The organism is Paenibacillus sp. PvR098 (assembly GCF_017833255.1).
Taxonomy (GTDB): Bacteria; Bacillota; Bacilli; order Paenibacillales; family NBRC-103111; genus Paenibacillus_G.
The window spans coordinates 1-57,671 of the sequence record NZ_JAFIBU010000001.1; the positions used below are offsets into that span (position 1 = coordinate 1).

Genomic DNA, 57,671 nt, shown 5'->3' on the forward strand with positions numbered 1-57,671 from the left:
ACTTTACGTTCGAAGAGATGAGAGAAGGGGTCGAATTTGCGGAAAAGTATGGAGCCAAAGTGTTTGTAGCCACCAATATTTTTGCCCATAATGAGGATTTGTCTGGTCTTGAGGCCTATTTGAAGGGAATCCAAGATGCCGGGGTTCACGCAATCATCGTAGCCGATCCCGTCATCATCGAAACGTGCAGACGTGCGGCGCCGCGGCTCGAGATTCATCTGAGCACACAGCAGTCGACAATGAACAGGCAGGCCGTGCAGTTCTGGAAGGAAGATGGAGTGGACCGCGTTGTATTGGCCCGGGAAGCTACCATGGAAGAAATCATCGAGATCAAACAACATGTTGATATTGAAATCGAGGTTTTTGTGCATGGCGCTATGTGCAGTTCGTATTCGGGCCGTTGTGTGCTTTCTAACCATTTCACGGATCGGGATTCCAACCGTGGAGGGTGCTCACAGTCCTGTCGTTGGAAGTATGATTTGTTCACAACTGAGGAAGATATGGAGCAGGCGCAGGTCGGCATTAAAGAGATTCCGCTGTTCCAGGCCGACGATAATCCGTTCTCTATGAGCTCCAAGGACTTGGGCATGATCGAGCATGTGCCAGAGCTGATTCGTGCAGGGGTGGACAGCTTCAAAATCGAAGGGCGCATGAAGAGTGTCCACTATGTGGCTACTGTCGTGAACGCCTATCGTCAAGCGATCGATGCGTACTTTGCCGATCCGGAGCATTATGAAATGAAGCCGGAGTGGCTCTACGAAATCCAGAAAGCGGCAAATCGTCCTTTGAATACCGGCTTCTTCTACGACCAGCCGGACCATGAGGACCATATCTTCGAGCCGGAGGATAAGATTTCGCCGTACGATTTTGTGGGTGTGGTCATGGAGTACGACGACAAGACGCAAACCGCGCTGATTCAGCAGCGCAACCATTTCAAGCCAGGGCAGGAGGTCGAGTTTTTCGGGCCTCAAGGCACCTTCTTCAAGCAGGTTGTTCCTGAGCTGCACAGCGAGGATGGTCAGCAGCTTGATGCGGCACGGCACCCGTTGCAGCTCATTCGTATGAAGGTGGAGCAGCCGGTTAAACCGCTTGATCTGATGAGGAAGAAAATGGGGAATAAGTAAGCAGCAGAATATGAAGCCGCGGCGAACAAAGCCGCGGCTTTTTTTCATGGTCAGCGAGATTGTTTTGGGAGATGTGACTTCCGTAGGGGGAATCATTCTATGGTTCTATGAGCCTATAATGATTATGCTGGTTTGTCCCGATATATAGAAGAATACGGGATATTAAAAACATATAAAACTTGTATGCGTTCACATTCTTATAACGACTTGGGGCGGTGGAACTATATTTTTTTGAATTAACCGTGAGAGAGAAAAGGATTATGACTAAACTTGTCGAATACGTATAAGCTAAGTTTCATTTTACACAATCAGTTAACAATTCCAGATCTAGGTGGTGGTCTATGTGAAGAATTCTTGGTCTTCACTCAAAGCTAGCTTGCAAAAAGCCGGCAAATCAGTAGCAGAAAAGCTTCGCGCAAACCAGTCCAACAAGCCAAACCATCAAGGGAAATCCGTCGGATCTCTCGCAGCCGATACGATAAAAGGCATTCGATTGGATCATGTGATGAAGTCCGTAGGGGCCAAGTTGTTTGTTATTTTTCTTTTGTGCATTTGGTTTTTCGTTTTGAGCGTAGGATTTATTTCTTATTTCATTTCCAGAGACGTTATACAAGACAAGGTAGCTGAAGCGTCCGAACAAACGATTATTCAAGCAGGTCAAAAGCTGGACATTCTGTACAGTACATATGAAGATCTGACCATGCAGATTTTGCTTGACGAAGATATGAAGAATGTACTGAACGAGTTGGAACAATTAAACGTAAACACCTATGACTATCTTGTGCTTCGCCAAAGTCTAGGAGAAAGACTGAACGTGTATTCCTATTCGAATAAAGCAATCGGGTCCATTCAACTGATGAAATCCGACGGCGTACCGTTGGCTGGATCGGGCGGTACCATTAAACAGGAAGACGTGGCTCAGGAAAGCTGGTTCAAATCGATCTTGGAGAAAAACGGATCGGTGGAATGGTTGGAGACTAAACCTGGAGGATTCTCCCAAAACGTCGGAGTTCCTGGGGCGGCAAGCTTCGGATTAGGACGTGTTCTAAAAATCGCGAACGATCAACAAGTGGTCCTGCTGATGGAAATCAATCTGGACGTCATCGACAAAGAATTAAGTGAAATCAACATGGGCGAAGGCGGAAGAACGATTATTGCCAATCCGGATATGAAATTGATATATAACATTGACCGGGCAACCATTGGAAACGACAGTAATCTAGGCGTTGCTAAGGAAGCGCTTCAAAATGAGAGGGGAAGGCTTCATAGTGACAATAATGAAATGCAGCTTGTATACTACAAATCTCTCAAGAACGATTGGCTGTTAGTAGGCGAGATGCCTGTAAATGAGCTGGTGAAGGATGCCAAAACCATTTCGAATATGACCTGGTTGATGGCTGCTATCGCAACAGTGATTGCGATCATCATCGGTTACTTCATCGCCCGGATGATCGGAGGCCCGATTATCATGCTCCGCAACTTGATGAAACAGGGAGAGCAAGGAGATTTGAGAGTGCGTATGAAGGTTGATCGGAAAGATGAGATCGGCCAATTGGGTGAAAGCTTTAACCAGATGATGGAGAAAATCACTGGACTCGTGCAGCAAACCAATCAGTCGGCGCAGGATGTGCTGAATACCGCGAGCGATTTGTCTGATGCTTCGAAGAAGACGGCAACCTCAGCCAAGGAGATTGCGGTCGCAACGGAGGAAATTGCGAACGGCTCGTCCAGCCTGGCCGTTGAATCAGAGCGCGGCAATGAGTTAACCCACAGCATTGGTGTACAAATGAAAAATGTGGTCGATGCGAATGTCGTAATGGGCTCTTCCGCTTCGGATGTTCAGAAGTCGAGTAAACAAGGGATTGAATACATGTCCGAGTTGATCGGCAAGACGAGTACCACAGAAGCGATGACGCGGGAAATGGTGGAGAAGGTAGATAATCTTAAGGAAAGTACCAGCTCCATTCGCAAAATTCTGGACATGCTGAACAGCATTACGAAACAAACGAACATCTTGTCCTTGAATGCGACCATCGAAGCGGCCAGAGCAGGCGCTGCCGGCAAAGGTTTCATGGTGGTGGCTGACGAAATCCGTAAGCTTGCTGATCAGTCCCGCCAATCCATTGCAGTCGTGGGAGAAATTACGGAGAAGATTCAAAAGGAGATTGACGAAACGGTGCACGTTCTTTCTCAAGCGTATCCGATCTTCCAAGAGCAGATTCAATCCGTTAAAGAAGCGGATTCCATCTTCAAGCAGGTGGATTCACAAATGGGCGGCTTGATTGATAGGCTTTTTGAAGTAACGGAGTCCATCGGTCAATTGGAATCCTCACAAGTGGTATTGAATGATGCGATGACGAACGTAAGCGCTGTGGCGCAGCAATCGTCAGCTACATCTCAGGAGGTCGCATCCTTAAGCTCAGAGCAGTTGAATGTCAGCAGCGGCCTAGTGAAACTGTCGGACAAGCTGGAGGAACTGTCCAATTCGTTGAAAGAATCGCTTTCCAAATTCCAAGTGTAGTATTGAAGTCTTTCCCTGTAAGCGGGGAAAGGCTTTTTTGCCGCTCATCGCCCTTATCGAAACGTTTGGAGCAAGTGAGAGATGAACATACTGTTACTAGATTAGAAGCGATAAAGGAGATTCCGATGAATGACAAAACCGAGCTGAAGAAGCATCGTATGTTCCTTGCATTACTGGTGATTGTCGGTTTTTTGATCATTTGGAATATCAGATTGTTCTGGATTCAAGTCGTCGCGACTCGCAGCTTCGCAGGGAGAGGGATCGATTTGCTGGAGAACTCTGTGCTTCAGCGGGAAAAAGGCATTGTCCTTGATAGTGGCAGAGGCGATTTCGTTGACCGAAGCGGTATTCCTCTAACAGGCAAAGAGCTGAGAGTGCTGACCGTTTTTCCTGTCCACGAGGACAGCGGCACGGAAGGTCTTCGGGAAAAGTCCCTGAATCGGGTCGCGGATTGGATGGGAATACCGGCAAAGGAATGGCATGTCTATGTCAGGGGACTGAAGTCTCCGGAAATGTGGACCGAATCGGGCAGACCGGTCGCACTTACCGATTCTCAAGCAGAACGGATCGAAGCGCTCGGATTGCCGGATGTTCGGGTAATGCGCTACAAGCAGCGGTATGAACAGCAGCAAACGGCCGGCCATGTCATTGGTTTTATCGGACAAAATCCGGACCGGATCAGGCGTCAGTTCACAGATCAAGTCCATAATGGAGAGCTTCAGCTCACAAGTAAAATCGGCAATGCCGGGCTAGAGAAGACATTTGAATATTGGCTTCAAGGTATTGGTGCCACGTCGGTGTCCTTGTTTACCGACGGGGTGAAGCGGCCGCTGCCTGGTCTGGATGTGAGAGCGGTATCTCCGGATAACCCCTACTATCCGTTAAGAATTGTAACGACACTAGACCATGGGATTCAAACCCGGATCGAGCGGCAAATGGAGCGGCTGAAAATAGCGGAAGGCGCTGTCGTCGTGCTGGACATCCACAATGCGGATACGGTGGCCATGGCCAGCACCCCTTCATTTCATCCAGAACATGTGGATCCGGCAGACGGGAATTGGAGCAATCGAGCAGTGAAAGCGACCACCCCGGGCTCGATATTCAAAACAGTAACGGCTGCCGCAGCTTTAGAGGAACAAGCAGTACAATGGAATGAAACGTTTGAATGCAATGGGGAGCTGGGCAAGTACGGATTCACCTGCTGGAAGAAGGGGGGGCACGGGCAGCTTACACTGGAGGAAGGTTTTGCGCATTCCTGCAATATTGTCTTCGCAGAAATCGCGAAACGTATCGGTGGTGAGAAGCTGGATCACTATGCGCAAAAGCTGGGGTTTGCGAATTTCGTAGGCTGGTCGGGATCGGTCCCCAGTCAGGAAGGCTTCCGGCAATGGGACGGAGAAGAAAAGGGTCAGGTGTATCACGCATCTTCTAATAAGAGAGATGAAGGGTCTTTAGTGCAGACGGCCATCGGACAGCGGGACGTGCAGGTTACTCCTCTCCAGGCGGCGAATCTGATCGTTAGCTTGTACGCACAGGGAAAGGTGCTCTCACCTCGCATCGTCCAAGAAATCCAGTTTCAGAATGGTCGGCTGCATACCATGTTCCCTCCTAAGGGAGTGGAAGAGCTCCCGTCCGGTTCCGTAAAGCCTGCCACCGCCAAGCGATTGCTCGCATGGATGGAGGAAGTAGTCGGTTACGGTACCGGAACAGAGCTGCAGTCGGCAAAGTGGCCGATCGCAGGGAAATCGGGAACGGCTCAAGTCACCTTGAAGAGTGGTAAACCGGGAGAAAGCCATTGGTTCGTGGGATATGGGCCAACAGATCAACCTCGATACGCCGTTGCTGTTCTCGTACAGAATTTGCCGGAAGGCCACCGCAATCAAGCCATCCCATTGTTCAAGGAAGTCATGGACGTTCTGGCTGCTCAGTAAGTCTAATGATAGGTAGAGGCGTGCAGGGAAGGGATCAGAATAGAAAAGCAGGTACCTTTGCCGACTTCGCTTGTCACATCAATGCGTCCCTGTATGTTCTGAATCGTCCGGTACGTAACCATCATACCCAGTCCCGTTCCTTTGCCGCGAGTAGAATAAAAAGGCGTCCCCAGACGTCTTATTTCGTCAGCTGTCATTCCGATGCCGTGGTCGATAATATCGATGCACACGGTATGGTTCTGCAGTACGCCGACGAGCTGCAGCTTGCCTCCGCCGGGCATCGATTCGATCCCGTTCTTGCACAAGTGAACGATACACTGCATAAATTTATCCGTATTGGCGCTAATCATAAGCCGTTCCTGCAAATGTGTCTCGATGGTCACGCCTTTTAGATCGGCATACGATTGCAGCGATTCAATGGCGGAAGAAATAACAGGCTTGGCATCGAACAACTGAGTTGCTTCCAATTGGGGTTTGGCGAATGATAAGTAGTCGTTGATAATGGATTGGGCTTTGTCCATTTCTTCCAGAACCAATTGGTTGTACATTTGCCGTTTGTTTTCCGATAATTGGCTTTGACCCATCATCTGAACAAACCCGCGGACAACAGTCAATGGATTGCGGATTTCATGGGCAAACGATGCCGCGAGTTCGCTCAGCATGTTCATTTTGTCCTTGTGCTGCATCTGTTTGCGGAGATCGAGATTTCTCTTGATTTGCCGTATGGTATACACGATAAGAACCGAAGTGATAGTGAAAATCAAACAGTATAAAGAAAAAAAGATGAAAAAATAAATGGTAGTAGGAACTCCGTCCAACCATTGGCTTAGCAGGGCGAAAAATGCCGTAATGAGCGATATCATCAGCCCCAATATGCTGCCCTTGATAGGGTGAAGCAGCTTAGTTGCATCGCCGAGCCTTTTTTGACAGTACCATAACAGAATCAGAATAAAGCTTAACAATATCGGAAGAGTATGAAGACCAGCACCGCTTATGTGCCAGCGGTATCCCATAATGACTGCAGCGACAGCCAGCGCCGGAACAGGTCCGGCATAAAAAAAACAAATCGCTAGCGGTATCATACGGAAGTCATAGCGGTACCCGGGATACCATTCGAACGGGTACGACATGCTGGACACGGCAACAAGAGCGCAAACAGCGGCTGCAATCCAGCGGTTGGTGTTTTCATCCATTTGCTGCAGCCGCTCCATCCAAAATAGCTGATAAAGCATAACAGGAGTTATGACGATGATCATGTGAAGCAGCAGTTGGTTGATTAGAGTCAAATGCATCACCTTTTAGGGGGATAATCAAAATAGAGTTATAAATACATATTCGACAAAATTTTCAAATTTCCTACATAATGACAAAAAAACCTTCTCGGACCGGAGGGACATTGGCCTGAAAAAGGTTTAACGTGAATGGAATAAAGAGGGGATAATTGACGGTTCCCATGGGTTAAGCTATTTTTCCACCTAGCAAGTGCTGGATTTATAGAGGCCTGCGTAGTATTTAATCGTTTCGCTGAGACCGCTGCGGAGAGAGAATCGGGGTTCCCATCCAAGCTGTTTTTTGGCCGCCGTATTATCGAGCCGGCTGTGGATGATGTCACCGATGCGCTGCGGCATATATTGCGGTGCGAACGGTTTGCCGCACAGCTCGCTCATCAGCTTCAACAGCTCATTCACCGATGTTTGCTGATTCCAGCCGATGTTGTAAATGCCCCTGCTTCCACGTTCAAAAGCTGCCAGGTTGGCGGATACGATATCTTTGACATAAATGAAATCGCGGGTCTGCTCTCCATCGCCGAAGATGACGGTCTGCTGTCCTTGCAGTAATCGATCTACGAAGATAGATACAACACCGCCCTCGCCTTTCGGATCCTGACGAATTCCGTACACGTTAGCATAGCGTAAAATCGTGTAATCCATACCGGATAATTGGGCAAAAGCTTCAATGTAATGCTCCGGTGTATGCTTGGAAATACCGTAGAAAGATATCGGGCGGAGCGGATGCTGCTCATCTACACCAAGATAATCCGGAGGTCCGTAGACCGCGGCGGACGAAGCGTAGATCAGTTTACGAACCCCGTGCTCGCGGCATTGCTCTAAGATGGAGATGGTCCCGAGAATATTCACTTTTGCATCGAATAACGGTTGGTTTATGGAAGTCTGAACATCGATTTGGGCCGCGTGATGGATAACAATATCCGGTTTGGCTTCTTCAAAAACAGCTCCGAGCCGATCGCCTGTAATGTCGACAGGATGCAATACCGCCTTTGGATTCACGAATTCGTGGTTGCCGGTCGTCATATTATCAATGACATGCACCTTGTGTCCCGACTCGATGAGAGCATCCACGATGTGAGAGCCAATGAAGCCAGCGCCCCCGGTGACCATAACATTCATAGTTATTCCTCCAAATGATTATAATACAGCACGATACTCAGGATAGATTGCTCGGAAGCAGAGGTATTTTCCATTGCGACGCTTCGATCCAAGTCCGGTTGCTGAATTCTCGCCCACGAATTACGACCTCGTGCGGAAACACTTGTATATACATTCCTTGTACCGGTGTTCCCTGCCCGCCGGATCTGGCCCTTGTTTTGCCTACGGAGGCATTGTTGAACCAGTGAAAGGTGTTCTGACGGTTATAATGGTCTTCCCCCACGAAGTTGCGGTGACTGTGTCCAGACAGCACGAATACGTTGCTATAGGGCTCGAGAATGGCACGGAATTGCTTGGCTCGAATTAAACGATGCGTTCCGCCGTCTGTTCCCGGTTCGGGAAGCGGCTGATGAATGAAGACAAATGCGGGACGCCCATCCTTGTGGGCCTTCATGGTCTCATCAAACCAAGCGAGCTGCTCGTCGGAATACCATGCGCCTTCCCCGACTTCAGGCTTTTCTTGCACATAAGCCTCTTGCGAAAGCATAATGAGATGAACGTCCTTGATCCATACTTCATGAAAAGGGTTGCTCTCATAACCGGTGAATCGCATAAAACGTTCACGGGACATGGCGTCTGTTTTGCCGTTGGGCATCGTCTCCGTAGTGAAAGCTCCTTTGTCGTTCAGCCATATGTCGTAATAATCGTGGTTGCCCATATTGGCATACAGAGGAGGCAGCTTGTAATCGCTTAATATCGATTGCAGCTTTTTGTATTCGACGTCTCTGCCGAAGTCTGTCAAATCGCCGCCCAGGACGATCGTATCCACCGAGGACTCAAACTGGCTGACGTCTTTTAAAGCTAAATGCAGTTTGCCGTCGAAGACGGAATCCGCTGCTGATATATGCAGATCGCTAAGTAGAAAGAAGGAGAGGAGCGGTGTGGAAAGGTTAGCGGAAGCGCTTTGTTCTTCAAGCGGTTTGGTCTGAGTTTCTTGCGATGTTACCTCGGCTTCCGTTGTTGAGGAACGGTTCAAGACATGGGATGCAGTAAGGGCACCGCCTGACATGAGCGTGAGGATGGCAAGCATTTGTTTGACAAAGAGTCTTCTTGACATCATATTATGCTTTTCCCTCCGGGGGTTGGGCTGATTAGCTCTATTATAATGGAGCGTGGTTAAAAATTGAATAAGCGTTTGGAGATTTATAGTCACATGTCTTAGAGCATGTCTACATTCATGATCAAAGCAGGCGAATGGACGGGTACTACACGAAGTTAGTACTTCCTTTCTTCAACCGCTTGGATATACTGAAGTTAACAGGACCTGCCGATGAGGTACGTCCGTGTTAAAAAGGGGGTGTGGCTGTGAGCAGGAAATGGGTGGAGAAGGAAGCGCCTCTTTGGATAGAGCGGGGGATCGTAACCCGCGAGCAGGTGAATCAGATTCTGAATTTATACGAAGATAAAAAGCATGCCGTTGGTCTGCTTCCGATTCTGGGCAGTATTCTTCTTGGGCTTGGGATTTTGAGTTTTATAGCGGCCAATTGGCAGGACATCCCTCAGCTCTTGCGTCTTGGGTTGGTGATTGCGGCAATGGCTGGTTTTTACGGCGCGGGGGAAACGATGGTGCGCAGGGGCAGTGACAAGCTGGGCATCGCGCTCGTGGCGCTCGGGGTCATCAGCTTCGGTGGAGGGATCATTCTCATCGGTCAAATGTTTCATCTGATGGCCTACCATGCGGGAACCTTTATTTTGTGGTCGGCTGCAGGCACCGCTGCGACTTATTTGTACCGGAGTCGTTACTTGTATTTGCTGAGCCTGCTGCTGGTTAACGTTGCCCAGTGGTATAGCGCGAACGAGTTCGATACATTTAGCTATACGGCATTCGGACTGCTGGTGCTGGCGCTTGGTGCTTATGTCTGGAAGCGGAGAAGCAACCTTCTCATCTGGTTGTTCAGCTTCAGTGTAACGCTGCATTTACTGATGTGGACGACTTCTAATGAAATTCCGTTCTTATGGATGTTCGTTCCTGCCATGGCGCTTTATGTGGCTGGCGACTGGCTTGAGGAGCGTCATGGCGGTTATGCCCTTCAAGCGGCTCCGCTCGCCGCGGCATTTGTATTCGGCGTGTTTATGGTACTGTTCCCTGACGAATGGAGAGGCGGGATGATGGAGGAGCTTCGACCGGAGCCGCTGTATTATATCGGAGCGCTGGTCCTTTTGTTCGCCGTTTCGCTTGCTGGCAAAATGAAGAATGGAAGAGCTTCCAGCGCGTTCGAGTGCATTCTGTTCGTGCCGTTTCTTTATATACCTTCGGGGATCGAAGTGCTGTACCTGCTCTCGCTGTTCTTTTTCTCGCTGTATGTTCTATGGCGCGGGTACACCGAAGAGTGGCGTTTCAAAATCAATTTCGGCACGATGCTGTTCATTTGCAGCACGCTGGTGGCCTACGGCAAATTAACTTGGGATTTCATGGACAAATCGCTCTTTTTCATGATCGGCGGAATCATTCTTCTTGGACTGAGCTGGTTTTTGAACCGCAGGAAAAAGCAGGTATTGGATGTTACGAAGGAGGGGAACCCGCATGAGTAACGGAAGTGCAGTAGTCGCTAAGAGCCGTTCTTTGCTTGTGTATGGTCTGGTGCTGCTGCAAGCGCTGGTGCTGACCGGGGTCGCCGTTTCTTATTACGCTGTCGGATGGTTCGGTCAAGATGTCCGCGTTCGAACGGTTCCTGTCGATCCAAGGGATTTGCTGTATGGGGACTATGTGACGCTAAGCTATGACATCAGCCGGTTAAACCCGTCCTTGTGGAAGGATACGGAAAGCAAGCCGGAGCGGGGCGAAACGATTTACGTAGTCGTGTCGGAAGGCGCGGACGGTCTGTTCGCACCAAAGGCTGCCTTTGGTGCGAAGCCTGCAGCCTTAGAAGGCGAGGTCGTCTTGAAAGGACGGATCGATTACAGCTGGGACGAAGCGATTGCAGTGAAGTACGGAATCGAAAAATATTATGTTCCGGAGAACACCGGTAAGGCTCTGGAGGAGAAGGCGGATCGTCTGATCGTTCATTTGAAGGTGGCATCTTGGGGGCAAGCAACGATTCAGCAGCTAGAGGATCGGAAAGACTGAGAAAGAGGCGAAGCATAGTCGCCTCTTTTTTTTGCGTCGACGCAGCTAAAGCTGATGGTTATGGCTGGAGATGCTGCAGCTTATCCGGATTACGTACCAGATAGATTCGTCGGAGGCAATGATGGGCGAATTCGAACAAGATAACGACGTCCAGAAGGCCGTCGCGGAGAATGAAGATTGCCCTCTCGACGGGGTTCAATCTTTCCAATAAAAGAAGAAAGGCGAAGGAAATATCATCCTTTTAGGCGGCTTGCTGAAGCGGGTCTTCGGTATACAAGGTTTGCAAGAGGCTCCGGCAGCCAGGGTCCTACGTACAGCTCCCTGCGGCTTCGTGCGGATTGTAAATAGTCAATGCAGCGGTGTGTAACCGCTTTGCATAAGTAAGCTTTGACATCTCGAATCGAACCGGGATCCTGACGATGAACCGTCAGAAACAGATCCTGAATGATATCTTCCGTCTCCGACACGGTTCCGAGCATCCGGCAAGCAATGAACCTATTTGTATGTCGCCTGCTTGCAACGGCGAGAGTTCCCTTTTACAATATGGGGTATCTTGTGACGTGCGGAAGGGGAAGGGTTCCAATGAATGAAGGGCATGGGCGAAGGGAATATATCATGGACGAGCTAACCGATTTGCTGATACTGGACCGGTCGAATGAACACTCAGAACCGGAAGTGCTGTACCCTTTTGCTTTGGAGGAGCTGCTGTGCAGGCGCGTCGGTGAAGGGGGGGCGCCTCTCGTTCATCTGTGGCGGCATCCCAAAGCCTTTGTCATGGGCCTGCGAGATAGCCGGCTTCCTGGGGCGGGAGAGGCTTCCCGGTGGCTTGAAGGGAACGGATACTCCGTTGCCGTGCGGAATTCGGGCGGTGCAGCCGTTCCGCTGGATCTTGGCGTAGTAAATATATCGCTAATTTTACCTAAGCGGCGTCAGGGAGAAATCGATTTTCGCGATGATTTTGAACGGATGTACGAGCTCATCCGGCTAACGCTGCAGGAAACCGGAGCTAATGTGAATAAGGGGGAGGTGCAGGGCGCTTATTGTCCTGGCGACTTTGACCTGAGCATTGGAGGGCGCAAATTTTGCGGAATTGCCCAGCGGCGGCAGGCCAACGCTTATGTCGTGCAGGCTTTTGTAGTCGCCGAAGGAGCCGGCAGGGAGAAAGCACAGCTGGCTCGCGAGTTTTACGATCGTGCAGCGAGTGGGGGCGTTAACGTTTCAGACCACCCTCTGGTGACGGATCAGAGTATGGCCAGCTTGGAGGAGCTTACCGGCATTGGCTGGAATGCCGCGGTGAGGTTTACGGAAGGGCTCAAACGCGTCATCCGCGAGCGGCAAACCTCCGAGGGAATGGGGCGTGCCGCCTCCGGACTGTGGCTGCCCGAACGTGGTCAGGTGATAGAGATGATCGACATGCTGAAGCAGAGATACGGGATTAGGAGCGTATAAAGGAAGCGGCCGACTGGAACAGATCACGGTCCGAGAGACCGTTAACATATCAGCTGCAATGAGCGGAGCCCGACCTCCACGACCGGCCTTGTTACATAAGAAATGGCTTCAGCATCCCCGGCAGCTCGTTCTGCCAGAAGCCCCACAGATGCTTACCTGGTTTTTCTTCGTACTTCAGTAAACAGCTTCTCGCCTCGAGGAGCTGTTTGGTTTTGCGATTGGCTTCCAATAAATCGAAGACTCCCCGCTCCGTTTGAACTTCCGTTTCATCTGTCCCTATCAACATGGAGAGCTGCAGCCAAGACAAATCGTCTTCGTTTGCAATTCGGTTCTGAGTTGATTGTAAAAATGCACCGGATAAGGATATTACTTTACAAAATAGGCTAGGATAATTTAAGGCGAGATGAAGGGATACGGTTCCGCCAAGTGAATCGCCTGCGATAATCCGCTCGTTTAATTCCGCTCGAACAGGGTAATGATTTTCAAGGAAGGGCACAAGCTCCTCGGCGAAAAAAAGGCAGTATGCAGCAAACCTGCTGCCTTCGGGAGCGTATTCGGAGGTGCGGATTGACTTGTCCACATCCACGCCAACAATGATAGCAGGCTCTACATTGTCATCATAGATCAAGCGGTTCATGGCGGTTGCGATGCGCCCGAAATTGAAGAAATCCTCGCCGTCTTGACAGTATATAACCGGGTAAGATAACAGCTCATTATAGCCGGGCGGGAGATAGATACGTAATGAGCGTTCTTCGCCAAGTGCGGCGGAGGCTATGCGTTCTTTAACAATAGTTCGCTTGTAGTACAAGCTGTCGTCCATGAGCGTCATCCCCTTTGTATTATAATAGTTTGTCGAATTTATGTGATCTGTATTACTTATTTTGTGCAACTGTTATAGTGTTATGCATGTGGAAAATTCATATTTTTCAAGTAAGTTCTTGTCTTCCTGATGAAAACAGGTTTATAATAATACTATAACAGAAATTTCGAAATTTCGACATTTTCATGTGAATTAAAAATCTATCTTTGAGGTGAAAAGCCCATGAGCAAGCCGTATGTAGTTGGCGTGCAAGAAGTTGAGCCGTTGTCTGTTCTGGCCGAGGATGGTACTGTAGTCAATCCGGAAGCGATGCCTAAGCTCTCGGACGATCAGTTGAAGGAAATCATGCGCCGCATGGTATTTACGCGGACTTGGGACCAACGCGCTGTAAACTTGACCCGTCAGGGCCGTCTTGGTTTCTATGCGCCGGTGTCAGGTCAGGAAGCGACCATGATTGGCAGTGAGTTCGTTCTGAATAAAGATGACTTTATCTGTCCGGGATATCGCGATATGCCGCAGATCGTGTGGCATGGTTTGCCGATGTATCAGGCGTTTTTGTATTCCAGAGGACACCAGCACGGGGGCCAAATTCCAGAGGATGTTCACGTGCTGATGCCGCAAATTATTATCGGCGCTCAGTATCTGCACGCTATGGGTGTAGCTATGGCGTTCAAGCAGCGCGATGAAAAGCGCGTCTCTATCACATATACCGGCGACGGAGGCTCCTCCGAAGGCGATTTCTATGAAGCGATGAACTTTGCGGGTGCATTTAAGCTGCCGACGATTTTCATGGTTCAAAATAACGGCTATGCAATCACGACTCCGTTTGCTAAGCAAACGGCTGCGCTGTCCGTAGCTCATAAGGCGGTTGCAGCTGGGATTGAAGGCGTACAAGTAGACGGAATGGATGTATTGGCTGTTGTCAAAGCGGTGCAGGATGCGGCAGAGCGCGGACGCAATGGCGAGGGAGCAACATTGATCGAAGCGATTACTTACCGGTTCCTGCCTCACTCCATGTCGGGTGATGATCCTTCCAAGTACCGTACGAAAGAAGAAACCGCGGAATGGGAGCAAAAGGACCCGCTGAACCGTTTCCGCAACTATCTGGTGAGCAAAGGCCTGTGGACGGAAGAGGAAGAGGCTGCTGTAATCGAAGATGCCAAGAATACGGTGGCAGAGCAAATCAAGAAAGCGGAACAGACGGAAAAAATGACGGTGCCGGGACTTATCGACAGCATGTTCGAAACGACGCCGCAGCATCTGGAAGAGCAGAAAGCGGATTACTTAGCGTAAAGGGGAGGAACCAACAGCCATGGCTCAAATGACAATGATTCAAGCGATCAAGGACGCGATGCGGGTTGAGCTTCAGCGCGATCCTAACGTGGTAATTTTCGGTGAAGACGTGGGGAAAGTCGGCGGCGTGTTCCGGGCGACGGAAGGATTGCAGGCAGAATTCGGGGAGAAGCGCGTATTTGATACTCCTTTGGCCGAATCTGCGATCGGTGGTATGGCCGTCGGTATGGCGATTCAAGGCTTCCGGCCGATTATGGAAATTCAATTTGTCGGGTTTATTTTTGAAGCGTTCGACCAAATTGCCGTGCAAGCGGCTCGGATGCGTTACCGCTCCGGCGGACGTTATAACGCACCTATCGTCGTTCGTACACCGTTCGGCGGCGGGGTGAAAGCGGCAGAGCTGCATACGGACCCGTTGGAAGGCCTTATGGTACAGACACCAGGGATCAAAGTGATTGTGCCTTCCAATCCTTACGATGCGAAGGGATTGCTGATTTCGGCTATCCGCGACAACGATCCGGTCTTTTTCATGGAGCATTTGAATTTATACCGTTCATTCCGCGCCGAAGTGCCGGAAGGCGAATATACCGTTCCGATCGGTAAAGCGAATGTTGTGCGTGAAGGCTCTGACGTTACGATCATCACTTATGGAGCTATGGTTCATACTTCGCTGAAGGCAGCGGAAGAATTAGAGAAAACTCGCGGAGCGAAAGTCGAAGTGATCGACCTGCGCACGCTGATGCCGCTGGATATCGACACGATCGTGGAATCGGTGAAAAAGACAAACCGTGCGATCGTCGTGCAGGAAGCTCAAAAGACGGCAGGGATCGCCGCAGAGGTCATCGCTCAAATCAACGAAAAGGCAATTCTGCATCTTGAGGCTCCTGTGCTGCGCATAACTCCTCCGGATACGGTATATCCATTTTCGCAAGTTGAGGACCAATGGCTTCCGAACCCGGCACGTATTGTAGCCGGACTGAATAAAGTGCTGGATTTTTAATTCTGATAAAGCGTAAGGACGGTGAGTGACCGATGGCAAAGTTTGAGTACCGTTTTCCCGAGCTGGGCGAGGGCATCCATGAAGGAGAAATCGTAAAGTGGCATGTTAAGCCTGGTGATACAGTGAACGACGAAACAATCCTGATGGACGTGCAAAACGATAAGTCAACCGTAGAAGTTCCTTCCCCTGTGGAAGGCAAAATCGTCGAGCTGAAGGTAAGCGAAGGCACGGTGTGTACGGTTGGTGACGTGATTGCCATTCTTGAAGTGGAAGGCGAACTGCCTCAAGACGCTGGCGGCCACGGGCATGGAGAATCGGCGAGCGCGGCTGCTCCGGCAGCAGCTAAGGTCGAAGCATCGGCAGCCCAAGGCGGTGCGGAGACCGGCGCAGAGTGTGCGGTAGGCGGCGCTGTGGCTGCGAACGTAAACGCAGCGAAGCTGGATACGCCGATGGCGGGCGGAGCAACTGCACCTCAAGGAGCTTCCGCTGGCGGCAGCTCGCGTGAGGTATTGGCTACTCCAAGCGTGCGCAAGCTTGCTCGGGAGAAAGGCGTGAACATCGCGGAAGTGACGGCGACCGGTAAGAACGGACGCGTGACGAAGGAAGATGTCCTTGGTTTTGCGGCTGGCGGCGGTAAGGCTGCGGCACCGGCTGAAGCAGAAGCGGCGGCTCCTGCGTCATCAAGCGCTGCGTCTGCTGCTTCGGCAGCAGTGAGCGGGGACCGCGAGGAAGAGCGCGTGCCGCTTAAAGGCATCCGGAAGGCCATTGCGAACGCCATGGTGAAGAGCGTGTACACGGCGCCGCATGTAACATTGATGGACGAGGTCGACGTAACGCAGCTCGTAGCTCTTCGCACGAAGGCGAAGCCGGTTGCCGAGAAGAAAGGCGTCAAACTAACGTACCTGCCGTTCATCGTGAAGGCACTGGTTGCGGCGGCTCGCCAATTCCCGGTGATGAACGCTATGATTGACGAAGAAAAGCAAGAGATCGTCTACAAAAAGTACTACCACATAGGGATAGCTACGGACACGGATAACGGTCTGATCGTACCGGTTATTCCAGATGCCGATCGCAAGAGCATGTGGACCATTGCCGAGGCGATTAAAGATTTGGCTGCGCGCGGCCGAGAAGGCAAGCTGGGACCTGGTGAGCTGAGAGGCTCGACGCTGACCATCACGAACATTGGCTCTGCAGGCGGCATGTTCTTTACTCCGGTCATCAACTTCCCTGAGGTGGCGATTCTAGGTACAGGCCGCATTACGGAAAAACCGGTAGTGAAGAACGGCGAGATTGTCATTGCTCCAGTGATGGCATTGTCCCTAAGCTTCGACCACCGAATTATCGACGGCGCTACAGCGCAAAACTTTTTAAATTATATCAAGCAGCTGCTGGCCGATCCGGAACTGCTTGTCATGGAGGTGTAATCCACTATGGTAGTTGGAGACGCATCGGTTGAAATTGATGTGCTCGTCATCGGCGCCGGTCCCGGCGGATACGTGGCGGCCATCCGTGCATCCCAGTTGGGCAAGAGCGTACTGGTGGTGGATAAGGCTGAGCTCGGAGGCGTCTGCTTAAACCGCGGCTGCATTCCGTCCAAAGCCTTGATTTCCGCAGCGCATCAATATGAGATGGTCAGCCATGCCGATTCGATTGGCATCACGGCTGAGAATGTGAAGATCGATTTTACAAAAGTCCAAGAGTGGAAAACCGGCATCGTCAAAAAGCAATCCGGCGGCGTAGGTATGCTGCTCAAGGGCAATAAAGTACAGGTATTCCAAGGCGAGGCGCTGTTCATCAACGAGAATGAGGCGCGCGTATTTAACGATAACGAAACCGCACGCTACCGTTTCAACCACTGCATCATTGCTACGGGCTCCCGTCCGATTGAGCTCAAAACGTTCCCGTTTGGCGGCCGCGTAATCTCTTCAACAGAGGCTCTGTCCTTGAACGAAATTCCGAAGAGCATGGTGGTGATCGGCGGCGGCTACATCGGGATTGAACTTGGGCAGACCTATGCCAAGTTCGGTACAAAGGTAACGGTGCTGGAAGGATCCGATTCGATTCTTCCGGGCTTTGAGAAGGACCTGTCCCAGCCTGTAGCACGCAACCTGAAGAAGCTGGATGTGGAAGTTGTCACTGAAGCAATGGCTCAGGGCTGCGAGCAAACTGACAAGGATGTAACGGTAACGTATACCGTGAAGGGTGAAGAGAAGAAAGTAACCGCCGATTACGTGCTGGTTACGGTTGGACGTCGCCCCAATACGGACGGCGACCTGTCTTTGGAGCTTGCGGGTGTGGAGGTCGGCGAACGCGGCTTGATCCAAGTAAACGACAAATGCCAAACGAACGTGCCTCACATCTACGCTATTGGCGACATCGTTCCGGGTCCGGCATTGGCGCACAAAGCTTCCTACGAAGCCAAAGTCGCGGCCGAATCGATCGCAGGGCTGCCTAGTGTAGTGGATTATAAAGTGATTCCTGCCGTTGTCTTCTCAGATCCGGAAATCGCTGGCGTCGGCCTTAGCGAGACGGAAGCGAAAGGGAAGGGCATCAACGTGATCGTTGGCAAGTTCCCATATGGGGCTAATGGACGAGCTCAATCGATGAACGCCACCGATGGCTTCGTGAAGCTGATCGGCGACAAAGACAGCGGACTGTTGGTTGGTGGGTATGTTGTCGGCGCAGAAGCATCCAATCTAATCGCTGAGCTTACGCTTGCGATTGAGATGGGGGCTACGCTTGAAGACATCGCGCTCACGATCCACGCGCACCCGACGCTTGGAGAGATCACGATGGACGCTGCTGAAGGCGCATTGGGCCATCCGATCCACCAGTTAGGAAAATAAGTGAACTATAAAGTCAGGGATGTATGGGCAGGACCCATGCATCCCTGACTTTTTTGTGTTTAGATATCTTTTAGTTGTGTTAATATGTTAGCATATATAACATAATTGTCGTCGTTGGAAAGTGGAATGGGATGCGGTTACTGCTGTTAAAGCACTTTTTATTCGATGATAATTCCATGATTGTTACATGGGCAGAGCGTAATGGGTATGCTGTGGAGACATTGTTTATTCCGGAGCGGGGAGCGTTATCGTCTTTTGACCTGCTGCGCATTGCCGACTGCTCCTCGGGCTTGTCCGACCTGTGGCATTGCGGAGACATGATTTACCCCGGAGCGGATAAGCTCGGCAGCGCCATGTCCGGATGGATTGCCGCGGAACGAATACGGAACGATTAGCATTACCCGTTTGGGGACGCCTCTACCGATAAGCAGCCCACATTGCAAGGAGCAGGCAGGCTGCACTTGTTGCAGCGTTAAGCCCATTGCTTAGATTCAATATACAGCAGTTTGTTGAGGAAGTGGCCATCTATTCTATTGGCCTGCTTCATTCATCGGAGCTTCTTGGTTAATGAGCCATTGAGCCGACCTGTGGAGCGGGTAAGAGCTGCTGCTGGTTTTTTGGAAGCTGGGGAACGATGACGCTTGACGGGTGTTCCGCTTTTTGTCTGGGATTTGGCGGAAACAGGTTCTCTGCGTTCATAGGTTGTGCGCAAGTTCCGGCTTTTGTTAAGATTCTGTTTATCCTTCCCTGTTTTTTGCTGGGGGGTTACCATTCGGCTTGGTACACCCGAAGCGGAAAGCGTCAAGACCTTGGTAGACTGGTTGTATTCCAACAGACACGCCTGTCCCTGAGTCAACCCAAGCATCGCGGCGATTTCTGAGGAGAGCAGAAAACCCCGGTCAAGCTCATTGTTAGGCACAGAGAGCCTGAGCTTTACGGTGACAGAGCCTCGGTTGAGCGTTATTAGTGAAGGACGTTTCTCTGCCATGCCAAGCATGCAGAGCAGTGCATATCCTATCGTAACGGTCGGTTCCTTTTTTTTCTTCCGATCGGTTTTCAGCGGGACTTGAACACGACTGACTAAGGCTCGTGTTAAAGTAAGTATTTTTGTTGATTCGTCGTAATGCACCCGATACCTTACTCCATCCCGAAGCCTCAGCGCATTGGCCGTTTCAGTCCCGACCTCAATATAGTGGAAGCCGCATTCATCCCCTTTTCCTCTTGTAACCAAGACTTGGCGCTCGGCATCGTCATGCTTCATCGTAATCAAAGCTCCGTCTTGAAGCACACGCAGATCGTGAGGTAACCCGTTCATACAGTCCAGGACGAGGTTCATTTCGTTCTGTCCCAGCTGTTTCGAAACCGAGACGTCCATAGTGCCATTCGCCAATTTTTTCACATCCTTCCCAGCAAACGTATTTCCTCTTTACATGATTTGCCCTATTATATATATGTTTTAAGTGTATGTGCGGCTTGTATCTTTGTCCTCATAAACGGTCTGCAGCATGTCCGATAAAAGAAAAAGGATGTATAATAAAGAAAAACTGCAAAAGGGTGTTAAAGACGTGTTTATCCATGCAATAAAGCTTACCTGTAATCAACTGGGCAGGGACGGTAATATACATGCGGTGACTGAATGGTATAAGTCGTGCAGGCGAAGACCGGATGTCGTACTAGGGGAACAGCGGAACTTATGAAAAGTGAATCCTTCGTAGGAATTGACGGCTGCGCCGCGGGCTGGGTGTCGGTGGGCTGGCGGCCAACGGGAGTTGGATTGCTGGCGTGTTCGGCGATCTGATGAGCCTGTGGGAAGCGTACCGGGAGGCGGGATTGTTATTGATTGACATGCTGATCGGTCTGGCGGCCGCAACAGAGCCGCGACGTTGTGACGTGCTGGCGCGGCAGCTCTTGAAGCTTGGACGGGCGTCCAGTATATTCCCCGCGCCGGTACGCGAAGTCTTGACCGCGTCAGACTATGTCGATGCGAATGCACTGCAGCGCAGGGTCAGCGGTCGCGGCTTATCGCGTCAGTCTTGGGCGCTCGTACCGAAGATTCGCAGCCTGGACGAGCTCCGATGCAGAGCGGGAAGAGGAGTAAGGCGGGATTTGAAGAACGAATGATGCATCTGCGAGGTGTATATGGGCAAGCGGATGAGGTCGTTACCGAGCTAATGCACAGAAACCCGCGCAAAGCGCTTGCCCGTGATGACATCGCCGATGCGCTGGTACTTGCCGTAACGGCATGGTTAAGTGCAAGTGCGGGCAAGCTGAAGGAGGTTCCCAGGGAAGGAGATTGGGACCGCAATGGAAGGGGGCGAACCATCTCCTATTACTGTTTTTCTTAAAGACGAAAGGTTGGAGGAGTAATGCCGAATAAATGGGTAAGCATTATGGTTGAGAAAGCTGCGGATGGCATTTGTCTTTTAAAATGGGATGGACATCATTTGACCATTGAAGAGGCAAATCCGGCTTTTTACCAGATCATCGGCTATACAAAACAGGAGCTTTGGAAGGAAACCTTCTTATCTTTTTTATCGAACGAATACAGGGCATGGGTACTGAAGCGGTTGGAGTTTTTTGAGTATGAGGATACCTTGTTTTCAGAGGCATGTTGGACCGTAAAACACGGAATTCAAATGGACGTGGAGCTTTCCTTACGGGAAACAGTTATGGACGGGTCCCATTATTATATTATGATTGTTCGTGATGTTAGCGATAAAAAATGGATTCTGTGTCAAGGGTCCGGATTTGATATGAGAGGAACGCTTACGCCGAAATTTCGTTTTGTCGATTGCTCGTTCCACTCTCCACTGCTGGAGATGAAGAGAAGGGATCTTGTCTCGCAGTCTTTTCTTTCTTTTGTCGGGTCACGGAGTTTGCTCCAAGTAAGGCACATGCTCCGCCAAGCCGTATTGACAGGCTCTGGTTTTAGTATGAGCATGGAGTGGGTGAGCAACAATCAAAAAGCCGAAGTGGAGTTTCGTTTTCAGCCTTTGCTGAATGGTAGACAGGAAGTAACCCGAATTGCGTTTGTCGGAAGAAGACTTACGAAGGACGAAGCACAGGAGCAGTCCAAAATGGCCCTTTCGCTGAGGATGCTGATGGCGGAACGTCAAATAACGGTGACCAAGCTCTCGGAGCTTACCGGGCTGTCGATCGGTACGATTTCCAAAATAAGGAACGGAAAAATCACAAATCCTCACAAATATTCTATACAATGTATTGCGGAAGCGCTTGACGTCCATTTGAATGACCTCTGGAAGGAGTAGATATGTAATATAATGTAAAAACAATGAAGAATAATGCAAGGTTTTAACCTTTGTGTCGAATTTTAGCGAAAATTAACACGCGAATTACATACCACAAGAATGGAATAGCCCTTCTGGATATGTACATGTTGATGTTTGCCATCCCAATTGACTATAATTTAATTATTATTAATATTTTTTCATTACGATAATGGCAAACTTGCTGAAAGGCAAGGACGCAAAGCAATGGGCCTAAGGTTAGTATTCTAATACTATGGCTGCCATGCCGCCGATAATGGGAGGAACGTATGATTCGATGCACCTTTCCCCGGCTGGAGAAAGGTGTATTTTTGTCTTACCGTCAAACGTTTGATCCGATGGAAGGAGGTAGTCCGGATGTCCGACTCTATTTCGGAACTGGATTTGGTCAAAATGATAAAATCCATGGCGTTAGATTCTGCGCCTAATGAAACTGAATTCTCGGATTTTGCCAAAGGGGAAGACGACAGCAAGCAAAGGGAGTATACGGGTCAGGGTTGGTTGCGGGTAAGTGGAAATGAGATTTTTGTCCAAGATGACGCGACATCCCCCCTTACTATAGAGGCCATACCTCCGGTCAAGCTGACTATGAACGGAGAAACGGTATCCGGTGTGGTGACCGTAACATCAAAGGATAAGTTGATTTGGTCCGTAGAAGAATCTGCTTTGTTCGAAATCCAAGTGTCCGAGGATGGGATGCAAGCGCACTTGCTTGTGCGTTCGCCCGTCAGGTATGTATGGAAGCTCAGTGAGTGTGAGCCTGCGTCCCATTTGGTTCTCAGAGCGGAAGAAGACCAATCGATTATTTTAAATAAACTGGAACTTAATGATATTACTCATGAGCTGGACCGTTTGTCGATTGTGAAAAATCGAAATATTGGCGCCATATTCGAAGAAGTGCTGCATCCGACATATGAGCCGGTTCTAATCGCGCGAGGCAAGCCTCCTGTTCCAGGGAAGGATGCGGAGCTGCAGCTATTTTTCACGGAGCAAGTGGAAAATCAGTATGTGGAGATTGGCGGAGTCATAGATTACAGAAGTCATTTAAACATTCCGTCGGTAACTCCGGGAGATGTGATCGCCCGAAAAACACCGCCCGAGGAAGGGACTGTTGGATACGATGTCTATGGGAATTTTATTCGCCCTAAGGAGCCCCAGGACATTGTTATTGTAGCCAAAGATGGGGTGCAAATACGGGAGGATGGCTTCGTCATCGCTATGAGCGAAGGAAGACCGCGTATCACCGGGAACCAGACGAAGTTTTTTGATATTACCAAGGCGTTCATCGTTCCCGGCGATGTTAACATTGAAACGGGCCATATCGTATTCTCCGGCGACATTATTGTCTATGGAAATGTTATGGAGAATATGATCATAGAATCGCTTGGTAACGTCTATATCTCGGGCAGCGTCTATAACGCTACCGTTACGGCAACCGGGAGTATCCGTATTCAAGGAAATGCTATCAAAAGCAATCTGTATTCGGGCTATTTCGGGGTTCTCCATAACCGATTATACAACGGCTCCCAATTATTAATGTCCCAGTTCGAGCAGCTGATTGAAGCAGCCAAGATGCTCACTGAGATGGTGGAGAAGAAGGGGCAGAAGCCTCATTACGGACAAATTATTTTACTTTTGGTGGAGAATAAGTTTAAAGAAATTCCCAAACAGGCCAAAGAAACGTTGTCGGTCATCGTCAACATTCGATTCCGTGACAAAACGTCTTGGTTGAATCTGAAAGACATGCTGGAGCGATTCCTTCAGCTGTCGCGGATGCCTCAGCTGATTACGGAAGCAACCATTTTCGGTATTCTGAACTCACTCAAGGAGACCGTTCAACACGTCGGAAGTATGCAAGAGGCTAAAGTGCGGATTGATCTAGCGCAGTGCCATTTATCGACCCTCAAATCAAACGGCGACATACTTATTCGTAAAGAAGGAGTTCTGCAAAGCGATTTGTATTCGGCAGCCAATATTATTTTCTACGATAAAGATGCTGTATGCAGGGGATCTCGTTTGGAAGCGGATGGCGTCATTTCAGCGATGATGGTGGGTGGTCAAACGGGGGCGCCGTCGGTGCTGAAGTCCAAGACCAAAATTATGTTAAAAAGCATGAGCTCTGGAAGAGTGTGCATAGGAAATTACTGTATTGAAGTTTTCGATAGCATAGAGGATCAGACGATTGATTTGGAATGGGTGAAGAATCGGGCCTATTCCGCCATTGGTATTCAAAATCAACAGACGAACGGTAAATTGGCATGATGGTGGATGATAAAGTTTCTACTCCGTTGCTGGACATGTCGCATTTGCTGGGCAAGAGGTTGAAAAAAAATATATATAGTCGGTATGGAATATTAATTCTTCCTGCATCCTCCATTCTTACAACGGAAAGTATCCAATCGATTCATCAGCACGGCCTGAAACTTCGCAGTAATGATGTGGTTAGTCCGGAATTCGAGCCTGAGCAGCTTGTAGGGTTTGCCGTTAATGAGATGAAGGAGTTATTTGCGGATATCCGAACTGCCGGCCGGGTTCCCGTTGACAAGGTATATAGTACGGTTCTACCAGCCATCAACAAGCTTGTGAAAAGCTCTGACACGCATCGCATCTTGTTGGCCCTTGAGACGCAGGATGATGATACATTCAAGCATAGTGTCGGAGTAAGTGTTATGGCGGGACTAATTGGCAAATGGCTAGGCTTGTCCGTACAGGAGCGTGTCCGAATCAGCATGGCTGGGCTTTTTCACGATGTAGGCAAGCTCTTCGTTCCTCTATCTATCCTTCATAAGCCGGGTAAATTAGACGATAATGAATTTCGTGAAATCAAGCGTCACTCGCAGTATGGGTATGAGCTTCTCCGCCGCGAGTCGGGTCTGGACCCGCTTATTGCTTTGGCTGCTCTGCAGCACCATGAAAGGGAGGATGGCAGCGGTTATCCTGCTGGGTTGTCCGGTAATCGTCTTGAACAAGTCAGTAAAATTGTTGCGGTCGCCGATGTGTTTCATGCTATGTCCTCCAAAAGGGCCTATCGGAATGCGTTGCCTCTGTTTGATGTTCTACAGAGTATTGCCGATCATGCATACGGGCTGCTGGAGCCAGGGATCGTTCGCTGCTTTATCCGGCATATGACTGAATGTATGATCGGCAGTCGTGTAAGCTTATCCGATGGAACGCAAGCGACCGTAGTGATGGTTCACGTGGGGGACCCGTTTCGTCCACTAGTGTATGGATCCGGTCAGTTTATCGATTTGAGGCAGCGGCCGGAATTGAAGATCGGAAGTTTAAGTAGCGGGACACCCGTTCCCGTCTAATCGAGAATATAGCAAAGGCGCCGGGCGGTTTCTCCGCCGATGGGCGCTTTTTTTAGTTACAGATTCCATGATGAGGATAGCGTGCGGTAAGACCAAAGGCATATTAGGGAATTCCGTATCATATCATATCCATTACAGGAGAATGTAAACGTTTACGGACAACCTTGGATAAACAAGGTGATTCATATGTAATTGATTCTCCATGCACAACCTGACTTGACAAGCGCGATGTGGAGGTGGTTTCAATGACTAGCAAACCTTGGCTTAAGCATTATCCTGCTGAGGTGCCACCGACCTTTGATTATCCAAAGCAAAATTTGGCGCATTTTTTGAAGGAATCTGCTCAAACATATCCGAAGCATACGGCTTTGGATTTTTTGGGTAAGACGTTATCTTACCAGGAGCTGCTTGATTTGTCTTACCGATTTGCAAATGCGTTGAGCCAGCTCGGCGTGCGTAAAGGAGATCGCGTAGCGATTATGCTGCCTAATTGCCCACAGACGGTGATCGCTTATTTTGGCACCTTGCTTATGGGCGGAGTGGTGGTGATGACGAATCCGATGTACACGCCGCGTGAGCTGGAGTACCAGATCAAGGACGCCGGGGCAAAGGTGATCGTGACCTTGGATTTGCTGTTTGAGCGAGTATACAAGGTGATGGAACCAGCAGGAATCCGACAGTTGATCGTAACGTCGATCAAAGATTACATGCCGATACCGCAAAACTGGCTTTATCCGCTGTTTGCACGACTTAAAAAGATGAAGCGGGAAGTGATTTACGGGGACGGTGTATATTCTTTTGTGAAGCTGCTGGGCAGGGCCTCTCCAGATCCTTGCGGCGTGAAGCTGGACCCGGAGCATGACCTGGCACTTATTCAGTATACCGGCGGGACGACCGGGCGGGCCAAAGGTGTGATGCTGACGCATTATAACTTGGTTGTCAATACGATTCAAAACCGTCTATGGTCGTATCGTTCTAAACAAACCAATGAAGTTTATTTGTCCGCCTTGCCATTCTTCCATGTGTTTGGCTTGACGGTGCTGCTGAATCAATCGGTATATTTAGCTGGAAAGATGGCGCTGCTGCCGCGTTTTGAAATTAACTTGCTTCTCGAAACCATGCGTCGGGTGAAGCCAACCGTCTTCCCGGGAGCCCCAACGATGTATATGACCTTGATCAATCATCTGCAAACGATGCGCTTCAACTTATCGTCGTTGGAGGTCTGTGTCAGCGGAGCGGCTCCTCTTCCGGTGGAGATTCAGCAGCGGTTTGAAGCGATGACGGGTGCCAGACTGGTCGAAGGCTACGGCTTAACGGAGGCGTCGCCGGTCACCCATGCGAATAATATATGGGAGCAACGAAAAATCGGATCGATTGGCATCCCCTTTCCCGATACGGAAGCACGAATCGTGGATCCTGATAATCAAGGAAAGGAACTGCCGGTGGGAGAGATCGGTGAGCTGATCATTCGGGGACCGCAGGTCATGAAAGGTTATTGGAACCGTCCGGAGGAGACAGAGTCCGCTTTACGAGACGGTTGGCTGTATACTGGAGATATGGCAAAAATGGATCAAGATGGTTTTTTCTATATTCTGGACCGTAAAAAGGATTTAATTATCGCTGGCGGCTATAACGTCTATCCGCGTGAAGTCGAGGAGGTCCTTTACGAGCATCCTGAGGTTGAAGAGGCCGTGGTGGCCGGGGTACATGACCTCTATCGCGGGGAGACGGTCAAGGCTTATTTGGTGATGAAAAAAAACAGTGAAGCGGGTGCGGAAGAATTAAACAGCTGGTGCCGCAATCGGCTTGCAGCCTACAAGGTGCCGCACGTCTACGAATTTCGCGATGCATTGCCCAAATCCCTAATAGGCAAGGTGCTGAGAAGAAAGCTTGTGGAGGAAGAAATGAAAAGGACCGATGACGACACGACGGACAGCTAGGCCGATCATGAGCCACCTAAGGTGAAAGCATGAATAGGAGAGGAGTGCAGAAGAACCGTAAAAAAGAAAGAGTCCAGTTCCATCCGGGAGATGATCGCGGTGTATTGGTAGGGATTTTGCGAACGAACGACGCTTGGTGCCCTGACACCTGATTCAGTTGACAAACGAGGTGAGCTATGGCTATTCGGGATGAGCTTCAACGACTTGCGGATCGAATGAACGGCAGCCCTGAACCGATCCGATCGCTAAATGTGGTGTATCAATTCAATTTGTCAGAAGACAACATTTTGCAGGTTCGTTTTCATGGAGGGCAGGTGGACATCAAGGAGGGGCTGCATTACCCGGCAGATTGCAAGCTAACCATGTCGGAGGGGACGCTTCGCAAGCTGATGAACCGACAACTGAATGCGGCTGCCGCGTATATGTCTGGTGATTTGAAGCTGGAAGGGAAAATGACAGTCGCTTTCCGTCTGCAGGAGGTGTTGAAGGCTTATTCATAGGGTTATTAGGTCCTGCTGCTTGCTTACGATCACCCGCGATCTCTCTTGATCGGGGGTGATTGTCATGGGTTGCTTATGTATCCAGATGCGGGTAGCACATCACAATACCGCTTAACCGCTAAACTTAAATGGAAAGAACAGCTCAATTATAAAGAACAGTTCTTATAAGCCCTTTAGCAAAAAAAATCACACATTATAAGATGTATCCCTCTAGCTCCGCGATACATCTTATAATGTGTGACTTAAGGTCATTTTTTTTTTGCTAGTTAGAACGATTTTCAATGACCATTTTCGTCTTGAAAATGTTGCCTAGCTTCCCGTCAAATCGTTTGTTCAGCGGATTTTTCATATCCCTTCCCAACTCACGAAAAAACATATCCACTTCCGTCGATTTTTTTTCCAAAATCACATTCAGAACACCCGCGGAAGCGATATCTTGATTCTCGTCGAGGGGCACCGAGGTGAGCACCATATACTTCTTCGTTAATGTTTTCATATGCCTTGAGAAGGACTCGATAAGCTCGTCGTTTTCGAATTCATTGATCGCCTGCTGTCCCTGTGCTGTAAACCATAATTGCACCTTCATGTTTATCTTTCCTCCCAATCATTATTTCCGAAAATTCTAATCTTTATTTGCTTGCTATTTTTTTCGGTTAAACATTTGTGGTTTCAACTGCTCTCCAAAAGTTTTCATCTCGTCGATGAACACCGCCCTTCTCCTACCTAATTTTTAACTCTGGGTTTGCCCCAGGAATCCTCTTGATTTATTGCCTGTTTATTTTCAAATTCCTGTTTGGAAATTCCCTGATTTCTAGCACCCTTTGTCATGTTCAATTGATAATCATTTAGCGCAACCAAGCTGGCTTTGGCTATATATGCACGTCCATTTTCTTCTATAAAAAGAATACGATCCCCCGCATCCACTTCTAATAATTCACGAATGCTCTTTGGAATGGTGACTTGTCCTTTGCTACTTATTCTAGAAATCTCCATTTTTTTCACCCATCTTTTGGTTTTTTGGACTTTTTAGAAATTATTATTAGCTTGGCAAAATTACCTTTCCTTACTTTCCCTACTTTCTTTACTTATTTTATTATATCCCTTTTTATTGAGAATGTATACTCTTCTTCATCGGATCGAATAATTGCATGAAAATGGATTTCTTTGAGGTATTATAAAGAGAATATGCTTTCCGACTTGCGTAATTAGAAATTATAGTATATATTTAAATTTCTGGATGAAGATGTTGTTGTTATTTAATTATCGCGGGGTGGAGCAGCCCGGTAGCTCGTCGGGCTCATAACCCGAAGGCCGCAGGTTCAAATCCTGCCCCCGCAACCAATTAGCCACGTACTTTAAGCGGAGCGGATGATCGTTGCTTGGAGAAGCAATCAAAAAACAGGAGACATAGGTAATTTTAATACCGAAAACTTTGCTTTTTTGAAATAATTGTGTTAGATTTAAAGAATATTGAGATGGAAACAAAATTCGCAAATTGAAAAGGATCTCATTATATGATGGAATTTTTTTCAATGTGTGAATTTTTTTATTTTAGAGAAAAATGATCATGTTACAAATTTATTTTTGGAGGAACTACAAATGGAAACAGGAACAGTAAAATGGTTTAACGCTGAAAAAGGTTTTGGTTTTATCGAAGTTGAAGGCGGGGCTGACGTATTCGTGCATTTTAGCGCGATCCAAGGTGACGGTTATAAGTCATTGGATGAAGGTCAACGTGTTCAGTTTAATGTGACACAAGGTAACCGCGGACCACAAGCAGAGAACGTTACGAAAATTTATTAAGATGCGCATCAAGCTGCTCCTGACGTTGTAGGAGCAGCTTTTCTTTTATTTAAGTAGAACCCTCCCTATAGGGTAATGAAATGGGCATGTACCGTTGTGAAATGGAATATAATTATATATAAAGCGAGGTGTTAAGAATGAATCGAGACGATTTGATAGAAAAAGTCGCAAAATCAAGCGGTTTTTCAAAAAAGGATGCCGAAAAGGCGGTTGCCAGCGTATTGGATTCGATTTTTGATGCTTTGAAACAAGGAGAAGACGTTCAACTCAACGGTTTTGGTAATTTTGACGTACGTGATCGTGAAGCCCGTATAGGAAGAAGCCGTAAAACGGGTCAAGAAATAGAACTACCTGCAGGTAAAATTCCGGTTTTCTCAGCAGGAAAAGCTCTGAAAGAAGCTTTAAATTAAAAGTAGAGAGAAGTGTCAAACAGATAGATACAAAAGGTTCTGAAAATCAAGCTAATTTTGCTACAATTGATGATATAATTAATTATTATTCTAGCGTACTATCGGCTAGTGAAAAAGAGAAGGATTCAGAAAAAGAGGAAAGCTAGGGAAGAAGTCCATACCTTTAACATACAAGAAGAAATAAAGGAGCTGCGATGCAGCTCCTTTATCATTTTTGTTTGAATCCTTGTTCGCGAATTCTTTATTATCCGATCAGTGTTCTCGATAGAGCCAGAATTGCCTTTGAATGATCCCCGAGTTTGACGGTCAAAGCTTTGTCAGCACGGCATCTTCAATGGTATCCCCCTGAGCTGCAGGCCATAACCGCAGTACCGTACTCGATCAATTGAATTTATTTAGTACATGCACTTATAGGCTCACACCCACATACAATGGTAAAGACTCATCGTACCGCTTTTAGACTTCCGGGAGGTGTTGGTTAGTGCCAGGTTTTTTCAGTGCAATCGCTTTGTTTATCAAGGAATTAATGCTGCTGGTTTCCTATGTAAAGAACAATGCTTTCCCTCAACCGCTTGCGGAAGACGAGGAGGAAAAACACCTGAGGCTGATGGCGCAGGGGAATCAACATTCTCGTAATCTATTGATTGAGCATAACCTTCGCTTAGTAGCTCATATAGTCAAGACGTTATGTTCAAAGTCCGATGTAAATCATTTGTTTTACAGTGGCGGGTTTTGGTTGTTAAGACAGGAAGATATCAAATTAAAACCTTTGTGGAAATAGAGGTGGACAAGCCTTAGAGCTTAAAAACAGTGAGAGTCCAATGCATTTATTTACCTTAGGCTCCACGAGGCTGCGTGGTTAACCTTTCAATATATTATTAAAACATTAGAAAGGCTGCTTTCCCGTCAAGACGTTAGAGCAGCCTTGATGCTACTTAAATTTCATTTTTGGGAATACCATTTAAACTTGGGACATAATCGGCCGCTTTATTGCTTGTCAACGTCTGAGCTTCTTCAGTGAAATTATCATTATTCTGTTGATTGTCCTTCTTATCTGCACGATTATCTGCGCGGTCCATTTTGGGATCGGCGCTATTTTTTGGCATAACATTCACCTCCATTTTCTCACACATAGTATGAGAAGATGGTTTGCATTTTATCCCAGCGGTCCCGGAACTATCGACGCTCCGGGTACATTTCTTTGTGCGCGAGGAATTCAAACAGATTCGATATCGTTTTGCTGTCTAGTGAAAATAAAGGATGAGACTAAAAAATAAAGTATTAGACCGAGAATCCTTCAGTCCCAATAATTTTTTCTGATTCAACATTGACCCCTTTATCCCTAAAGGTTGGATATCGGACGATTTGGACATGATCCTAGAAGAGGATTACGTAGATAATCTCGATGAATTCGGCGAAAAATTATATATAAATACTCTTATCAAAATAACAACGGCCATTAAATAACTGGGCAGTATGAGAAACGCGAAGCAAAAGCAAAAGGGAAATATATTGTGTACAAAGATTGCGACGGATACATTGTCAAAGAATATCCAGATGGGACGGTTATCCCTGTAACCTAGCCCGGTGAATTTTGTAATGGCATTTGACGGATATTAAGCATTGGTGCAACAAGTTAAAGACCCTCGCTTTGGAGGCTTTGAGTAGGGGCTTTTTCGTTGGAAGAAGAGTAACTTACAAATGTAATCTCATTTACAATTAATTAAAATATAAGCTATTGAATATATAATCATTTTCTTATATATTTATTTTATTATTTAAAATGAGTCTTTGGGGGTACATATTACCAAAATGGTCATCATGGAGAGCAAAGAGATGGAACAAATCCAAGAGATGTCAGAGATATTCAAATTACTTGGTGATAAAACAAGGCTCACGATCGTAGCGCTCTTAAAAGAAAAAGAGCTTTGTGTATGCGACATCGTTGAGTTTATAGGCATGTCCCAGCCCGGCATCAGCCAGCATTTGAGAAAGTTAAAAGCTGGCGGATTGGTTAGTGAAAAGAGACAGGGACAATGGATTTATTATTCCTTGAAAATTGAAGATAAGCCGTATCTTCGAGACCTTTTAAATTATATCCCGTCTTTAAAAGAAATCGAAACTAAAAATAACTGCTGCGAATAGTCGGAGGACCAATGGCAACTACTGCTTTTATTATTTTTCTAGTGACATTAACGTTTGTAATCTGGCAACCGAAAGGCTTAAATATCGGCTGGTCCGCAGCCGGTGGAGCTATACTTGCCTTACTATTTGGTGTCGTTAGCTTCACAGATGTCGGGACCGTAACCGGTATCGTGTGGAATGCTACCCTGGCATTTGTAGCCATTATCTTGATTTCACTGGTACTTGATGAAATTGGATTTTTTGAATGGGCGGCCTTACATATGGCGCGGCTAGCAAATGGAAACGGCACGCTCATGTTCGTTTACATTATTTTGCTTGGAGCCGCTGTCGCAGCCCTTTTTGCCAACGATGGGGCAGCTCTTATTATTACGCCCATTGTACTGGCGATGGTCCGGGCACTTAAGTTTGATGCAAAAATGGTACTGCCGTTTATTATGGCAAGTGGCTTTATTGCCGATACGGCATCCTTGCCGCTTGTAGTAAGCAACCTAGTTAATATCGTGTCTGCCGATTATTTCGGAATCGGTTTTGCGGAATATGCCAGCCGCATGATTATTCCAAATTTCTTTTCGATTATCTCAAGTCTTGTCGTTTTGTATCTGTTTTTCCGCAAAAGTATCCCAAAAGATTATAATCTTACGCAGCTAAAAAAGCCAAATGAAGCCATTAAGGATATCAGGTTGTTTAAATTATCTTGGATCATTTTGGCTGCACTGCTTGTAGCGTATTTCGTAAGTGAATTTTTCTCGATCCCCGTATCTATCGTAGCTGGGATTGCTGCTATTGCATTTCTAATCGCCGCGAGAAAAAGCCCGGCGATTCATACTTGGAAACTCGTGAAGGGCGCTCCGTGGGCGGTTGTTATTTTCTCGATTGGTATGTATGTGGTTGTTTACGGATTAAGAAATGCAGGACTTACGGATGCATTAGGAAGCGTCATTCAAGCGGTTGCAGACCAAGGTTTATTCGCGGCTACAATAGGAATGGGTTTTATTGCTGCGCTCTTGTCGTCGCTAATGAATAATATGCCGACCGTGATGATCGATGCACTCGCGATCCAAGGAACACAAACCCAAGGCGTGATCCGCGAGGCACTGATTTATGCTAATGTGATCGGCTCGGATTTAGGTCCGAAAATAACGCCTATCGGTTCCTTGGCGACCCTTCTTTGGCTGCATGTGTTAGCCCGAAAAGACGTCAGAATCACATGGGGTACCTATTTTAAAATCGGCATCATATTAACGCTTCCTACATTGTTCATTACACTAACAGGTCTGTACTTGTGGCTGTATGTTATTCAAACGTTAAACGTCAATGTATGGTTAATCATTGTGGCCATTGTTATCGTGATTGCAATCATTGTGATGATGACGATCAAAACCTTATTAGGTAAAACACAAACCAAATGAGAACATCAAGGTGCTTAATTGTTTTCTACACTAGATAATACAAAAGGAGAATTTCATCATGGAGAAAAAACCGCTAGTTTACTTTTTGTGCACAGGAAACTCTTGCAGAAGCCAAATTGCCGACGGATTTTTAAAAGCATTGGGGAGCGACAAATACGAAGTGAAGAGCGCAGGTCTCGAAGCTCATGGCTTAAATCCCCGAGCGGATCAGGTGATGAAAGAAGCCGGTGTGGATATCAGCAGCCATACGTCCGATGTCATCGATCCGGAAATTTTAAACCGTGCAGATTATGTTATTACGCTCTGCGGACACGCTGACGAGCATTGCCCGGTGATTTCTAATAAAAATGTTGTAAAATGGCACTGGGGCTTTGAGGATCCGGCAAAAGCGACGGGTACAGAGGAAGAGATTATCACGAAATTCCGTGAAGTCCGTGACTCCATCAAAGACCGTATTGAGCTATTTGTTAAAGAAGGAAAATAAGGAGGGGTAACGATGGTTAAACGGATGCATGTGGCGCTAAACTGCAGCGATTTAGACAAATCACTGGATTTTTATCGGGCATTCTTCGGAACGGAGCCGACCAAGATTAAAGAGAATTACGCTAAGTTTGAATTGGACGATCCAGCGCTTCACTTTTCCCTCAATGTTCGTCCATTTGAGAAAAAAGGTGTACTCAACCATTTGGGCTTTCAAGTTAATAACACCGAAGAAGTGCTTGCGATGGGTGAGCGTTTACGTGAGTCCGGACTTCTTTTAATTGATGAGATGAACACCACTTGCTGCTACGCGGTTCAAGATAAAGTGTGGGTTTACGATCCGGACGGCAACGCTTGGGAAGTGTTTTTCACAAAGGAGGATTCGGAGTTCGAATCCGCTGGTGAACCTCAGGATCTGTCGCTCTGCTGCGCGCCACCTTCGGCTCCAGTAGCTATTGAATTTACTGCATTTAAAAAGAAATAAGGAGAGAATGATATGGAAAAGAATTATCAAAGTCTTCTTGAAGATAAAATCTTCTTTGGCGGAACCGCGGATGTTAAAGACATGGTGAAGAATGAAGGCGTTGAAGTTATTGTTGATTTGCGCGGCGAAGCCACCGAATGCGCGGATCCAACTGCCAATGCAGAATGGATTCAAGTGCCTCTTGGAGATAATGCTGAAGCTCCCCAAGATCAGCTGCTCCAACAGGCGATAAACCACGTTGTAGAGGCTTATAATAGCGGTAAGAAGGTTGGATTTCACTGTGGTGGCGGCGGGGGTAGAGCGGGTGCTGTTGCCGTTGGAACATTAATTACATTAGGTAAAAGTCAAACGATAGATGAAGCAGAAGCGATTGCAAAAAGCATTCGTCCTAAAGTAAATATCAAGCCTCCGCAACGTGAGGCGCTTGAGAAGATTTTCAATAAAGGATTTAATTCATAATATCTAGAATGAACAACTTTAAGTGAAACTTGCGAACCGGAAGCACCAGCGCTCAAACATAGACCCATTAAGAGGATCTGTTTGAAGGCGGGTGCTTTCTTTTTTGTAAATTTACTGAAGGACAGAGGTTGTTTAATGAAAAAGCTGGATTGCTCAAATGATTAAAAGCCTTGACCCGAGTAAGTTACATCGAATGGTCTGCATCGGCTCTCAATAGGATTATTTTGATACAATCTTGGGAGAGGAAGTCATCTATAAGCAATGCAAGAACTTCTTCGTTTTTCGATTAGATACCGTTATCTGCTTGCTAGCTAACAACCATATTAAAAGACCGGAAGTCAAAAAACGACCCGGTCTCTTTTTACTTCCTATTTAATCCCAAGCATTAATGATAAGTACGTTGTTATTACAAACAATAGGCTCATCATCAAAACCGGGACATATCGTTCTTTTTTATAGAAGAAGTAAAGCATCAATATGAGTGATAATACTGAAACGGTGGCAAAGGTAACACTCAGTGGACTGAGGCTTAATTGTAATAATGTGTCGGGGCTAACTTCGCCACGAAAGAATAAGGAAAAGAGCTGGGATGGCTGTAAACCAAATTCTAATGCTTCGGCTATATCATGTGATGGGGTTTGTTGCCCCATGATGGCTGTAATTGAAAATATGAGAAATGCAATCATGCTTTCAGCCCTCAGCCATGAGACTGGATTAAATTGCGGGTTACGCTTTAATTTATTTTTGATCAAGAAACCATTAAAGAACGCAAAAATAAGCAGCGGTATGATGAGCAAATGTTTTATCAGTAGAGCTTGTCCATAAGAAAATACCCAAGAGTGTACGTAATTCGGTTCCAATAAATTCATCATCATAAAACCAGCTAAGATCGTAACCCCGACACAAATCATAGATAAAGGACTAAACCATTTCAAGAAGGCTTCCCAATTTCGATTGTCCTTCGCAAACCGGCCGGTGACGAATAATAATCCAATCCAAACGACGACGGCAAGAAAATGAGCCGTATGCAAAAGAAATCCTTCCCAACGATACATGCCAGAAGAATGGCTTGCCCAACCAAATGCCACAATTTGCGCTAACGTGAATACGATGGCGACGTAGGGCGTGGTTTTATCATCTTTGAAGGCTTTAACCAAGAATAACATCATCAGCGGAATGGTTAATCCAATGGACCATAGCCAAGCGTTTCCAACATTAATGTTTATTAATACATCATCAATAAGACTCCAGTAAGTATCTTCAAAAGCATTCGCGAAAAATTTGATGGCTACATGTACCGGAAAGAAAGAGAGTATTGGAATAGCTGCGCATGCAGCGATTAATACACTTTGGGGTACAACGATATGTGGACGTTTATCCTCTGGAATAAGTCCAATGATTAATCCTCCGAGTAGAACGGAGAAACTAACATAGAGAAGTGCTTCCGTAACATAAACCATTACTTTCGGCTCCTAGACCTAAATAATAAAGAAGTTACAATTCCTAGAAAAATGGCTGCAATGATTACATATAAAGATGTTCCGTTATCCTCAGCTAACGGCTTTTCCTCTACAGGAGTTGCAGCCGCGGCGGGTTCCGGTTTCACGGTTTCTGGTGCAGCAGGCGCCGGGTTAACTGTTTCTGCACTATTTACCGTAAAAACATAATTTCCTTCAACAGGGTGACTATCCGTCCCTATGATTTTCCAATGAACGGTGTATTCTCCATTGGCTAGAGGCTGCGCAAGGGTTCCTTTTAAATCGCTTCCTTCGACGGCTACCTTTTCCGGTTTGATTTTTTGACCTTGATTGTTGGTTAAATCAAAGGTGCTTAATGATCCAAGGTCGGTATTGAACTGCATGGTTATTTCCTTAACTTCTTTTGCGATGTTTTCGCCTTTGCTAGGAGTTGAACTTTTCAATCCTGTATGGGCAAAAACCGATGTTGGTATAAAAAACATAAGCATGAGGCTAAATAGGACAAAACGTTTAAGCATTTTCGTATCCCCCTTGATTATTTGGATTGCTTTCATAAACCATATTATATCTATCTCATATATATAAAGGATGTATAAATGAAACGAAATCTTGAACATTCTCTCTGATCCATAAATATATATTCAAATATATAACCTTCTCGCTTGGGATTAAAGTTCTGGCACTAATATTCATTGTCCCAGGATGGTTAACGCTGTGGCTCGCTATATTCGCGGATCTGGGTGCAACATTGCTTGTCACTTTAAACAGCTTGCGATTGCTAAAAGTACAAGAAATGAAATAACATAATCAATAACGTGCAAACGGAAAATAGGTTTGCACGTTATTTTCAATTCCATCATCATTTCATCAAATATTTGTTGTACGATGATGATGAGTGTTAGGAGAAAAGGAGTTAACCATGAGTAAAGTGTTAATTGTAGACGATGATTGGAAAATGAGGGAATTGATTCGCCTCCATCTGACTAAGCATGGTTTTGAAATGAGTGATGCAAGAAATGCGAATGAAGCGCTAAATCTTGTCAAAGAACAATCATTCCATGCCATTATACTTGATATTATGCTTCCCGATATGGATGGGTGGGAAGTTTGTCGAAAAATTCGGGAGGTGTTCAAAGTACCTATCCTCATGCTGACAGCAAGATCAGAAACAAAGGATAAGGTGTACGGACTTACACTCGGAGCAGATGATTATCTGGTCAAGCCGTTTGAACCGGAAGAATTGATTGCACGGCTGAATGCTCTTATTAGAAGAGCTGGTTATGAAGAAACGACGGGTTTTTCTGAAAAAGTAGCTTTTGGACAAGTAGTGATTGTTCCAGAAAGCCGGCAAGTGCTTGTTCGGGGGAAAGAAACGGCGGATTTTGCACCGAAAGAATTTGACTTACTGCTGTATTTGGCTCGACATCCACGAAGAGTATTTGATAGAGAGCTCTTACTTGATCAGGTCTGGGGGCAAGATTTTATAGGTGACATTCGGACCGTAGATACCCATGTAAAAAATATTAGAGACAAATTAAAACGTGCTGGAATTTCTCCCTCCCCTATCGAGACCATCTGGGGGGTAGGATATCGATTTCGGGGATTGGAAGCAACATGAAATGGAATCGTATCGGTTTCAAACTGGCGCTTACTTTTATTTTCATGTTTGCAGCCGTTTTACTGCCCGTTGGATATGTGACTCAACAAATTTTTACGGGGTTTCATATTCGTCATGTCCAAGAAGAAATTGATCAAACTGCTCTTCAATATGCCAATACATTGTCGTCTTCTGTGAATAATGAAGCGTATCGGATGATTGAAATGATGGCGAAATTTTCAGATGAGAAAATGTTTATTGTGGACGCAACCGGACGGATCGAATTAAGCACCGGAATGCCAATGATTCCTGCTGGATACAGCATTCCTGCAGACAGTCTTCAGGTTCTTATAAGCAAAGAGCCTCTTCGTGTGGAGTATATGGAGCCCTCTAGCGGGGAGCGGTATCTCGTTGCCGGTAGTGGCATTTTTAATAAGGATCTATTTCGCGGCGGAGTTCTTGTGCTGTCTTCCGCCTCTGAACTAGACAAATCCTTGCGACAGGTTCAATATTTGCTGATTTTTGCAGGAATCGGTGCCTTTTTTCTAGCGCTCGCGATCACGTTTGTTGTAACCAAAAAGCTTTCCGTTCCTTTGATTCAAATGGGAAGGGCAACAAATAAAATTGCGAAGGGTGAACTTGAAACCCGAGTGACCATATCTTCTGGCGATGAAATCGGAGCATTGGCACATTCGATCAATCAAATGGCTTCCAATTTAAAACATTATGATGATACCCGGAAACAATTTTTCGCGAATATCTCCCATGACCTGCGAACCCCCGTTGCTTATATAAAGGGTTATGCAGAAGTGTTGAAGGAAGGAATGGTTCATACAGACGGGGAGCGGGAAAAGATCGCGGGACTCATCTACGCAGAGTCTGATCGCATCGTCCATCTTATCGAGGACATTTTTCAACTGGCTAGAATGGACGAAGGTAAAATCGAACTCGTTTTCGAGTGGGTGGATATGGTTGATTTGCTTGAAAACGTAGTGGATAAGTATAAATCCATTACTGAGAAGAAAGGGATCTTGTTGAACGTTTCAGCCGAAGGAGAAATTCCTTTACTTTATGCCGATGGTTTGCGGATGGAACAGATTATATCCAACCTCTTAGACAATGCCGTAAGATACACTTCGGATGGCGAGATCCATGCTGCTGTAAAAGCTTCGGACCATTGTATCGTGATTACGATTCAAGACACAGGAATAGGTATTCCAAACGAAGATCTTTCCTATATTTTTGACCGCTTTTACCGTGGGGATAAATCCCGTTCACAAGAAATTGGCGGAACAGGACTTGGGCTTTTTATCGTTAAAAAACTTACGGAAATGCAAGGCGGGAAGGTGAGCGTTTCCAGCCAACCCGGTTACGGAACGACTTTTCAACTAACATTCCTTGCGCAGGAGGGCGAAAGTTGAAGCGGACAGATTGGATCATAGCCGTAGCCCTCTTGCTGATCGGTGTTTCATGCTTGACCCTATCTTCGGCAAGTTTGATGAAAACCGAAGGAATTGTGCCGTATTTACATTCGCTATTTAATGTTTGTATGTGGATCGGCACACCTATATTTATTGTTGGCGCTATATTTTTGATATTGAAACGCAGAAAAGGAGATTAATCGTGAATAAAATTTGGAATAAAATGCTGATTGCCGCAAGCATAGCGATGACCTTAATGCCGCTGAATGCGTTGGCTCATGGGTCAGAAGCTGAACATCAAAATGAAGTTAAATTGTATAGCTATATTTTTTATGGAAGCATTCTTTTCTTGCTCGCAGTTGTATTTTGGTTTATTTTCTCCAGGCGGAAACTAACGAAATGGATGTTGGCTATATCTTTGGTTGCCTCTGTCGCATCGGGTAGTTTATTTGCTATCAACAGGAGTTCTGACGGCGGAGCTATTTCATTAACACATATTCATGGACTCGGATACAGCAAGGATGGGAAAAACATTTTTATTCCGGCTCATGATGGACTAAAAGTGTATTCAGAAGGAAAATGGAGAAGTGAAAATGGGGCTCCACACGACTATATGGGCTTTAATATGGTCGATAACGGGTTTTATACAAGCGGTCATCCTGCTCTTGGCTCTGAACTAAAGAACCCGTTCGGTGTAGCTAAAAGTACAGATAACGGTAAGACGCTCCAATTTCTAGATCTTTACGGCGAGATGGATTTCCACGCGATGGCTGTGGGATATCATTCCCATGTGATCTATGCCTTTAACCCTGAGTCGAATTCCAGAATGCAAACTCCCGGCTTATATGTCTCCAAGGATGATGCAAAATCATGGAGTAAAAGCGAGATGTCAGGTTTTGAGGGCGAGCTGACGGCTGTAGCCGCTCATCCTATAGACCCTGCCATCGTTGCGGTTGGCGGGAAAAGCGGGTTATATGTATCGCGAAATAGTGGACAATCCTTCGATCAGTCTATTTCGGGGGTGTTTACAACTGCTGTTGCATTTAGCAAGGATGGCGAGATCTTAGTTGGAGGCTTAAAAGAAAGACCGGTCATTTATGTATTAGACCAAGATGGCAAGCAAACATCCACATTGTCAGTACCTGATCTTGGGGAGAAAGACGCGATATCCTATATTGCTCAAAATCCTGAAAACCAAATGGAATTAGTGTTTTCCACTTTTGAAAAAGACGTGTATTTAAGCATTGACAAGGGAGCACATTGGACAAAGATTGCTGCTCAAGGAAAGACAATTTCACAAAACCGGTAATGTTCCATCATCATTTCATCACAGGTGTCTAGTAAGATTAAAATCGTAAGGAATACAAAATAGAGGAGATGGCTCACATGAAAAAAATACTGCTGGTATCCGCGCTATCCATCGTACTTTTTCTAACCATTGGACAAATGGTATTTGCTCAAAATGATAATTTGCCAATGACCCATATGATGAATAACGGGAACATGATGCAATTGATGAACATGATGAATTCTCCGGAAGGACAAGAGATGATGGAATCATGCCAAAAATTCAAGCAGACGAACAATCAAGAGAGAAATTAAAAGGATGAATGATATGATGCCCGTCCTTGTAGGGATGGGCATCTGTTTTTTCAAAAGGAGCAGAACATGAACTCGTCTTCAACGAAAATTAAGATTTTAAAGATGCTAACGATCGCTCTAGTGGTTCTAGTGTTAATTACCGCAGGGTTGTTTTATATGATGTGGAAACAACAATCTAAATTGCCTTCATACGGAAAAGTTCCTGATTTTACTTTGCAGAATATCAATGGCAGTACATTTAACTTTCAAGAATCCAATGGTAAAGTCCGATTGGTGTATCTTTTTTTCTCTTCATGTACAGATGTCTGTCCAATTACGACTCACCAAATGTCTAAAATTCAAAATAAACTAAAGGAAAAAGGTTTATTTGGAAATGAAGTTCAATTTATTTCGATAAGTGTAGACCCTAAGCGGGATACAACTGAGGTACTTAAAAACTATGGAGATAAATTTGGTGTGGATTGGAGCGGCTGGATATTCCTTCGAGGTGAAGAAGAAAAACAACTTGAGAAAGTTTCGCTTGGATTCCAATCGGGGCTTGTTAAATTAAACGAGGAAGAATTCATGCACTCCGACAGTCTCATTTTAGTCGATAAGGAAGGCAATATTCGAGACATGGATTTAGAGCACGATATCGATAAAATGACGAAGGAGATCTTGACACTTGTTAAAGAATAGAAAAAAAACGACGAGTTTTATTTTGTCATTCATATTCGTTTTCAGCTTTGCTTATATCACTTTTGGGCACGCGGGGGATGGCAGACCCATCATCGCAAATGTGGAATGGAAAACAGGTGACGTATATGCCAATGAGCCCGTAAACACTCTTATTCATGTCTTTGATTTGCAGGCAATGGAAGCACAAAAGAACAATAGGACTCTTGAACCTCCCGTAGTCCAAATTACATTAACGAATGGAAAAGACCAAATTCAAATCGATGCAGAGCGCAAAAGCGATGATCTGTTTGAAGCTAATCTAATTTTTCCTTCATCGGGAAAATGGGACATGACTGCCCATGTTCTCCGTCCTAGTGCAAACCATATCGCCGAACAACACGACCATGCAGATGCGTCATATTTCAAATCTACCCTAAAAGTGAAATATGATTTTGAAAAAATGGTTCCCCTTTGGTTAATATGGGCGGGTCTTTTAATGATGGTGGCAATTATTTTATTGTATAGCGTGATAATCAAGAAAAGGAAAAGATAGTGTCCAACTGATTTTTTGAATGTTGAACCCCTACAAATTGGTTATAGGGGTTGAAGGGTCGTTGTTTTTGGTGTCATAAATCTAACAGGAGCACTCGATCTAACTTTTGTAATTGGACAATCTCAGCTTTACATAGGATGTAACTGAGGTGATGGACTTTGGCTAAAAAAGTGAAATTCACGTATGTATGCCAGAGAACATCCTATAATACTGCTGAGATGAACGAAGCTCAAGCCGAATTAGACAAGGTGATTCGGTACTTATGGAGTCAATTATCTCCGGAAAACGCACAAGAACTTTTTTTAAAATGTGATGAAATAAAACCGACAGCGGATTAAATCGCTGTCGGTTTTATTTTCTAGTGAATAAAGAGAGTGCTATCTCCTATACTGATCTTCATAAGTGTATATAACGAAGAATACTGTTATGTTCAAAGGTGGTGTTTTTTGGTGTTAGCTCTATATGTACGTGTATCGACTGTCTTGCAGATTGACAACACGAGTTTGGATCAACAAGTTGAATTATGTAAAAAACTTGCTTATCAAAAGGGCTTTACTGATAAAGATATTCTCATTTATAGGGAAGAAGGATTTTCTGGGGAAGACATTGACATTCGTCCTACGATGATGAAATTAAGGGAAGATGTATCGGAAGGTCTTATCTCACACGTTATTTGTACCCACCCGGACCGTCTAAGCCGTGACCTTACGGATAAGTTAATTGTGGTTCGCGAATTTGAGAAAAGTGGGGCTGAGATTTTTTTTACGGATACGGAGTTTGAGAAATCTCCTGAAGGTATCCTTTTTTTCAACATTATATCTGCTATTGCTAGCTATGAACTTGCCCTCATACGGAAAAGGACAGTAAGGGGTAGAGAACGCGCGGTACGAGAACTGAAAAAGATTATGCCTATGCGTGTCGCGCCCTTTGGTTATGACAAAGATGAGAATGGGCAGCTCATTATAAATACGCATGAGGCACAATACGTGAAGATGATTTATGAGTGGTACATTTATGAAAATTTAACGACAAGGGAGATAGGCGAGCGATTGATAAAGTGTGGTGTGATGCCCAAGAGGGGCGAATCAAAGAATTGGAGCGCTTCCAGTATAGGCAGAATTTTATCTTCTGAGATCTACATAGGAAACTATTATTATAATCGCAGACAATCTAAAAAAGTCAAAGGTCAAACAACGAAATCTGGGAATCCCAAACGGACCCTAAGTTTGCGTGAAGAGGAAGATTGGTTACATGTACCCGTGTCACCCGTTATTGATCAGCCTTTGTTTCATTTAGCACAAAAGCAAAAAGAGAGAAACATAACAAATAAACATGTTGGTAATCAAACATACGAATTCTTACTCAAATCATTATTAAAATGCGGTCATTGCGGAAGGACTTGGGATGCAACAACATACTCTGGCAGCCTTGATAAGGAGACGGGCAAAAGAATGAAGTACCGGTGTTATCGATGCCCAAATCTTGCTCCAAAAAAGTATGGACCTGGGGTGAAAAGATGTCCTAGCCAATCATTACGAGCCGAACTGCTCGAAGATTATATGTGGAACCAGGTTGTTGCACTTGTCAGTGAGCCGGAGCATTATCTAAAACAAATCGATCAAACATCGAAAGGTGGAGCTCAGGAGCTTCAGCTTCGTGTTCAAACCTTGGAGCGGGAAATCGAGCAAAGATATAAAGAGAAGGAAAAGGTAAAACTCATGTTCTGGCGCGATGTGATCTCGGAAGAAGAAATGATAACTGACTTAAAACGATTGAATGACACTGTCATTAAACTCAAACAAGAACTAAACCATTACAGTATTCAAATACAGACGATCCATAATGATGAACATACTTTAGATAAATTAATGAGCTTCATCAATCACATTCAAGAAAGGCTCAAGGAACCAGAAAAGCTGACTTTTCAATTCAAGCGACATATTATCGAAATGTTCTTCAACGAAATCATATTACGCTTTGAAAGTAATGATCTAGAGAAGCCTGAGCTCGTCATTATGTCCGTAGGGGCATTTGACAAGCTTATGCAGCAAAAGAATGACATAGGAGTTCGAACACAACCTCAAGAAATTCGATAATACAGGAGAGGACTTAGAAGATCTCATTTCTATTGGCACGATAGGGTTAATCAAAGCGATCGAATCGTTTTCTCCGGATAAAGGAACCAAATTGGCTACGTTCGCGGCTAGGTGTATTGAGAATGAGATCCTGATGCATCTGCGTTCGTTGAAAAAGACCCGCAAAGACGTATCGCTTCATGACCCGATTGGTACGGATAAAGAAGGAAATGAAATTACATTGATTGACATTCTCGGAACGGAAGCCGATGACGTCGTGGATAAGGTACAGTTGAAGATTGAAAAATCGAAAATATACCGCAACCTGGATATTTTAGACGGACGGGAGCGGGAGGTGGTCGTTGGCCGTTTTGGACTTGAGGCGGGAGGAGAAGAGCGTACGCAGCGCGAAATTGCGAAGGAGCTGGGCATATCGCGTTCGTATGTATCGCGGATCGAGAAGCGTGCGTTAATGAAGCTGTATCATGAGTTTTATAAACAGAAAAGATAGCTTCCTTATGCAGTGGCCTGCTATTTAGTGGGCCATGAAGTTGTTTATTGATGGACAAGTAGTGTTGTATGGTGCTAGGGCGTACGTAACATAGTAACATCATACACATTTTTAGATAAAGTCCAATTCGAGCTCGCTCGTTTTGTCGGCAGCCCCATAATGTCAATCATACACGGTGGTCGTGCATTCTTAGTGCAGCCGCTTTTTTTGCGTTTTTTCAGTTCTGTCTAATGTTTCAAAGGAAAACAAGTTTTTCGCATAAAAAGCACACAAAAAAAGGTAATTATATGAAAATAGAAATTAAATTCGACAAATAGTTCGGAATTTCGTCAATGGTTGGGTATATCTGCTAGTATCGAATATGATAAATTTATAATTGTGTGACAAAACTTTTTGCCGAATCTAATGAATATAGAATTCATTAGTACGGGGGATTTTTTATTGGGGTGAACGTTTGATTTATTAAGGCAGACCAGGGAACCCTCTTCCCGAACCCGTCAACTAACCTCGGAGGCTCAATGGAGGAAAAGATTTGAAGAAAATTAGTACCGTGCTTGTATTGTCGAGCACAATTTTGTTGTCCGGTATCTTTCCAACCCCTTCAACCCATGCCGCTACGTACAACTATAATGTTCGGGTTCAAGTCGATGATAAGCTCATTAGGTTTCCCGATGCGCAACCTTTCATTGATAAAAACCAAAACACGATGGTGCCCGTCCGTTTCATTTCCGAAGAACTAGGGTATAAAATAAGTTCAGACAAGAATGGACAGCAGGTGAAAGTAACAATTGAAGGGCCAGAGAAATCGGTGGTTCTCTTATCTGGGTCATCGGAAGCTGTCGTAAACGGCCAGAAACAGAGTTTCGGCACGAAAGCGGTATTCCAGGAAGGGCGCGTTTATGTTCCACTCCGATTCGTGAGTGAGTTGTTTGGATTCCGCGTTCAGTGGGACAAAAATAATTTTGGTGCCATCATTAGTAAAGATGGCAAAAATCATGCTCCTGCTTGGCACCGGCCCGCAGTCACGGCTCCTGCCCCTGCCCCTGCCCCCGCCCCTGTTAGTACCGTGGGCGACAAAATCGTACAGGATGCCAAAAAGTATATAGGCACTGCTTATCTTTGGGGTGGCTTGACACCAAATGGCTTTGACTGCTCAGGCTTTATGAAATACGTTTATTCCCCAAATGGCGTAAACCTGCCAAGAACGTCCGCGCAAATGGCTACTGTGGGCACTTGGGTAACAGCACCTAAAAACGGGGATTTGGTTTTTTTCTCTGAAACGGGAAAGAAAGTTTCTCACGTCGGTATCTATGTCGGAAACAATTCGTTTATTTCCGCTACGAACAGTGGTGTAAAGGTTGATTCTCTCAGTAGTTTCTATTGGGGGTCTAAATTTGTAGGGTCAAAGCGAGTTGTGTAATTCAATATGTAATAAAATATAGATAATCTGTCCGAATGGACAGTTTTAGGCTGTCGAGAAAGTCTCGACAGCCTTCTTTATATGTCAAAATCCACCACAGTAAATTCAAGGAATTTGTTGTGGGATGATACCGATAGAGAGAGATTTATCTATACCACTTAGTACTCGAACGCAGCATGACTAAAGATTAAGTCCCGAGCGTTTTCTTCAATAAAATCTTTGGGCTTCGGCCGACGAACTCAGACCGTTTATCAAGCAACTGAACGAAGTCAAAGAGGATTTCTACAGTCTGGTTGAACAAGGTGATTTCGAATTGGCATGAAGAATCTTTTGATATGTTCTAGACCAATAACCGGATTCAAGAATTTCTCCCTTTCAAAATTTAGTTGACCTTAGTCTATTTCAGCAGGGATGGAGAAGCAAAATTAGTTTTTAGCTAATCGAAGTTGATCCATGCTACTCTTAAAATTGTTGTTTTACCAAGTTTTTTAATTTTAACCGAAGTGAAGAGAAATGGTGTTGGCATCTCCATAAATTAGTTTGGCTACATAGAAAGCAAGATCCACACACCATCATATGGTTCTCGGTCGTAGAAGCTCAGTTGAAAAGGGCTCCGCTCCGGAGCCTGCTTTATTAAGGAGATGTCTGCCAACCGGCGCAATTTTAGTATAAGATTGAAAAATTCGAATATAATGTTATTACAATACTGAGATCTTAGTAAATTTCTTTGACATAGGAGGAGTTTGGATGAACGATATGGTAAAACCGCTATTGTATTTGCTGTTTCAAAGGGGAGTTTTAACGGAGAAGGAGTTTGACATGCTGTTTCTGGAATCTGACAAAACTCCTGAAGATTTTGTTAATATGCTTTACATGGTTGCAGGGGGCAGGCCGCCAATCAAACAAATATGTAATGAAAATCATGAGCACGATGATTCTTGTGGCTGTTGAGAAGCACATATAAAAATGAAGGGTATAATATTTTTCTCAAATAGTATTTATTGTCTTATCACACATACCTCCGACACGAAGGACCATGCACATACCACCTCACACACGAAAGGCTCATACATACACAATGGTTTATTTTAAAATTAAGCATTGAAAGCGCTTTAAATTATGCTAACCTTCCTATGTGCCGTTCTCCAAGCTTCACATTTTTTGGGATAAAACTTACAGAATCGGAACGATCTCCTGGTTAGCGATAAAATTCAGTCTATAAAATCGAAAGATTCTTAAAGACTGTTAATTTTATATTGATTTTACAAATTGAGAGGAAGGGAGTCATTGCATTAAGGTGTCGTATAAATAGAATAAGCGTAAAGAACTCCCAATAATGAATGGATAACTAGGAGGAATGAAAATGAAGAAATTAATACCTGTTCGTGTTATTTATCGTTCCAAATTCGTTCAATACCCGCTTATGGCCGCTATGGAAGCTTGCCATGCATGGGAGCGGGCGGGGCTCGATCTAGTTTATTTTGATTTTGTAGCAGGGGTAAAGAAATCGGATCCCATGCTGATTAACGGCGAGGTTGACTTCATCTTTGGCAGTCATTTCAGTCCGTATCTGCATAGGGCTAAAGGAATACCGATGGTGTATGTCGGTCAGACCGTAAATTGGGTGGATGATGTCCTTGTTACAGCCAAGCCTATTAATAGTCTAGCTGAATTGAAGGGCAAGGTAATCGCAGACAAAGACGCTGATATTACAACGAATCATCCGCACGGCAATCATCGACTTTATCTCCAACAGGCAGGAATAGACCTAAGCCAAGTCAATTTCTTGGAGACGGGCAGAAGCTACAAGCCTCACAAGGCGGTGTTGGATGGCAAGGCTGATGCTGCGATTGTTTCTCCGCCTTATGACCTTTATGCCCAGGAAGATGGGCTGTATGTTACACGACTTCCATATCTGCCTATGGTCGTGGCGACCACATTAACAACAATGCAGCACATTACTGATCAACAGCCGGAAATGGTTATGGCCGTGATTCGGGCCGTCCGTTACGGGATCCAGTTCTTCAAAAATGAAGAAAAGCAGATGCTGCGTCTCATGGAAGAAAAAATCGGACCGACGCTAGGCGTCAAGAGTCAGGATGTGATGCACTCACTGTATTATCGGAACCGGCTCCTTTACAATGAGAGCCTATACCCAAGGCTTGATTCGATTGATAACGCTTTCAAATTAGCGTGCTTCATAGATCCCAACTTGCATGAAAAGATACATCCAATTCAATTGTGGGATATGCACTTCTTAAGGCAATTGGAAATGATGGAAGAGGGGAGTACAACCACTGGCGGGAGCATAGCGAAATGAAGAAAACATGGGTAATATTAGCCGCAGGGATCGTAGTCATCGTTGGACTGTTTAGCTTTTTCGGGCAAAAATCAAGCGAACCCGTTCAAGACAAAGCTGCGAATGCTCCTTCGGCGACTGGTAACGCTAATGCCAATGCAGAGCCTACGAATCAACCCAAAGCGGGCGGGGTGTTAACTGTTGGCCTCGGGAAAGAACCTGGCAACCCTAATCCTGTAATCGCTACCATATCAACCGGTCAGTTTGTCAAGGAAGTCGCATATGAATCCTTGCTGACTGAAGATGAGGAGGGCAGACTCCAGCCGCTTCTGGCCGAATCGTGGGAAGTTTCACCTGATGCCAAAGATATCACGCTGCGTTTGCGTAAAGGCGTCAAGTTCCATAACGGGAAAGAGATGCAGGCTGATGATGTCGTATGGTCTGCCAATCATGTTAAAGATCCGCAGAATGCAGCTGGCGGACAAAATTTGATCAAGGATGTTCAAGTCATTGAAAAGATAGATGATTATACCGTCAAATTTAAATTGGCTAATCCGTCCATTACTTTTCTTAACCACTTAGCCAATATTATTATGCTGCCAATTATTCCGGCAAATTCGCTGCAGCCCGGACAAATTAAATTGGAGCCGAATAAGTTTGTACCTGGTACGGGCGCATTCAAGTTTGAAAAATTTGATTCGGGATCCGAGGTCATAGCCACAAAATTTCCCGATTATTGGGGGAGTCCGGCTTATCTCGATCAAATTACTTTCAGATCGATCCCCGACGCTTCCACCCGGTTTAATGCTTTGCGAACCGGGGGAGTGCATATGGCGGATCGGTTAGCTACCCTGGATGTGCAGCGTGTACAGAAAGGGGACGTTAAAGACATCACTATTTTGGAGGAGCCAACGGGGGGCTTCCAGCACGTTCTTATGAACTATTCCAGACCCCTGCTTCAAAAAAGAGAGATGCGCCAGGCGCTGAATTTAGCGATTGATAAGGAGCAGTTGGTGGAAGAAGTGTTTTTCGGGTCTTCTAAAGCGACCGACCTCATGATGCCTCCGGAATCGATTTGGGCTAAGGCAGCCAATCTGCCACCGCATAAGAGGGATATCGAGAAGACCAAACAACTGCTGCAAACGGCCAATTACCGTGGCGAAGAACTAGTATTGATCGGGGTAAAGAACAAAACCCAATTGCTGGAGTCATATCAAAGAATGCTTGGTGAGGCGGGAATTCGCAGCAAAGTCGAAGTTCTTGAAACAGGTGTAATGAATGAAAGAGTCCGTCAAGGACAATACGATTTGTATATTGACGGAGCGAATATTAACACCGATCCGTTCATAACGATGGTGCCCGACTATTACACCAACAAAGTGGAACCGAGTCGTTATTCCAACCCAGTGATCGATCGATTATTCGATCAGCTTGATGACGAAACCGATGAGAAGAAACGGTTGGACATTTTCAAGGAGCTGGCAGCGATACTCGATGAGGATGTTGCCAACATACCGCTCTTTTTTGAAGCTCGCTTTATCGGTATGTCTACTAAAGTTCAAAACTATGGGCCTCCCCAAAACTTACCTTACAGTGAAAGCGCACATTATTTTAAACAAACCTGGCTTAAATGAACGGGGGAATAACCGATGATCCTTCGCTACAGTATTCAAAGGTTGGTTCAAATGGTTCCAACGGTCATCTTGATTACTATCATTGTCTTCATGCTGATGCATTTAATTCCCGGTGACCCCGTCGCTGTTATGCTGGGTTATACAGAAGAAGGTTCTTCCGCCGCCTTTTCGCAAGAGGTATACAAAGAAATGCAGGTCAAGCTGGGATTTGACCAACCGATCTACATTCAATATTTGGATTGGCTCATCAATGTGGCCAAGGGTGATCTGGGCAGTTCTTTCGTAAGCGGCCAACCGGTCAGCGATATCATCGTATCACGCATTCCCGCTACGTTTTACTTGGCGCTTTCCTCTTTGCTTCTTGCTGTATTGATCTCCATCCCTGCAGCGATTTTTGCGGCCACACGGCAAAATTCTTTGGCAGATTATACGGTCATGGGCTTTTCGCTATTGGGCGTATGTATTCCGAGCTTTTGGCTGGCTCTCTTGCTGATTCTTCTGTTTGCCGTAAACCTAGGGTGGTTTCCCGCCCTAGGGTACGTCTCTCCGCAGGATGGATTTAATGAGTTTTTGAAAGCGCTTATTCTTCCGACCATTGTTTTGGGTACGGCCACTGCGGCAAAAGTAGTACGCTTCATGCGGTCTGACGTGATCGAGCAGCTGCAGCAGGATTATGTACGGACTGCACGGGCAAAAGGACTGCCTCAGCAGTTGATTTTGTGGAGACATGTATTAAAAAATTCGTTTATCACCACTTCGACGGTATTGGCTTTTGAGATCGGTTATTTGCTGGGTGGCTCTACGGTTATTGAAACGGTATTTGCCTGGCCGGGAGTATCCTATTTACTGCTTCAAAGTATTTATCAGCGTGATTTCCCGGTTGTTCAGGGAGTGGTCCTGCTTTTAGCGCTTACCGTCGTTATCGTGAATTATGTTGTTGATATAATTTATCATCTTCTTGATCCGCGAATTAAGCTAAACGGATAGAGGTGTCAACAAATGAACAGTATCCCGTTGAATAAAACGGCAAAAAAAATGAATCATGATCTGTTGACACGGATAATGGACAAATGGCGCATTTTCAGTGCCAATAAAATGGCGTTATTGGGATTTTGTATCATTGTTTCAAGTATGTTGGTAGCTGTCATTGGTCCATTATTATTACCTTATGATCCCTATACGCCTGATTTGAACGAACGTATGAAGCCCCCCTCGATGTCTCATTGGTTTGGTACAGACCAATTAGGCCGCGATATCTTAACAAGAATCATTGAAGGCGCCCGAACTACATTTTACGTTGCCACTGGCGCAGTAATCATCGCATTTTTGATAGGGACGCCGCTCGGTGCTTTAGCGGGCTATTTCGGAAGGAAGCTTGACGCCGTCATTATGAGAATTATGGACGCGCTATTGGCTTTCCCTTCAAGGCTCTTGGCTATCTCATTAGTTGCTTTCATGGGGGCAAGCGTCCCGGCTTTGTGGGCTGCCATCGCGATAGGCTCTATCCCCCATTATGCCCGGATTATCCGTGGTGAAGTTCTCGCGCACCGGGAAAAAGAGTATGTGCAGTCGGCCCGGATGAGCGGGGAGGGCCATTTGATGATTATTTACCGGGAAATCCTGCCGAATTGTTTACCTCCATTAATGATTCAGTTGTCGCTAAACTTTGCTGAAGCCATTTTGGTCGAGTCGTCATTGAGCTATTTAGGACTCGGGTTGGCGCCGCCAACCATAAGTTGGGGATTAATGTTGAGGGATGGGCAGAACTTTATGGAGCTGATGCCTTGGATCGCTATTTTCCCAGGGGCTGCTATCGCTGTCTTTGTTCTAGGGTTTAATCTCATTGGCGATGGCTTGCGAGACGCCTTCGATCCGCGTCAGCGAAAGCGTTAGGAGGAAGGATATGACTCTGCTCCGAGTAGAACAATTAAAAGTAGATTTCGATCTGAACGCAGGTGCGCTAACCGCCGTAAACGGAGTCAGTTTTGAGCTGGGCGAAGGAGAGACGCTCGGAGTGGTGGGCGAATCGGGTTCAGGAAAAACGGTTACCGCTTTGTCTATTATGGGGCTTCTGCAGTCACCCGCATCCGTTAAAGGCGGAAAAATATGGTACAAGGGACAAGACTTGACCGCTCTTTCCGAAGCGGGGTGGGGGAAAATACGCGGACGGACCATTTCGATGATTTTCCAGGAACCGATGACTTCTCTCAATCCGGTACTTAAAGTAGGTATACAGATAGCCGAAATATATGTGCATCACTTGGGAATTTCCATGAAGGAAGGATTGCATAAGGCTGCGGAAATGCTGGAGAAAGTAAAGCTACCCGATCCCCATGGGATACTTAACAAGTATCCTTATGAATTATCGGGAGGTATGCGCCAAAGGGTCATGATTGCGGTAGCTCTGGCCTGCCGGCCCGATATATTAATCGCAGACGAGCCGACAACGGCGCTTGATGTTACTGTTCAGTCTCAAATATTGAAGCTGATTCTCGAGGTTCAAGCTGAGATGAACTTAGGCCTGATCTTTATTTCACACAATTTAAGCGTAGTAGCCCAGCTTTGCAATCGAGTGGCAGTCATGTATGCAGGTGAAATTGTGGAGGAAGGGTTCACCAAGGAGATCTTCAGCTCACCTCGGCATCCTTACACGGCCGGGCTCATAGATTCGATCCCCCGCCGGGGAAAACCTTTAAAGAGTATCAGCGGTTCCATCTGTGATTTAGCAAGCCCTCCTTCGGGCTGTCGCTTTCACCCGCGCTGTCCTTTTACAAAGCAAGTATGCCGAGAGGCGGCTCCGTCCATAAACACGGATGGAAACACGAGGGCAGCGTGTCATTACCCTATACCAAATACCAAAGGGGATATGCTGGGATGAATGACGATCCTATCGTTGAGATTAAAGGTTTGAGAAAAGTTTTTGATATCAGCGGTGGAGCTATTTCCCGTATGCTTATGGGCAAGCGTGAGCTTTTTGCCGTAGACGGTGTGGACCTGGAGATCCGGCAGAACAGGACGGTTGGAATTGTAGGGGAAAGCGGCTGTGGAAAATCGACCTTAGCTAAACTGTTAGGCAAACTGATCGAACCGACCGAAGGTTCCATACGGTTCCGAGGTGAGGACATTCTCACCTTGAATAAGAAACGATTAAAGGACATTCGTCGAGAGATACAACTTATCTTTCAGGATCCTTTTTCATCGCTTAATCCGCGTAAAAAAGTGATCGATTTGATAGGTCGTCCTCTGGAGCTGCACTTTGGGCTTAAAGGAGAGGAGAAAAGGGAACGGGTTCTATCCCTAATGGACCAGGTCCACTTGAGACGGGAATTTATTGATCGATACCCCCACGAATTTAGTGGCGGGCAGCGTCAGCGCATCGTGATCGCGCGTGCCTTGGCAACCAATCCGTCAGTATTAATCGCCGATGAATCAGTATCGGCTTTGGATGTTTCCGTCCAGGCCCAAATACTGCGTGTTTTACAAAAAATAAGTAAGGAGCGCGGTCTTACCGTCATGTTCATTTCGCATGATTTGAACGTGGTCCGGTATATAGCCGACGAAGTCGCCGTTATGTATGCGGGACAAATTATCGAGTACGCGCCGGTCGAGGAAATATTCAACAATCCCAAGCATCCTTATACCCGAGCTTTGTTGGAATCGAATCCCGATCCCGATATGGTGAGGCCCCTTAAGACGATTGAAGGCGAGCCTTTAGTACCCATTAACTTAAAACCGGGGTGCCGTTTTGCCCCCCGGTGCCCGTTGAGAACGGATCCATGTTTGGAGCAAAGGATCCCTCTTGAGGAGAAAGCGCCTTCCCACAAAGTGGCGTGTATTCATTGTTGATGCAGTGGTATGAACGATCATCATACGCGCGGATTGTTTCTGGAGGTGTGACCATTGAATAGGTACAAAAGAGTCCTGATTAAACTAAGCGGAGGGGCAGTCGCAGGGAATAATGAATTTGGTTTTGAGTCCCAAAGGCTGGACCACATTGCCAATGAAATTATGTCTGTTGTGAACATGGGAGTGGAGGTATCCATCGTCATTGGAGGAGGGAATATTTTCCGCGGAAATATGGCGGAGAGTTGGGGAATCGAGAGAGCAGAAGCAGATAATATCGGTACGCTGGCAACGGTTATCAATAGTCTATTGCTCAGAGGCGTTCTTAAAGCCAAAACAAGCAAAGAAGTTCGAGTTATGACTGCACTGCCTATTTCATCAGTCGCAGAGCCATACATAAGATTAAGGGCAATCCACCATTTGGAAAAGGGGTATATCGTTATTTTTGCCGGTGGAAACGGTCAGCCATATGTTACAACGGACTATCCTTCTGTTCAAAGAGCCATTGAGGTGAATTGTCAAGCTCTCTTCGTTGCAAAACAAGGTGTTGAAGGTGTTCTGAGCGCAGATCCTAAGTACAATAAAGAGGCTAGAAAATTCAAGTCCCTTCACTACAATGACGTTATTCATCAAGATTTAAAGGTGATGGACCAGTCCGCCTTTATTTTATCCAGAGACTACAGTTTGCCGATACATGTATTCAATTTTGACAAACCCGGGTCGATGAAGGAGATTTGTGAAGGAAAAAACAATGGAACGATCATCAGTCATGATTCTGTTTTGGAATTGGAGGAATAGGAAAGGAACAAAGGAAAATATTCATTATTACAAAATGAAAAGATCGCTCTCCTCATGGCTCCTGTCAATCGGGGTGGAGAGCGGTCTTTTCTGTTTTCGCCAATGCGGTCGGCATGACTTCCAGGAGGTGGCAGCTTCATAAGGTGTCTTTCGCAGCTTCATCGGGGCGGTGAGGACTGCGAGGAGGGTCTTGAACGAGAAATCTAACCCAAATGACATTCAACAAATAAATCACACAAACGGAAGCCAGCATGAAACGGATGCCAAAAGCAGCGGAGGTCAGACCTCCGAAGAGAGGTCCGGCGAAGCTGCCGAGGAATGTCGCACTTGAGGTAAATCCAAACACCCGGCCCCGCTGGTTTGCAGGGGTTAGATGTGCCACCAGAGCGTTAGCCGTCGGGAGAATACCGCCGATGAACAGGCCGAGCCCGAAGCGCGAAGCGATGAAAACCCAAATATTAGGCGCGAAGGCCTGCGGAAGGAAAAAAAGAGCTGCCCCCGTCATACAAATCATCAGCATTCGCCGATAACCAAGCTTGTCGCCTTGTTTGCCAAGGAAGGGCGAAGCGACCAAGCCGGCGAGCCCAGTAACCGAAATGGCAAAGCCTGCCGCCGTGCCAAGGTAGTCTGAATCGCCCGTCAGTTCTTTTACAAATAATGTATTTACAGGCTGGATACTCATGACGGCAAACTGCGCCAAGAACAGTACAGGGACCATAGTCCGAAGCGCCGTCAATTCACGGACAGATTTAAACTGCTGAAGGAGCGTTAGATTTTGCTTGGCCGGACCTGTATTCATCGCTACCGAATCCTTCTTGATAAACAAGGCCGTGATTGCGAATGCCAACAAGGCGAAGCCAGATGTCAAAAAAAACAAAACACGGTAATTATGCACGATATCGACTAATAAACCGCCGGCTAATGGGCCGAACAAGGAGCCGACCATGGCGGCCGATGCTAGCCAGCCTAGCGCATAGCCTAATCTTTCCTCGGGGATTTGGGTTGCCAAGAGTGCTGTGGCTGCTCCGGAAAAACCGCTGAACACCCCCTGCAGTATGCGAATGGCAAACAGCTGCCATACCGTAAAACTGAAACCCATCAAGCCGGTGAACAGGGCAATAGCCAGCATCGAACGCATAACCATCAGCTTACGTCCCTTGCGGTCGGCTAATGATCCCCAGAAGGGGGATGCAATCGCGGACATTAAAAAACCTGAACTGAAAATGACGCCTGACCACACATTGATTTGCTTTACATCATGCACGCCGAGCTCTTCAATGAATAATGGGAGGAACGTATTGGAACTCGTGAACGCCATCATCATTAAGCCTTGAGCGATAGCCATAATCCAAAGCGTGCGTTTCCAGGAAACGTCCGCTTCCGCAATTGAGGAAGGGGATCCTGAAGCAGTTGGCTTGATCATCCTAAGAGCCTCCAATTAAAGGGGATATTTAAATTGTACTCCAATTTAGAATAATATGGAAACCAATAAAAATAGAATTTTGACAAAAATAATATCCAAGCCTATGCCAGTTTAAGGACTGAGATAGCCTAGGCTTGCGGGCAACGCAAAACGATTGCGTGATACCGCAATCATTTTCGCGGTTACCAAATTGAAATTTTGTTGTAAAATGTCGAATAAAACATTCGATAGTACATAGTGCCTAATGGTGTGTTAAGAAAGAGGTGAAGGAGAAATATGGAGGTTTCTGGGCAGCAATTCGTCGTCATTGAATTAGGAACGGAAAGATATGCTATGCACATTGCTCAGATTTATGAAATTCTCAAAATGCAAAAAATAACGCAAGTTCCCAATAGCAAAGCTTTTATGGAAGGAGTAACGAATATTCGAGGGAAAATCGTCCCCGTTATTAGTCTGCGAAAAAGGTTTCATTTGGGCGAGATTCCCTTATCGAAATCTACCGAATCGTCGTAGTAAATCATAAGGATGAAATTGTCGGCATTACGGTGGACGGCGTAGAGCATGTCACGAGCTTTACCGAAATTCAACCTTCCTTAGAAATGGTTACAGGAGTAGACGGCGCATACATTGAGGGGGTTGGTTATGCTGACGGAGGGCTAATCAGCATCCTAAATATCGAGCAGGTCTTACGTCAGTAGAAGGAGGTGAATCGAGAGTGAATCATGGAATTCATCGTTCTGAATTACTAGGTTATTTTCTCGTTGAAGTCGATGAACAATTAGTACTGTTGGAGCAGCAGATTCTTAAGCTTGAGAAGAACGGCGAATCGCCGGACATTATTCAAACCATATTTCGAGCCGCCCACACGTTGAAGGGCTCGTCTGCCGCCATGGGGTTCGAAGAAATGAAGCGGCTAACCCATGAGATGGAAAATATATTAGATCAGATTCGACATAAAGTGATGACGGTCACAGGACAGGTTATAAACGTTTTATTTCAATGTCTGGATGTATTAACAGCCATGAACACGCAAATAAAAAACGAAGGCATCAGCAATATGAGCATTGATGCGGTCATTAATCAACTGCAGCAATTAAAACCTAACGGGCACCATCCTCATCGTGCGGAGAAATCATTCAGTTCGGCGTCTTTGAGCGAGGAACACCGAACCGTCTTATCTGAAGCGGAAAAACAAGGCTTACACCGATGGATATGCGAAGTTGTATTTTCCGATCATTGTGAGATGAAAGGCGCCCGGGCATTCATTGTCCATCATCATTTGGAAGAATTGGGCATAGTGATTACAACACATCCTCCGTTGGAAACCCTAGAACAGGAAGATATCGATTGTATTACTTACTGCGTCATCTCTCGTCATGAGCAAAGTGTGATCGAGGAAAGAATCCATGCGCTTATTGATGTGAGTCAAGTGAAAGTGATTCCAGTACAAACCGAAAACGCGGATCGGCCCAATGAAAAGCAGATAACCGAAATCAATATCCCGGCGTTAAACTCAAAAAGCTTAGACACACCTAAGGGGGACGAATTCAGGAGAATCGGACAAACCATCCGAGTCGATGTGGATCGTTTGGAAAATTTAATGAACTTGGTCGGAGAATTGGTCATCGATCAAA

General features: G+C 46.1%; 54 protein-coding genes, 1 tRNA gene, 4 pseudogenes and 2 riboswitches (1 of these 61 running past the window's edge). Of the genes and pseudogenes, 47 read left to right on the forward strand and 12 right to left on the reverse strand.

What is annotated here, in order from left to right:
• The 3 genes from JOE45_RS00005 to JOE45_RS00015 all read left to right on the forward strand — a co-directional run.
• The coding region (locus JOE45_RS00005) for a peptidase U32 family protein (protein WP_210024684.1) at positions 1-1,124 on the forward strand (1,124 nt) is incomplete at its 5' end.
• Between the two features lie 343 nt (positions 1,125-1,467).
• Entirely contained in the window at positions 1,468-3,645 is a 2,178-nt protein-coding gene (locus JOE45_RS00010) for a methyl-accepting chemotaxis protein (protein WP_348632453.1), read from the forward strand.
• Positions 3,646-3,770: 125 nt separating this feature from the next.
• Positions 3,771-5,576: a peptidoglycan D,D-transpeptidase FtsI family protein gene (locus JOE45_RS00015; protein ID WP_210022130.1), complete on the forward strand. Its 1,806-nt coding sequence runs from the start codon at positions 3,771-3,773 to the stop codon at positions 5,574-5,576.
• A gap of 2 nt (positions 5,577-5,578) precedes the next feature.
• Here the strand turns inward: JOE45_RS00015 and JOE45_RS00020 are convergent, their stop codons facing one another.
• The 3 genes from JOE45_RS00020 to JOE45_RS00030 form a co-directional block, all read right to left on the reverse strand.
• Positions 5,579-6,862, reverse strand: a complete 1,284-nt coding sequence (locus tag JOE45_RS00020; protein WP_210022129.1) for a sensor histidine kinase — start codon at positions 6,860-6,862, stop codon at positions 5,579-5,581.
• 189 nt (positions 6,863-7,051) lie between these two features.
• Complete coding sequence (locus JOE45_RS00025) at positions 7,052-7,984, reverse strand: NAD-dependent epimerase/dehydratase family protein (RefSeq protein WP_210022128.1); 933 nt, start codon at positions 7,982-7,984, stop codon at positions 7,052-7,054.
• Positions 7,985-8,021: 37 nt separating this feature from the next.
• Positions 8,022-9,083: a metallophosphoesterase family protein gene (locus JOE45_RS00030; RefSeq protein WP_210022127.1), complete on the reverse strand. Its 1,062-nt coding sequence runs from the start codon at positions 9,081-9,083 to the stop codon at positions 8,022-8,024.
• Positions 9,084-9,328: 245 nt separating this feature from the next.
• On the opposite strand from JOE45_RS00030, the gene JOE45_RS00035 reads away from it, so the two are divergent.
• The 3 genes from JOE45_RS00035 to JOE45_RS00045 all read left to right on the forward strand — a co-directional run bounded on the left by JOE45_RS00035 (position 9,329) and on the right by JOE45_RS00045 (position 11,301).
• The gene (locus tag JOE45_RS00035) at positions 9,329-10,555 is read left to right on the forward strand and encodes a DUF2157 domain-containing protein (protein WP_210022126.1); all 1,227 of its coding nucleotides are present in this window, start codon (positions 9,329-9,331) and stop codon (positions 10,553-10,555) included.
• On the forward strand, positions 10,548-11,090 hold the full coding sequence (locus JOE45_RS00040; RefSeq protein ID WP_210022125.1) for a GDYXXLXY domain-containing protein: 543 nt from the start codon (positions 10,548-10,550) through the stop codon (positions 11,088-11,090). The genes JOE45_RS00035 and JOE45_RS00040 overlap by 8 nt, the downstream gene beginning before the upstream one ends.
• 70 nt (positions 11,091-11,160) lie before the next feature.
• A complete protein-coding gene (locus JOE45_RS00045; RefSeq protein ID WP_210022124.1) occupies positions 11,161-11,301 on the forward strand; it encodes a hypothetical protein in 141 nt (46 codons plus the stop codon).
• Between the two features lie 22 nt (positions 11,302-11,323).
• On the opposite strand, the gene JOE45_RS00050 is transcribed toward JOE45_RS00045, so the two are convergent.
• A complete protein-coding gene (locus JOE45_RS00050; RefSeq protein ID WP_348632577.1) occupies positions 11,324-11,581 on the reverse strand; it encodes a sigma factor in 258 nt (85 codons plus the stop codon).
• A gap of 91 nt (positions 11,582-11,672) precedes the next feature.
• On the opposite strand from JOE45_RS00050, the gene JOE45_RS00055 reads away from it, so the two are divergent.
• Entirely contained in the window at positions 11,673-12,539 is an 867-nt protein-coding gene (locus JOE45_RS00055; protein WP_210022122.1) for a lipoyl protein ligase domain-containing protein, read from the forward strand.
• Between the two features lie 91 nt (positions 12,540-12,630).
• Here the strand turns inward: JOE45_RS00055 and JOE45_RS00060 are convergent, their stop codons facing one another.
• Complete coding sequence (locus JOE45_RS00060; RefSeq protein ID WP_210022121.1) at positions 12,631-13,359, reverse strand: alpha/beta hydrolase; 729 nt, start codon at positions 13,357-13,359, stop codon at positions 12,631-12,633.
• A 222-nt stretch (positions 13,360-13,581) separates the two neighbouring features.
• Between JOE45_RS00060 and pdhA the strand changes: the two genes are divergently transcribed.
• From pdhA to JOE45_RS00085, 5 genes are all read left to right on the forward strand, one after another.
• Complete coding sequence (gene pdhA / locus JOE45_RS00065) at positions 13,582-14,652, forward strand: pyruvate dehydrogenase (acetyl-transferring) E1 component subunit alpha (protein WP_210022120.1); 1,071 nt, start codon at positions 13,582-13,584, stop codon at positions 14,650-14,652.
• A 19-nt stretch (positions 14,653-14,671) separates the two neighbouring features.
• Positions 14,672-15,652, forward strand: coding sequence for an alpha-ketoacid dehydrogenase subunit beta (locus tag JOE45_RS00070; protein ID WP_210022119.1), 981 nt, complete (start codon positions 14,672-14,674; stop codon positions 15,650-15,652).
• Between the two features lie 32 nt (positions 15,653-15,684).
• The gene (locus JOE45_RS00075; protein WP_210022118.1) at positions 15,685-17,076 is read left to right on the forward strand and encodes a dihydrolipoamide acetyltransferase family protein; all 1,392 of its coding nucleotides are present in this window, start codon (positions 15,685-15,687) and stop codon (positions 17,074-17,076) included.
• A 6-nt stretch (positions 17,077-17,082) separates the two neighbouring features.
• A complete protein-coding gene (gene lpdA / locus JOE45_RS00080) occupies positions 17,083-18,498 on the forward strand; it encodes a dihydrolipoyl dehydrogenase (protein WP_210022117.1) in 1,416 nt (471 codons plus the stop codon).
• A 131-nt stretch (positions 18,499-18,629) separates the two neighbouring features.
• Entirely contained in the window at positions 18,630-18,893 is a 264-nt protein-coding gene (locus JOE45_RS00085) for a hypothetical protein (protein ID WP_210022116.1), read from the forward strand.
• Between the two features lie 152 nt (positions 18,894-19,045).
• Here JOE45_RS00085 and JOE45_RS00090 read toward each other — a convergent pair whose 3' ends face one another.
• On the reverse strand, positions 19,046-19,888 hold the full coding sequence (locus JOE45_RS00090) for a hypothetical protein (protein WP_210022115.1): 843 nt from the start codon (positions 19,886-19,888) through the stop codon (positions 19,046-19,048).
• Positions 19,889-20,295: 407 nt separating this feature from the next.
• On the opposite strand from JOE45_RS00090, the pseudogene JOE45_RS23270 reads away from it, so the two are divergent.
• The 6 genes and pseudogenes from JOE45_RS23270 (at position 20,296) to JOE45_RS00125 (ending at position 27,536) form a co-directional block, all read left to right on the forward strand.
• A pseudogene (locus tag JOE45_RS23270) lies at positions 20,296-20,843 on the forward strand (DUF429 domain-containing protein).
• Positions 20,844-20,864: 21 nt separating this feature from the next.
• Positions 20,865-21,767 (forward strand): PAS domain S-box protein, encoded by a 903-nt coding sequence (locus JOE45_RS00105; RefSeq protein WP_210022112.1) that lies wholly within the window; start codon positions 20,865-20,867, stop codon positions 21,765-21,767.
• A 182-nt stretch (positions 21,768-21,949) separates the two neighbouring features.
• A riboswitch (cyclic di-GMP riboswitch) is annotated at positions 21,950-22,040 on the forward strand.
• A 102-nt stretch (positions 22,041-22,142) separates the two neighbouring features.
• Positions 22,143-24,047, forward strand: a complete 1,905-nt coding sequence (locus tag JOE45_RS00110) for a FapA family protein (RefSeq protein WP_210022111.1) — start codon at positions 22,143-22,145, stop codon at positions 24,045-24,047.
• Entirely contained in the window at positions 24,044-25,096 is a 1,053-nt protein-coding gene (locus JOE45_RS00115; protein WP_210022110.1) for an HD-GYP domain-containing protein, read from the forward strand. Before JOE45_RS00110 ends, JOE45_RS00115 begins: the two co-directional genes overlap by 4 nt.
• Positions 25,097-25,341: 245 nt before the next feature.
• Positions 25,342-27,036: a long-chain-fatty-acid--CoA ligase gene (locus tag JOE45_RS00120; protein WP_210022109.1), complete on the forward strand. Its 1,695-nt coding sequence runs from the start codon at positions 25,342-25,344 to the stop codon at positions 27,034-27,036.
• A 176-nt stretch (positions 27,037-27,212) separates the two neighbouring features.
• Positions 27,213-27,536 carry an SCP2 sterol-binding domain-containing protein gene (locus JOE45_RS00125; protein WP_210022108.1) on the forward strand — a complete coding sequence of 108 codons (324 nt, stop codon included), beginning with the start codon at positions 27,213-27,215 and terminating at the stop codon, positions 27,534-27,536.
• 262 nt (positions 27,537-27,798) lie between these two features.
• Here JOE45_RS00125 and JOE45_RS00130 read toward each other — a convergent pair whose 3' ends face one another.
• Positions 27,799-28,122, reverse strand: coding sequence for a hypothetical protein (locus JOE45_RS00130; protein WP_210022107.1), 324 nt, complete (start codon positions 28,120-28,122; stop codon positions 27,799-27,801).
• 137 nt (positions 28,123-28,259) lie between these two features.
• Complete coding sequence (locus tag JOE45_RS00135; RefSeq protein ID WP_210022106.1) at positions 28,260-28,529, reverse strand: AbrB/MazE/SpoVT family DNA-binding domain-containing protein; 270 nt, start codon at positions 28,527-28,529, stop codon at positions 28,260-28,262.
• 271 nt (positions 28,530-28,800) lie between these two features.
• Between JOE45_RS00135 and JOE45_RS00140 the strand changes: the two genes are divergently transcribed.
• The 4 genes and pseudogenes from JOE45_RS00140 to JOE45_RS00155 all read left to right on the forward strand — a co-directional run.
• Positions 28,801-28,877: transfer RNA gene (locus JOE45_RS00140), tRNA-Met, on the forward strand.
• Between the two features lie 258 nt (positions 28,878-29,135).
• The gene (locus tag JOE45_RS00145; protein ID WP_210022105.1) at positions 29,136-29,339 is read left to right on the forward strand and encodes a cold-shock protein; all 204 of its coding nucleotides are present in this window, start codon (positions 29,136-29,138) and stop codon (positions 29,337-29,339) included.
• A gap of 137 nt (positions 29,340-29,476) precedes the next feature.
• The gene (locus JOE45_RS00150; protein WP_210022104.1) at positions 29,477-29,749 is read left to right on the forward strand and encodes an HU family DNA-binding protein; all 273 of its coding nucleotides are present in this window, start codon (positions 29,477-29,479) and stop codon (positions 29,747-29,749) included.
• Positions 29,750-30,230: 481 nt separating this feature from the next.
• Positions 30,231-30,431 (forward strand): annotated as a pseudogene (locus tag JOE45_RS00155) (RNA polymerase subunit sigma-70); the annotation flags it as partial.
• Between the two features lie 253 nt (positions 30,432-30,684).
• On the opposite strand, the gene JOE45_RS00160 reads toward JOE45_RS00155, so the two are convergent.
• Positions 30,685-30,855, reverse strand: a complete 171-nt coding sequence (locus JOE45_RS00160) for a hypothetical protein (RefSeq protein WP_210023622.1) — start codon at positions 30,853-30,855, stop codon at positions 30,685-30,687.
• Between the two features lie 730 nt (positions 30,856-31,585).
• Between JOE45_RS00160 and JOE45_RS00165 the strand changes: the two genes are divergently transcribed.
• Genes JOE45_RS00165 through JOE45_RS00185 form a run of 5 tightly spaced genes read left to right on the forward strand, consistent with a single transcriptional unit; the run spans position 31,586 to position 34,726 of the window.
• A complete protein-coding gene (locus JOE45_RS00165; RefSeq protein ID WP_210022103.1) occupies positions 31,586-31,894 on the forward strand; it encodes an ArsR/SmtB family transcription factor in 309 nt (102 codons plus the stop codon).
• Between the two features lie 11 nt (positions 31,895-31,905).
• Positions 31,906-33,303 (forward strand): arsenic transporter, encoded by a 1,398-nt coding sequence (locus tag JOE45_RS00170; RefSeq protein ID WP_210022102.1) that lies wholly within the window; start codon positions 31,906-31,908, stop codon positions 33,301-33,303.
• A gap of 58 nt (positions 33,304-33,361) precedes the next feature.
• Positions 33,362-33,787, forward strand: coding sequence for an arsenate reductase (thioredoxin) (gene arsC / locus JOE45_RS00175; protein WP_210022101.1), 426 nt, complete (start codon positions 33,362-33,364; stop codon positions 33,785-33,787).
• Positions 33,788-33,799: 12 nt separating this feature from the next.
• Positions 33,800-34,267, forward strand: coding sequence for an ArsI/CadI family heavy metal resistance metalloenzyme (locus JOE45_RS00180; protein WP_210022100.1), 468 nt, complete (start codon positions 33,800-33,802; stop codon positions 34,265-34,267).
• Between the two features lie 12 nt (positions 34,268-34,279).
• A complete protein-coding gene (locus tag JOE45_RS00185) occupies positions 34,280-34,726 on the forward strand; it encodes a protein-tyrosine phosphatase family protein (protein ID WP_210022099.1) in 447 nt (148 codons plus the stop codon).
• A 368-nt stretch (positions 34,727-35,094) separates the two neighbouring features.
• Here JOE45_RS00185 and JOE45_RS00190 read toward each other — a convergent pair whose 3' ends face one another.
• Together JOE45_RS00190 and JOE45_RS00195 are read right to left on the reverse strand one after the other, a co-directional pair.
• Positions 35,095-36,186, reverse strand: a complete 1,092-nt coding sequence (locus JOE45_RS00190; protein ID WP_210022098.1) for a copper resistance D family protein — start codon at positions 36,184-36,186, stop codon at positions 35,095-35,097.
• On the reverse strand, positions 36,186-36,722 hold the full coding sequence (locus JOE45_RS00195; protein WP_210022097.1) for a copper resistance CopC family protein: 537 nt from the start codon (positions 36,720-36,722) through the stop codon (positions 36,186-36,188). The genes JOE45_RS00190 and JOE45_RS00195 overlap by 1 nt, the downstream gene beginning before the upstream one ends.
• Before the next feature lie 401 nt (positions 36,723-37,123).
• Here JOE45_RS00195 and JOE45_RS00200 point away from each other — a divergent pair, with 401 nt between their 5' ends.
• The 18 genes and pseudogenes from JOE45_RS00200 to pyrH all read left to right on the forward strand — a co-directional run bounded on the left by JOE45_RS00200 (position 37,124) and on the right by pyrH (position 54,614).
• A complete protein-coding gene (locus tag JOE45_RS00200) occupies positions 37,124-37,822 on the forward strand; it encodes a response regulator transcription factor (RefSeq protein WP_210022096.1) in 699 nt (232 codons plus the stop codon).
• A complete protein-coding gene (locus JOE45_RS00205; RefSeq protein ID WP_210022095.1) occupies positions 37,819-39,222 on the forward strand; it encodes a sensor histidine kinase in 1,404 nt (467 codons plus the stop codon). Before JOE45_RS00200 ends, JOE45_RS00205 begins: the two co-directional genes overlap by 4 nt.
• Entirely contained in the window at positions 39,219-39,422 is a 204-nt protein-coding gene (locus JOE45_RS00210) for a hypothetical protein (RefSeq protein WP_210022094.1), read from the forward strand. The genes JOE45_RS00205 and JOE45_RS00210 overlap by 4 nt, the downstream gene beginning before the upstream one ends.
• 2 nt (positions 39,423-39,424) lie before the next feature.
• The gene (locus tag JOE45_RS00215; protein ID WP_210022093.1) at positions 39,425-40,531 is read left to right on the forward strand and encodes a F510_1955 family glycosylhydrolase; all 1,107 of its coding nucleotides are present in this window, start codon (positions 39,425-39,427) and stop codon (positions 40,529-40,531) included.
• A 77-nt stretch (positions 40,532-40,608) separates the two neighbouring features.
• On the forward strand, positions 40,609-40,824 hold the full coding sequence (locus JOE45_RS00220; RefSeq protein WP_210022092.1) for a hypothetical protein: 216 nt from the start codon (positions 40,609-40,611) through the stop codon (positions 40,822-40,824).
• A gap of 66 nt (positions 40,825-40,890) precedes the next feature.
• Positions 40,891-41,502, forward strand: a complete 612-nt coding sequence (locus JOE45_RS00225) for an SCO family protein (protein ID WP_210022091.1) — start codon at positions 40,891-40,893, stop codon at positions 41,500-41,502.
• Positions 41,489-42,034, forward strand: a complete 546-nt coding sequence (locus JOE45_RS00230) for a hypothetical protein (protein WP_210022090.1) — start codon at positions 41,489-41,491, stop codon at positions 42,032-42,034. Before JOE45_RS00225 ends, JOE45_RS00230 begins: the two co-directional genes overlap by 14 nt.
• Positions 42,035-42,483: 449 nt before the next feature.
• Positions 42,484-44,130: a recombinase family protein gene (locus JOE45_RS00235; RefSeq protein WP_348632454.1), complete on the forward strand. Its 1,647-nt coding sequence runs from the start codon at positions 42,484-42,486 to the stop codon at positions 44,128-44,130.
• Positions 44,108-44,620, forward strand: a pseudogene (gene sigK / locus JOE45_RS00240) (RNA polymerase sporulation sigma factor SigK); the annotation flags it as partial. The gene JOE45_RS00235 and the pseudogene sigK, both read left to right, overlap by 23 nt.
• Positions 44,621-45,004: 384 nt before the next feature.
• A riboswitch (cyclic di-AMP (ydaO/yuaA leader) is annotated at positions 45,005-45,151 on the forward strand.
• A gap of 1 nt (position 45,152) precedes the next feature.
• The gene (locus JOE45_RS23275) at positions 45,153-46,040 is read left to right on the forward strand and encodes a C40 family peptidase (protein ID WP_245246522.1); all 888 of its coding nucleotides are present in this window, start codon (positions 45,153-45,155) and stop codon (positions 46,038-46,040) included.
• A gap of 747 nt (positions 46,041-46,787) precedes the next feature.
• On the forward strand, positions 46,788-46,991 hold the full coding sequence (locus JOE45_RS00255) for a hypothetical protein (RefSeq protein ID WP_210022088.1): 204 nt from the start codon (positions 46,788-46,790) through the stop codon (positions 46,989-46,991).
• A 412-nt stretch (positions 46,992-47,403) separates the two neighbouring features.
• The gene (locus JOE45_RS00260) at positions 47,404-48,360 is read left to right on the forward strand and encodes an ABC transporter substrate-binding protein (RefSeq protein WP_210022087.1); all 957 of its coding nucleotides are present in this window, start codon (positions 47,404-47,406) and stop codon (positions 48,358-48,360) included.
• Positions 48,357-49,973 (forward strand): ABC transporter substrate-binding protein, encoded by a 1,617-nt coding sequence (locus JOE45_RS00265; RefSeq protein ID WP_210022086.1) that lies wholly within the window; start codon positions 48,357-48,359, stop codon positions 49,971-49,973. Before JOE45_RS00260 ends, JOE45_RS00265 begins: the two co-directional genes overlap by 4 nt.
• 15 nt (positions 49,974-49,988) lie before the next feature.
• Complete coding sequence (locus JOE45_RS00270) at positions 49,989-50,960, forward strand: ABC transporter permease (RefSeq protein ID WP_210022085.1); 972 nt, start codon at positions 49,989-49,991, stop codon at positions 50,958-50,960.
• A 12-nt stretch (positions 50,961-50,972) separates the two neighbouring features.
• Positions 50,973-51,866 carry an ABC transporter permease gene (locus JOE45_RS00275; protein ID WP_210022084.1) on the forward strand — a complete coding sequence of 298 codons (894 nt, stop codon included), beginning with the start codon at positions 50,973-50,975 and terminating at the stop codon, positions 51,864-51,866.
• Between the two features lie 10 nt (positions 51,867-51,876).
• The gene (locus JOE45_RS00280; protein ID WP_210022083.1) at positions 51,877-52,851 is read left to right on the forward strand and encodes an ABC transporter ATP-binding protein; all 975 of its coding nucleotides are present in this window, start codon (positions 51,877-51,879) and stop codon (positions 52,849-52,851) included.
• On the forward strand, positions 52,848-53,819 hold the full coding sequence (locus JOE45_RS00285; protein ID WP_210022082.1) for an ABC transporter ATP-binding protein: 972 nt from the start codon (positions 52,848-52,850) through the stop codon (positions 53,817-53,819). Before JOE45_RS00280 ends, JOE45_RS00285 begins: the two co-directional genes overlap by 4 nt.
• Before the next feature lie 54 nt (positions 53,820-53,873).
• On the forward strand, positions 53,874-54,614 hold the full coding sequence (pyrH, locus tag JOE45_RS00290; protein ID WP_210022081.1) for a UMP kinase: 741 nt from the start codon (positions 53,874-53,876) through the stop codon (positions 54,612-54,614).
• Between the two features lie 136 nt (positions 54,615-54,750).
• Here the strand turns inward: pyrH and JOE45_RS00295 are convergent, their stop codons facing one another.
• Positions 54,751-56,037, reverse strand: coding sequence for an MFS transporter (locus tag JOE45_RS00295; RefSeq protein ID WP_245246525.1), 1,287 nt, complete (start codon positions 56,035-56,037; stop codon positions 54,751-54,753).
• A gap of 333 nt (positions 56,038-56,370) precedes the next feature.
• On the opposite strand from JOE45_RS00295, the pseudogene JOE45_RS23280 reads away from it, so the two are divergent.
• Together JOE45_RS23280 and JOE45_RS23940 are read left to right on the forward strand one after the other, a co-directional pair.
• Positions 56,371-56,735 (forward strand): annotated as a pseudogene (locus JOE45_RS23280) (chemotaxis protein CheW).
• Positions 56,736-56,752: 17 nt separating this feature from the next.
• Positions 56,753-57,671: the 5' portion of an Hpt domain-containing protein gene (locus tag JOE45_RS23940; RefSeq protein WP_348632455.1), read on the forward strand. Its footprint extends 413 nt past the window's final position; only the first 919 of its 1,332 coding nucleotides appear in the window; it begins with the start codon at positions 56,753-56,755; the stop codon falls past the right edge of the window.

Bases quoted from the DNA above. Each gene is read 5' to 3' on its own strand.
- JOE45_RS00015 (WP_210022130.1), top strand. From the start codon at position 3,771: ATGAATGACAAAACCGAGCTGAAGAAGCATCGTATGTTCCTTGCATTA.
- JOE45_RS00025 (WP_210022128.1), bottom strand. From the start codon at position 7,984: ATGAATGTTATGGTCACCGGGGGCGCTGGCTTCATTGGCTCTCACATC.
- JOE45_RS00030 (WP_210022127.1), bottom strand. From the start codon at position 9,083: ATGATGTCAAGAAGACTCTTTGTCAAACAAATGCTTGCCATCCTCACG.
- JOE45_RS00040 (WP_210022125.1), top strand. From the start codon at position 10,548: ATGAGTAACGGAAGTGCAGTAGTCGCTAAGAGCCGTTCTTTGCTTGTG.
- JOE45_RS00045 (WP_210022124.1), top strand. From the start codon at position 11,161: ATGCTGCAGCTTATCCGGATTACGTACCAGATAGATTCGTCGGAGGCA.
- JOE45_RS00055 (WP_210022122.1), top strand. From the start codon at position 11,673: ATGAATGAAGGGCATGGGCGAAGGGAATATATCATGGACGAGCTAACC.
- JOE45_RS00060 (WP_210022121.1), bottom strand. From the start codon at position 13,359: ATGGACGACAGCTTGTACTACAAGCGAACTATTGTTAAAGAACGCATA.
- pdhA (WP_210022120.1), top strand. From the start codon at position 13,582: ATGAGCAAGCCGTATGTAGTTGGCGTGCAAGAAGTTGAGCCGTTGTCT.
- JOE45_RS00070 (WP_210022119.1), top strand. From the start codon at position 14,672: ATGGCTCAAATGACAATGATTCAAGCGATCAAGGACGCGATGCGGGTT.
- JOE45_RS00075 (WP_210022118.1), top strand. From the start codon at position 15,685: ATGGCAAAGTTTGAGTACCGTTTTCCCGAGCTGGGCGAGGGCATCCAT.
- lpdA (WP_210022117.1), top strand. From the start codon at position 17,083: ATGGTAGTTGGAGACGCATCGGTTGAAATTGATGTGCTCGTCATCGGC.
- JOE45_RS00085 (WP_210022116.1), top strand. From the start codon at position 18,630: ATGCGGTTACTGCTGTTAAAGCACTTTTTATTCGATGATAATTCCATG.
- JOE45_RS00105 (WP_210022112.1), top strand. From the start codon at position 20,865: ATGCCGAATAAATGGGTAAGCATTATGGTTGAGAAAGCTGCGGATGGC.
- JOE45_RS00110 (WP_210022111.1), top strand. From the start codon at position 22,143: ATGTCCGACTCTATTTCGGAACTGGATTTGGTCAAAATGATAAAATCC.
- JOE45_RS00115 (WP_210022110.1), top strand. From the start codon at position 24,044: ATGATGGTGGATGATAAAGTTTCTACTCCGTTGCTGGACATGTCGCAT.
- JOE45_RS00120 (WP_210022109.1), top strand. From the start codon at position 25,342: ATGACTAGCAAACCTTGGCTTAAGCATTATCCTGCTGAGGTGCCACCG.
- JOE45_RS00125 (WP_210022108.1), top strand. From the start codon at position 27,213: ATGGCTATTCGGGATGAGCTTCAACGACTTGCGGATCGAATGAACGGC.
- JOE45_RS00130 (WP_210022107.1), bottom strand. From the start codon at position 28,122: ATGAAGGTGCAATTATGGTTTACAGCACAGGGACAGCAGGCGATCAAT.
- JOE45_RS00135 (WP_210022106.1), bottom strand. From the start codon at position 28,529: ATGGAGATTTCTAGAATAAGTAGCAAAGGACAAGTCACCATTCCAAAG.
- JOE45_RS00145 (WP_210022105.1), top strand. From the start codon at position 29,136: ATGGAAACAGGAACAGTAAAATGGTTTAACGCTGAAAAAGGTTTTGGT.
- JOE45_RS00150 (WP_210022104.1), top strand. From the start codon at position 29,477: ATGAATCGAGACGATTTGATAGAAAAAGTCGCAAAATCAAGCGGTTTT.
- JOE45_RS00160 (WP_210023622.1), bottom strand. From the start codon at position 30,855: ATGCCAAAAAATAGCGCCGATCCCAAAATGGACCGCGCAGATAATCGT.
- JOE45_RS00165 (WP_210022103.1), top strand. From the start codon at position 31,586: ATGGAACAAATCCAAGAGATGTCAGAGATATTCAAATTACTTGGTGAT.
- JOE45_RS00170 (WP_210022102.1), top strand. From the start codon at position 31,906: ATGGCAACTACTGCTTTTATTATTTTTCTAGTGACATTAACGTTTGTA.
- arsC (WP_210022101.1), top strand. From the start codon at position 33,362: ATGGAGAAAAAACCGCTAGTTTACTTTTTGTGCACAGGAAACTCTTGC.
- JOE45_RS00180 (WP_210022100.1), top strand. From the start codon at position 33,800: ATGGTTAAACGGATGCATGTGGCGCTAAACTGCAGCGATTTAGACAAA.
- JOE45_RS00185 (WP_210022099.1), top strand. From the start codon at position 34,280: ATGGAAAAGAATTATCAAAGTCTTCTTGAAGATAAAATCTTCTTTGGC.
- JOE45_RS00190 (WP_210022098.1), bottom strand. From the start codon at position 36,186: ATGGTTTATGTTACGGAAGCACTTCTCTATGTTAGTTTCTCCGTTCTA.
- JOE45_RS00195 (WP_210022097.1), bottom strand. From the start codon at position 36,722: ATGCTTAAACGTTTTGTCCTATTTAGCCTCATGCTTATGTTTTTTATA.
- JOE45_RS00200 (WP_210022096.1), top strand. From the start codon at position 37,124: ATGAGTAAAGTGTTAATTGTAGACGATGATTGGAAAATGAGGGAATTG.
- JOE45_RS00205 (WP_210022095.1), top strand. From the start codon at position 37,819: ATGAAATGGAATCGTATCGGTTTCAAACTGGCGCTTACTTTTATTTTC.
- JOE45_RS00220 (WP_210022092.1), top strand. From the start codon at position 40,609: ATGAAAAAAATACTGCTGGTATCCGCGCTATCCATCGTACTTTTTCTA.
- JOE45_RS00225 (WP_210022091.1), top strand. From the start codon at position 40,891: ATGAACTCGTCTTCAACGAAAATTAAGATTTTAAAGATGCTAACGATC.
- JOE45_RS00255 (WP_210022088.1), top strand. From the start codon at position 46,788: ATGAACGATATGGTAAAACCGCTATTGTATTTGCTGTTTCAAAGGGGA.
- JOE45_RS00260 (WP_210022087.1), top strand. From the start codon at position 47,404: ATGAAGAAATTAATACCTGTTCGTGTTATTTATCGTTCCAAATTCGTT.
- JOE45_RS00265 (WP_210022086.1), top strand. From the start codon at position 48,357: ATGAAGAAAACATGGGTAATATTAGCCGCAGGGATCGTAGTCATCGTT.
- JOE45_RS00270 (WP_210022085.1), top strand. From the start codon at position 49,989: ATGATCCTTCGCTACAGTATTCAAAGGTTGGTTCAAATGGTTCCAACG.
- JOE45_RS00275 (WP_210022084.1), top strand. From the start codon at position 50,973: ATGAACAGTATCCCGTTGAATAAAACGGCAAAAAAAATGAATCATGAT.
- JOE45_RS00280 (WP_210022083.1), top strand. From the start codon at position 51,877: ATGACTCTGCTCCGAGTAGAACAATTAAAAGTAGATTTCGATCTGAAC.
- JOE45_RS00285 (WP_210022082.1), top strand. From the start codon at position 52,848: ATGAATGACGATCCTATCGTTGAGATTAAAGGTTTGAGAAAAGTTTTT.
- JOE45_RS00295 (WP_245246525.1), bottom strand. From the start codon at position 56,037: ATGATCAAGCCAACTGCTTCAGGATCCCCTTCCTCAATTGCGGAAGCG.